This window comes from Blautia sp. AF17-9LB, assembly GCF_003479185.1.
GTDB lineage: Bacteria > Bacillota > Clostridia > Lachnospirales > Lachnospiraceae > Fusicatenibacter > Fusicatenibacter saccharivorans.
This window is the reverse complement of record NZ_QUGU01000004.1, coordinates 172,742-230,412: the sequence shown is the minus strand read 5'-3', so window position 1 is coordinate 230,412 and position 57,671 is coordinate 172,742. Positions and strand designations below refer to the sequence as shown.

General features: G+C 49.0%; 53 protein-coding genes, 1 pseudogene and 1 other annotated feature (2 of these 55 running past the window's edge). Of the genes and pseudogenes, 14 read left to right on the top strand and 40 right to left on the bottom strand.

The annotated features are described in order from the left end of the window. A protein-coding gene (locus DWX00_RS06475) for a diguanylate cyclase (protein WP_330416923.1) crosses the window boundary here: on the bottom strand, positions 1-1,978 show its 5' portion. It extends 101 nt beyond the left edge of the window; only the first 1,978 of its 2,079 coding nucleotides appear in the window; the start codon lies at positions 1,976-1,978; its stop codon lies beyond the left edge, outside the window. 191 nt (positions 1,979-2,169) lie between these two features. Beyond that, positions 2,170-2,406 (bottom strand): annotated as a pseudogene (locus tag DWX00_RS06470) (TIM-barrel domain-containing protein); the annotation flags it as partial. A 256-nt stretch (positions 2,407-2,662) separates the two neighbouring features. Here DWX00_RS06470 and DWX00_RS06465 point away from each other — a divergent pair. Then, entirely contained in the window at positions 2,663-3,877 is a 1,215-nt protein-coding gene (locus tag DWX00_RS06465) for a GNAT family N-acetyltransferase (RefSeq protein WP_022462381.1), read from the top strand. A 67-nt stretch (positions 3,878-3,944) separates the two neighbouring features. Here the strand turns inward: DWX00_RS06465 and DWX00_RS06460 are convergent, their stop codons facing one another. Together DWX00_RS06460 and DWX00_RS06455 are read right to left on the bottom strand one after the other, a co-directional pair. Next, positions 3,945-5,171, bottom strand: coding sequence for a dicarboxylate/amino acid:cation symporter (locus DWX00_RS06460; RefSeq protein ID WP_118594870.1), 1,227 nt, complete (start codon positions 5,169-5,171; stop codon positions 3,945-3,947). A gap of 162 nt (positions 5,172-5,333) precedes the next feature. Next, the gene (locus tag DWX00_RS06455) at positions 5,334-6,665 is read right to left on the bottom strand and encodes an MATE family efflux transporter (RefSeq protein ID WP_118594889.1); all 1,332 of its coding nucleotides are present in this window, start codon (positions 6,663-6,665) and stop codon (positions 5,334-5,336) included. Between the two features lie 212 nt (positions 6,666-6,877). On the opposite strand from DWX00_RS06455, the gene rfbD reads away from it, so the two are divergent. Continuing rightward, entirely contained in the window at positions 6,878-7,723 is an 846-nt protein-coding gene (gene rfbD, locus DWX00_RS06450; protein WP_117509864.1) for a dTDP-4-dehydrorhamnose reductase, read from the top strand. Next, positions 7,723-9,021, top strand: coding sequence for a dicarboxylate/amino acid:cation symporter (locus DWX00_RS06445; protein ID WP_118594869.1), 1,299 nt, complete (start codon positions 7,723-7,725; stop codon positions 9,019-9,021). The genes rfbD and DWX00_RS06445 overlap by 1 nt, the downstream gene beginning before the upstream one ends. 124 nt (positions 9,022-9,145) lie before the next feature. Here the strand turns inward: DWX00_RS06445 and DWX00_RS06440 are convergent, their stop codons facing one another. The 4 genes from DWX00_RS06440 to DWX00_RS06425 form a co-directional block, all read right to left on the bottom strand. After that, the gene (locus DWX00_RS06440; protein ID WP_117802374.1) at positions 9,146-9,649 is read right to left on the bottom strand and encodes an NUDIX hydrolase; all 504 of its coding nucleotides are present in this window, start codon (positions 9,647-9,649) and stop codon (positions 9,146-9,148) included. Positions 9,650-9,723: 74 nt separating this feature from the next. After that, positions 9,724-11,427, bottom strand: a complete 1,704-nt coding sequence (locus tag DWX00_RS06435) for a proline--tRNA ligase (RefSeq protein WP_118594868.1) — start codon at positions 11,425-11,427, stop codon at positions 9,724-9,726. Positions 11,428-11,610: 183 nt separating this feature from the next. Then, positions 11,611-11,913, bottom strand: a binding site (T-box leader). Between the two features lie 79 nt (positions 11,914-11,992). Further along, positions 11,993-12,265 (bottom strand): hypothetical protein, encoded by a 273-nt coding sequence (locus DWX00_RS06430; protein ID WP_022461797.1) that lies wholly within the window; start codon positions 12,263-12,265, stop codon positions 11,993-11,995. A gap of 20 nt (positions 12,266-12,285) precedes the next feature. Continuing rightward, positions 12,286-13,116, bottom strand: coding sequence for an alpha/beta hydrolase (locus DWX00_RS06425; RefSeq protein WP_055219937.1), 831 nt, complete (start codon positions 13,114-13,116; stop codon positions 12,286-12,288). A gap of 331 nt (positions 13,117-13,447) precedes the next feature. Here DWX00_RS06425 and DWX00_RS06420 point away from each other — a divergent pair, with 331 nt between their 5' ends. After that, entirely contained in the window at positions 13,448-14,263 is an 816-nt protein-coding gene (locus DWX00_RS06420; RefSeq protein WP_055219939.1) for a Cof-type HAD-IIB family hydrolase, read from the top strand. Positions 14,264-14,318: 55 nt separating this feature from the next. Here the strand turns inward: DWX00_RS06420 and DWX00_RS06415 are convergent, their stop codons facing one another. From DWX00_RS06415 to DWX00_RS06370, 10 genes are all read right to left on the bottom strand, one after another. Continuing rightward, positions 14,319-15,359, bottom strand: coding sequence for a YeiH family protein (locus DWX00_RS06415; protein ID WP_055220157.1), 1,041 nt, complete (start codon positions 15,357-15,359; stop codon positions 14,319-14,321). 62 nt (positions 15,360-15,421) lie between these two features. Then, a complete protein-coding gene (locus DWX00_RS06410; protein ID WP_055219941.1) occupies positions 15,422-16,771 on the bottom strand; it encodes an MATE family efflux transporter in 1,350 nt (449 codons plus the stop codon). A gap of 116 nt (positions 16,772-16,887) precedes the next feature. Continuing rightward, complete coding sequence (locus DWX00_RS06405) at positions 16,888-17,445, bottom strand: hypothetical protein (protein ID WP_055219943.1); 558 nt, start codon at positions 17,443-17,445, stop codon at positions 16,888-16,890. Between the two features lie 220 nt (positions 17,446-17,665). Then, a complete protein-coding gene (locus DWX00_RS06400) occupies positions 17,666-18,148 on the bottom strand; it encodes a hypothetical protein (protein ID WP_055219945.1) in 483 nt (160 codons plus the stop codon). Positions 18,149-18,173: 25 nt separating this feature from the next. Beyond that, entirely contained in the window at positions 18,174-18,656 is a 483-nt protein-coding gene (locus DWX00_RS06395) for a hypothetical protein (RefSeq protein ID WP_055219947.1), read from the bottom strand. 127 nt (positions 18,657-18,783) lie between these two features. Then, the gene (locus DWX00_RS06390; protein ID WP_055219949.1) at positions 18,784-19,038 is read right to left on the bottom strand and encodes a hypothetical protein; all 255 of its coding nucleotides are present in this window, start codon (positions 19,036-19,038) and stop codon (positions 18,784-18,786) included. Between the two features lie 158 nt (positions 19,039-19,196). Next, positions 19,197-19,916, bottom strand: coding sequence for an N-acetylmuramoyl-L-alanine amidase (locus DWX00_RS06385; RefSeq protein ID WP_055219951.1), 720 nt, complete (start codon positions 19,914-19,916; stop codon positions 19,197-19,199). Then, positions 19,913-20,332 (bottom strand): phage holin family protein, encoded by a 420-nt coding sequence (locus DWX00_RS06380; RefSeq protein WP_055219953.1) that lies wholly within the window; start codon positions 20,330-20,332, stop codon positions 19,913-19,915. Before DWX00_RS06380 ends, DWX00_RS06385 begins: the two co-directional genes overlap by 4 nt. Positions 20,333-20,427: 95 nt before the next feature. Continuing rightward, the gene (locus DWX00_RS06375) at positions 20,428-20,913 is read right to left on the bottom strand and encodes a hypothetical protein (RefSeq protein ID WP_055219954.1); all 486 of its coding nucleotides are present in this window, start codon (positions 20,911-20,913) and stop codon (positions 20,428-20,430) included. 81 nt (positions 20,914-20,994) lie between these two features. After that, positions 20,995-27,957, bottom strand: coding sequence for a DNRLRE domain-containing protein (locus DWX00_RS06370; RefSeq protein ID WP_118594867.1), 6,963 nt, complete (start codon positions 27,955-27,957; stop codon positions 20,995-20,997). A 249-nt stretch (positions 27,958-28,206) separates the two neighbouring features. Between DWX00_RS06370 and DWX00_RS06365 the strand changes: the two genes are divergently transcribed. Together DWX00_RS06365 and DWX00_RS06360 are read left to right on the top strand one after the other, a co-directional pair. Next, a complete protein-coding gene (locus tag DWX00_RS06365) occupies positions 28,207-28,623 on the top strand; it encodes a helix-turn-helix domain-containing protein (RefSeq protein ID WP_055219958.1) in 417 nt (138 codons plus the stop codon). Positions 28,624-28,628: 5 nt separating this feature from the next. Then, complete coding sequence (locus tag DWX00_RS06360) at positions 28,629-29,072, top strand: ImmA/IrrE family metallo-endopeptidase (protein WP_055219960.1); 444 nt, start codon at positions 28,629-28,631, stop codon at positions 29,070-29,072. Between the two features lie 78 nt (positions 29,073-29,150). Here DWX00_RS06360 and DWX00_RS06355 read toward each other — a convergent pair whose 3' ends face one another. Then, positions 29,151-30,704 (bottom strand): DUF3794 and LysM peptidoglycan-binding domain-containing protein, encoded by a 1,554-nt coding sequence (locus DWX00_RS06355; RefSeq protein ID WP_118594866.1) that lies wholly within the window; start codon positions 30,702-30,704, stop codon positions 29,151-29,153. A 15-nt stretch (positions 30,705-30,719) separates the two neighbouring features. Further along, the gene (locus DWX00_RS06350; RefSeq protein WP_022461788.1) at positions 30,720-31,142 is read right to left on the bottom strand and encodes a protease complex subunit PrcB family protein; all 423 of its coding nucleotides are present in this window, start codon (positions 31,140-31,142) and stop codon (positions 30,720-30,722) included. Between the two features lie 177 nt (positions 31,143-31,319). Here DWX00_RS06350 and DWX00_RS06345 point away from each other — a divergent pair, with 177 nt between their 5' ends. Further along, positions 31,320-32,051 (top strand): lysophospholipid acyltransferase family protein, encoded by a 732-nt coding sequence (locus DWX00_RS06345; protein WP_118594865.1) that lies wholly within the window; start codon positions 31,320-31,322, stop codon positions 32,049-32,051. 131 nt (positions 32,052-32,182) lie between these two features. Here DWX00_RS06345 and DWX00_RS20050 read toward each other — a convergent pair whose 3' ends face one another. The 6 genes from DWX00_RS20050 to DWX00_RS06320 all read right to left on the bottom strand — a co-directional run bounded on the left by DWX00_RS20050 (position 32,183) and on the right by DWX00_RS06320 (position 38,782). Then, on the bottom strand, positions 32,183-32,299 hold the full coding sequence (locus tag DWX00_RS20050) for a putative holin-like toxin (protein WP_226906323.1): 117 nt from the start codon (positions 32,297-32,299) through the stop codon (positions 32,183-32,185). Positions 32,300-32,380: 81 nt separating this feature from the next. Then, entirely contained in the window at positions 32,381-33,760 is a 1,380-nt protein-coding gene (locus tag DWX00_RS06340) for a UDP-N-acetylmuramoyl-tripeptide--D-alanyl-D-alanine ligase (RefSeq protein ID WP_118594864.1), read from the bottom strand. Further along, positions 33,757-34,806: a D-alanine--D-alanine ligase family protein gene (locus DWX00_RS06335; RefSeq protein ID WP_055228033.1), complete on the bottom strand. Its 1,050-nt coding sequence runs from the start codon at positions 34,804-34,806 to the stop codon at positions 33,757-33,759. Before DWX00_RS06335 ends, DWX00_RS06340 begins: the two co-directional genes overlap by 4 nt. Before the next feature lie 55 nt (positions 34,807-34,861). After that, the gene (locus DWX00_RS06330; protein WP_117802359.1) at positions 34,862-36,280 is read right to left on the bottom strand and encodes a L,D-transpeptidase family protein; all 1,419 of its coding nucleotides are present in this window, start codon (positions 36,278-36,280) and stop codon (positions 34,862-34,864) included. Between the two features lie 130 nt (positions 36,281-36,410). Beyond that, positions 36,411-37,697: a hypothetical protein gene (locus tag DWX00_RS06325; protein ID WP_022461783.1), complete on the bottom strand. Its 1,287-nt coding sequence runs from the start codon at positions 37,695-37,697 to the stop codon at positions 36,411-36,413. Between the two features lie 218 nt (positions 37,698-37,915). Beyond that, positions 37,916-38,782, bottom strand: coding sequence for a class I SAM-dependent methyltransferase (locus DWX00_RS06320; RefSeq protein WP_118594863.1), 867 nt, complete (start codon positions 38,780-38,782; stop codon positions 37,916-37,918). A gap of 163 nt (positions 38,783-38,945) precedes the next feature. Between DWX00_RS06320 and DWX00_RS06315 the strand changes: the two genes are divergently transcribed. Together DWX00_RS06315 and DWX00_RS06310 are read left to right on the top strand one after the other, a co-directional pair. Next, the gene (locus DWX00_RS06315) at positions 38,946-39,326 is read left to right on the top strand and encodes a DUF3783 domain-containing protein (RefSeq protein WP_055219975.1); all 381 of its coding nucleotides are present in this window, start codon (positions 38,946-38,948) and stop codon (positions 39,324-39,326) included. 110 nt (positions 39,327-39,436) lie between these two features. Further along, positions 39,437-40,030: an ECF transporter S component gene (locus DWX00_RS06310; protein ID WP_022461779.1), complete on the top strand. Its 594-nt coding sequence runs from the start codon at positions 39,437-39,439 to the stop codon at positions 40,028-40,030. Positions 40,031-40,199: 169 nt separating this feature from the next. Here DWX00_RS06310 and DWX00_RS06305 read toward each other — a convergent pair whose 3' ends face one another. Next, the gene (locus DWX00_RS06305) at positions 40,200-41,282 is read right to left on the bottom strand and encodes an NUDIX domain-containing protein (RefSeq protein WP_117761621.1); all 1,083 of its coding nucleotides are present in this window, start codon (positions 41,280-41,282) and stop codon (positions 40,200-40,202) included. 278 nt (positions 41,283-41,560) lie between these two features. Between DWX00_RS06305 and proB the strand changes: the two genes are divergently transcribed. Both proB and DWX00_RS06295 read left to right on the top strand, forming a co-directional pair. Further along, complete coding sequence (gene proB, locus DWX00_RS06300) at positions 41,561-42,643, top strand: glutamate 5-kinase (protein ID WP_243037971.1); 1,083 nt, start codon at positions 41,561-41,563, stop codon at positions 42,641-42,643. 175 nt (positions 42,644-42,818) lie between these two features. Beyond that, entirely contained in the window at positions 42,819-44,021 is a 1,203-nt protein-coding gene (locus tag DWX00_RS06295) for a MalY/PatB family protein (protein ID WP_055219980.1), read from the top strand. A 99-nt stretch (positions 44,022-44,120) separates the two neighbouring features. On the opposite strand, the gene DWX00_RS06290 is transcribed toward DWX00_RS06295, so the two are convergent. The 3 genes from DWX00_RS06290 to spoVAD form a co-directional block, all read right to left on the bottom strand. Beyond that, entirely contained in the window at positions 44,121-44,783 is a 663-nt protein-coding gene (locus DWX00_RS06290) for a methylated-DNA--[protein]-cysteine S-methyltransferase (protein WP_055220159.1), read from the bottom strand. A gap of 157 nt (positions 44,784-44,940) precedes the next feature. Beyond that, positions 44,941-45,297 carry a SpoVA/SpoVAEb family sporulation membrane protein gene (locus tag DWX00_RS06285; RefSeq protein ID WP_055220161.1) on the bottom strand — a complete coding sequence of 119 codons (357 nt, stop codon included), beginning with the start codon at positions 45,295-45,297 and terminating at the stop codon, positions 44,941-44,943. Between the two features lie 13 nt (positions 45,298-45,310). Then, on the bottom strand, positions 45,311-46,330 hold the full coding sequence (spoVAD, locus tag DWX00_RS06280) for a stage V sporulation protein AD (RefSeq protein ID WP_055219982.1): 1,020 nt from the start codon (positions 46,328-46,330) through the stop codon (positions 45,311-45,313). A gap of 157 nt (positions 46,331-46,487) precedes the next feature. Between spoVAD and DWX00_RS06275 the strand changes: the two genes are divergently transcribed. The 3 genes from DWX00_RS06275 to spoVAC are packed head-to-tail and all read left to right on the top strand — an operon-like array spanning position 46,488 to position 48,028. Continuing rightward, positions 46,488-47,156 (top strand): stage V sporulation protein AA, encoded by a 669-nt coding sequence (locus DWX00_RS06275; RefSeq protein ID WP_055219984.1) that lies wholly within the window; start codon positions 46,488-46,490, stop codon positions 47,154-47,156. Further along, on the top strand, positions 47,113-47,535 hold the full coding sequence (locus DWX00_RS06270; RefSeq protein WP_055219986.1) for a stage V sporulation protein AB: 423 nt from the start codon (positions 47,113-47,115) through the stop codon (positions 47,533-47,535). Before DWX00_RS06275 ends, DWX00_RS06270 begins: the two co-directional genes overlap by 44 nt. Before the next feature lie 19 nt (positions 47,536-47,554). After that, entirely contained in the window at positions 47,555-48,028 is a 474-nt protein-coding gene (spoVAC, locus tag DWX00_RS06265) for a stage V sporulation protein AC (RefSeq protein ID WP_022461770.1), read from the top strand. Position 48,029: 1 nt separating this feature from the next. On the opposite strand, the gene DWX00_RS06260 is transcribed toward spoVAC, so the two are convergent. The 10 genes from DWX00_RS06260 to DWX00_RS06215 all read right to left on the bottom strand — a co-directional run. Next, on the bottom strand, positions 48,030-49,409 hold the full coding sequence (locus DWX00_RS06260; RefSeq protein WP_118594861.1) for a DUF4129 domain-containing protein: 1,380 nt from the start codon (positions 49,407-49,409) through the stop codon (positions 48,030-48,032). Next, positions 49,400-50,530, bottom strand: a complete 1,131-nt coding sequence (locus DWX00_RS06255) for a DUF58 domain-containing protein (RefSeq protein ID WP_022461768.1) — start codon at positions 50,528-50,530, stop codon at positions 49,400-49,402. Before DWX00_RS06255 ends, DWX00_RS06260 begins: the two co-directional genes overlap by 10 nt. A 6-nt stretch (positions 50,531-50,536) precedes the next feature. After that, the gene (locus tag DWX00_RS06250) at positions 50,537-51,481 is read right to left on the bottom strand and encodes an AAA family ATPase (protein WP_055219993.1); all 945 of its coding nucleotides are present in this window, start codon (positions 51,479-51,481) and stop codon (positions 50,537-50,539) included. Positions 51,482-51,668: 187 nt separating this feature from the next. Further along, positions 51,669-52,853, bottom strand: coding sequence for an iron-containing alcohol dehydrogenase family protein (locus tag DWX00_RS06245; protein ID WP_118594888.1), 1,185 nt, complete (start codon positions 52,851-52,853; stop codon positions 51,669-51,671). A gap of 78 nt (positions 52,854-52,931) precedes the next feature. After that, entirely contained in the window at positions 52,932-54,455 is a 1,524-nt protein-coding gene (locus DWX00_RS06240; protein ID WP_118594860.1) for an APC family permease, read from the bottom strand. Positions 54,456-54,458: 3 nt separating this feature from the next. Next, a complete protein-coding gene (locus DWX00_RS06235; protein WP_117509835.1) occupies positions 54,459-55,079 on the bottom strand; it encodes a cytidylate kinase-like family protein in 621 nt (206 codons plus the stop codon). Between the two features lie 163 nt (positions 55,080-55,242). Beyond that, the gene (locus DWX00_RS06230) at positions 55,243-56,460 is read right to left on the bottom strand and encodes an aspartate aminotransferase family protein (protein WP_118594859.1); all 1,218 of its coding nucleotides are present in this window, start codon (positions 56,458-56,460) and stop codon (positions 55,243-55,245) included. A 4-nt stretch (positions 56,461-56,464) separates the two neighbouring features. Next, a complete protein-coding gene (locus DWX00_RS06225; protein ID WP_118594858.1) occupies positions 56,465-56,704 on the bottom strand; it encodes a hypothetical protein in 240 nt (79 codons plus the stop codon). A gap of 93 nt (positions 56,705-56,797) precedes the next feature. Then, on the bottom strand, positions 56,798-57,352 hold the full coding sequence (locus DWX00_RS06220) for a helix-turn-helix domain-containing protein (protein ID WP_117509833.1): 555 nt from the start codon (positions 57,350-57,352) through the stop codon (positions 56,798-56,800). 193 nt (positions 57,353-57,545) lie between these two features. Next, on the bottom strand, positions 57,546-57,671 hold the 3' end of the coding sequence (locus DWX00_RS06215; RefSeq protein WP_055220004.1) for a SigB/SigF/SigG family RNA polymerase sigma factor. Its footprint extends 591 nt past the window's final position; only the last 126 of its 717 coding nucleotides appear in the window; the start codon falls outside the window, past its right edge — the gene reads right to left on this strand; the stop codon is at positions 57,546-57,548.

The following is a 57,671-nucleotide window of genomic DNA, read 5'->3' as shown; positions in this document are numbered from 1 at the left end:
GCTCCTCGCAGATGGCATCTTTGATATCGAGCAGACACTCGAGCATCAGCGGGCTGAAGGTACCGCACTCGCCGTTCAGGATCATCTCGATGGCTTTCTCGTGCGTGTATGCCGATTTGTAGACACGCTCGCTTGTCAGCGCATCGTAAACATCGGCAATCGATACAACCTGGGCTGCAATCGGGATCTCCTCACCTTTTAAGCCGTCCGGGTAACCCTTTCCGTCGTACCGCTCATGATGCCAGCGACAGATCTGGTACGCAATCTGTACCAGCTTCTCGTCCTGATACAGTTCCAGGCTCTTCAGCATGGACGCTCCGATCAGGGTATGTTTCTTCATCTCCTCGAACTCTTCTTTCGTCAGCCTTCCCGGCTTATTTAAAATGTTCTCGTCAATGCCCATCTTTCCGATATCGTGCAGTGCGGATGCCGTTGTGATCATCAGCTGATCGGACCAGCTTAAGTGGTAGCGGTCTGTCTTCTGTACCAGACGCTCGAGGAGCATACTGGTCAGAACGTTGATGTGGTGGACATGAAGTCCGCTCTCGCCATTCCGGAATTCCATGATATGGCTCAGGATACTGATCATCATCTGATTGTTTTTCTCTTTTTCGTAAATCTGCTCGGTGACGAGCGTCACGAGACGGCGCTGTTTTGCATATAATTTGATCGTGTTGAAGACACGCTGGTAAACAACTTTTGCATCAAACGGACGACTGATATAATCGGATACACCCTGCTCATACGCACGGCGCACAAATGCGGTGGAATCCTCGCTCGATATCATGATGACCGGAACCTCTTCGATCCAGTGGTTGCGGTTCATGTAGTCAAGCACTCCGAAACCGTCCATGCCCGGCATGACGATATCCAGAAGGATCAGCGCAAGGCCTGTTCCGTATTCTTCCAGCAGACGCAGGCACTCTTCGCCGGTGGAAGCCTCGATGATATCGTATTCATCCTGCAGAATCTCCGAGAGGATGATACGGTTCATCTCGGAATCATCCACGATCAGGATGCGCTGTTTTTCTCTGCGGTTTTCCTGACGGACAACATCGTCCTGACAACCCAGGATCTGGTCTTTCTCGGTGACAACCATGTTTTTCCGTTGTTTTGCAAGATACATCAGCTGGTCGGCACGCATCGCAGCTTCGCCGATCGTCTCATCTCTTGTCAGAACACCTCCTACGCTGACGGAAAGACGCATCTTCGAGTAGCCCGGCACCTGTGCCTCATGGATCTGTGACTGAATCTGTTTTAATTTCTGTACAAAGTTTTCCTCATCCATCTCCGGCAGAACCAGCAGAAATTCGTCTCCTCCTAAGCGGATCAGACGGTCGGTACGTCGGGTGCAGCGGTTGACGGTCTTTACAATGGTGTCAAGCGCCATATCTCCGGCATTGTGGCCGTATGTATCGTTGTATAATTTGAAATCATCGAGATCGATCATGGCTACGCCGCAGCAAAAGCTGGCGTCCCGGATCTGGTCTTCGAAGTAGCGGCGGTTGAATACTCCGGTCAGCGCGTCACGATACAGCTCTTCGCTGTAGCTGTTCAGCTTGCTTACCAGATTCTGGCGTCCTTCGGAGTCCATCAGTGTTTCATCGTCGAGACGGTTGATCATCTCGATCACGCATGGTTCTCCTTCGATCTCCACGTATCTTGCAATGACCTGATACACATTCGACGCAATGCATTCCAGTTTTGATTTCTGCGATTTCTCCCGCAGGGCTTTTTCGGAAATACAGTTAAGGCACGGCATCGCTTTGTTCCATACTGCGTAGCATTCACACAGCTTGCCATTCTCTTCATCGATAATAAAATCTCCGATCTCATCCGGACGGAGAACCCGCACATACATGAAAATATTCTTCAGATGTTCCACCAGACGTTCTGCCTGTTTCTGTGTCATCTGAACATCCTTAGAAGGCTCTTTCTTATTTATTTTTTCACATTCCGGCAATTCGGTCTGATTCATCTGTTTCCCTCTCTTCTCCCCGGTACACACAAAACTTCATTACCCCTTTGTGTGCTTCCGCGTTTTGCTACATTTTCCCATTTTAATTACAGTTATACATAATAGTGTAACGATTGTTTCCCGTTTCGTCAAGAAAAAAGTGTACAAAAACCGTCCTGTAATGGAAATTTATTCAAAAAAACCGACCGGTTTTACGCGGTCGGTTTTTTCTTCTTATCATAGAAGACACGGCTGTATAACTGCGGATAGATGTTGCTGCAGGAGAGCGCCGGTCCTTCAATATAGCGGTAATGATCGAAATCGTAAACACCGTAATCCGGCTCGGAGTTATCCAGCCAGAAAGCATTGATGCCGTAATCGTAGTAGTTCTTCTTGCATACGTCCCAGACATATTTTCTTGTCTCCGGATTGAACACGTCGATCTCAACGCAGTCACCCTGGAAATCGTATGTCTACTTTTTCGCGCAGACTATCCCTGTATGTTTTTCATTTTATTAGATTTTTTTGTCTGTTTCTTGAAGTTTTTATCCGATTTCTAACACTATTTTGATCTTTTTACCAAATTTGCGGAATGGGCTTTATTTTTAACTGCACAAATTCCATTTCTTATGATAGAATATTTACGAAAAAATAAAGTATCTGATTCACTATACTTTGATTCACAATAAAATGAGGGAGTAATCCATGATTCAAACGAAAGATTCGAACTTAACCTTCCGCCCGCTGACCATCGACGACGCAGAGCAGTACAATGCACTTCTGCGCTACGCCTTTCAGGTTACAGAGCAGGAGCTTTCCGAAAGCGGATGGAAAGACGATGAAATCAAGCAGTCCAAATTCCCGGTTCTCGTCCGTGCCGATGTGCTCGGCTGTTTCTGCGAGGAGGATCTGGTATCACAGTTCGCGGTTTATCCGCTGGACATGAATATCTACGGTGTCCGCTATCCCGTCGGTTTTGTCACCAGCGTCTGCACCTACCCGGAATACACCGGCCAGGGCATCATGAAAAAGCTGATGATCCGGAGTCTCACGCGCATGCGGGAAAACCACCGTTCCTTTGCGCTTCTCTATCCCTACTCTATTCCGCTCTACCGGAATCTCGGATGGGAAATCATTTCCAATAAGATGACGTACACCATCAAGGACACGCAGGTGCCGCGGAAACTCAAAGCCCCTGGCTATGTGCGCCGCGTGGCATGGGATGACAAGGATTTTAAGGAACTACATACCAAATTTGCTTCGAAGACGCACGGCTGCCTCTACCGCAACAATCTGGCGTGGGAAGAATATTTCCGCTGGGATGAGGATGATACCGTCGTTGCGATCTACTATTCCGCTGATGATGTGCCGTACGGCTACATGGTCTATCTGATCAGCTCCGATATCATGCATATCAAAGAGATGATCTATCTGAACCGCGAAGCACAGCTGGGACTCTGGGAGTATATTCATGCGCACGATTCCATGATCGATGAGGTCAAAGGAAATAACTACTACAGTGAACCCATCGCGTTCGAGCTTGAGGACAGCGATATCAAAGAAACGATTCGCCCGTACTCGATGGGGCGTATCATCGATGTCGTGCAGTTTATGGAACATTACGCCTGCGACCCGGACGAGCCGGATGTGTGTATCCGTTTTGAGATCGAGGATGAGCTGCTTCCGTGGAACAATGACAGCTTCACATTCTTCTTTGAAAAAGGACACTGTGTGCCGACCGACCGCGAGCCGGACCATGTGATGAAAATGACGATCGCATCGCTCACGACACTGCTGCTCGGCTACAAGACGGCTTCCAAGCTGTATGAGATGGCGCGCATCGAAACAACGCCGCAGACTGTGGAATGCCTGGATGACCTGCTCTTCCACCATATTCCATATGTTTCGGACTATATTTAATTTATTTTACGCATTGCAAAAGAGGGACTCCCGTGAAAGGAATCCCTCTTTTTCTATGTAACATTTTTTAGTTTTCTTCCAGTTTGATTTTCTCCTGCAGCACAACGCAGCCTGCCATATCGCCGATGACGTTGACGCAGGTGGCACCCATGTCACACAGTGTGTTGATGCTGATGTAAACGCCCATGACGCCGGCCGGAAGACCTGCCATCGTGGCGAGTGCTGCGAATGATGCGATCGCGCCGCCCGGAATACCCGGTGTTCCGACAGAAAGCAGGACGTTGGCAAGCAGAATGATCACCATCATCGAAATGCTGACGTTGATGCCGCAGGCATTTGCGAAGAACATGATCATAAACGACATCAGGATCGATACCGCATCCATGTTGACGGTGGCACCGAGCGGGATTGCAATACTGCTGATCTGGTTCGAAACGCCGAGTTCTTTCTCGACACAGCGCTTGCTGATTGGGATCGTCGCGGAACTGGAACATGTTCCGAATGCATTCAGGGCTGCCGGCATGATCGCCTTAAAGAACTTGACCGGACTCGTCTTTCCGATGAGTTTTACAGCGCCGCCGTAGACGACGATCGCAAATCCATAGAATGCCACATACAGAATGATGAGCTGGGTTGCCAGGGAAACGATGGTTTTGGTTCCGTTTGCCTCGACAACCGGCACGATCGTACAGAAGACACCGATCGGGGTGAAGTACATAACGGTGCTGATGACTTTTAAGCAGACCTCATTCAGGGAGTCGATCACGTTTAAGAGCGGCTGTCCCTTCTCTCCGACCGCAATCAGCGTAAAGCCGACAACGACAGCGAACACGAGTACCTGGAGCATGTTGCCCTCCGCAAATGCTTTCACCGGGTTGGACGGGATCAGGTTTTTGATCGTGTCGAGGATGCTGGTCATCTCGGTCGCCTGGATATCGGAAGTTGCCATCTCAAAATGGACTCCCTTTCCGAGGCGGATCAGTCTTGGAATGATAATGCCGACTGCACTTGCAATCGCGGTGGTGCACAGGAAGAAAATCATCGAGTAGCCGGTGATCTTACCTGTCGTTTTTGCATTTCCGATGCTGCAGATGCCCATGACAATTGAGCAGAATACCATCGGGAAAATCATCATATTCAAGGCGTTCATGTAGATGCCGCCGATGACGCCGGTTACGGTCAGAATCGGCGTAAAGCGGTCCGCCAGAAGAAGTCCGGTTAAGATACCGAGAAGCAGTCCGGTAAAGATCGCACCTGTAATATGCTTCTGATACCATGCATAAAACTTTTTCATATGTTCTCTCTTCTCTCCTTTTTCACAGAGTAAGAGGCAGGTGTCCCTGTATCTTCTACCTGCCTCTTCGCATACAGCCATCTTATCACACAACCGCGGATAATTCCACCTAAAAATGGATTTATCCGCGGTTTTTCTGGCTTTTTGTCTTTTTTCTCTTTTTTATACGGCTGCTGCCCGGCTGTAGACTTTCTTCCGCATAATCAGATAGCAGATCACCTGCATGATAATCGTGATGATCCACGATCCCGGATACGAAATGAACAGCACATACAGCGAGCGGTGCTGCGGGAAAATGCCGAAGATCCACACGATTCGCGTTCCGACCGTTCCGATGACGGACAGAATCATCGGCACCGCCGAGCATCCCATACCGCGCAGGGCTCCCGGGAAGAGGTCCATGATGCCGCAGAGGAAATACGGAACCGTCGTGATCGACAGAATTTCCATACCGCAGCGGATAACCTCCGGGTCCCCAGTGTAAATCTGCAGGATTTCCGTACCGAACAGATACGCGCCGCCACCCATCACCAGTGCGATGCCGCTGGAGAGAATCAGGCAGTCGATCAGCACCTTATCCATTCGTTTGTATTTTCCGACACCGTAGTTCTGGCTTGTGAAGCTCATGCACGCCTGGGTGACGGAGTTGACTGAGGTGTATAAAAATCCCAGCACATTGTTGGCCGCCGTGTAGCCTGCCATTGCAATCGAACCGAAGGAATTGACGGATGACTGCAGCAGCACGTTCGAGAAGTTGATAACGGTACTCTGAATACCCGCCGGGATGCCGACCTGGAAAATCGGGATGATGTAATCCTTTTTCAGGCACAGCTTCGAGAACCGGAGCTGATAACTTCCCTCGCTCTTATAGAGGCACCGCAGAACCAGCACGCAGGAGATCGCCTGCGAAACCATCGTTGCAATCGCCACACCTGCCACGCCGAGACTGAACACGATCACGAGGAACATATTCAGACCAGCGTTGATCACACCCGATACAATCAGGAAATACAGCGGCCGCTTCGTGTCGCCGACGGCACGCAGAATCGCCGCACCGTAGTTGTACAGCATGAAAAACGGCATTCCCATAAAGTAAATTCTCATATACAATGCCGACTGATCAATGACATCCGCCGGTGTATCCATCAGCTCCAGCGCGCCTTTTGCAAAAAATACGCCCACAAACGCCATCACAACGCCGCTGATCAGCGCCAGCATGATCGATGTATGTACCGTTTCCGACATCTCCCAGTCGCGCCCCGCTGCATAATACCGCGCCGCAAGCACATTCGCACCGAGCGAGATTCCCATAAACAGGTTGATGAACACGTTGATGAGCGCCGTTGTCGATCCGACAGCCGCAAGCGCCTGGCTTCCGCTGAACCGTCCGACGACGATGATATCCACCGCGTTGAACATCAGCTGCAGAATGCCGGACACCATCAGCGGCAGCGAAAAGGAAATCAGCTTGTCCATAATCGTGCCGTTGCACATGTCGATTTCATATTTGTTCTTTTTCAAAAATACTCCTCCTTCTTTTGTAGCAGATATGCAGTCTTACACCGCAGACATATACAGAAATGATACCACTTTTTTCCGGTTCTGCACAGAGACTTTCCATAATTTATTGACTTCTGTAAAGTCCACAGGTAAAATAAATACAATTACAGTTTTTCTGTATATAAATCAAGGACAGGAGAGAACCTATGAAAAAAATATGGATTACAGGTGCCGAAGGCCACATCGGTACTGCCCTTCTGGAACTGCTGGAGGGTGTGGAATATCAGCTTCTTCCGACGGATATTCACGAGGTTGATATTACCAAAATCGATGAAGTCACACAGTTCGTTTATGTCAACCGTCCCGACGTTATCATCAACTGCGCCGGTATGACCGACGTTGCCGAGTGTGAAAAAAACATCGACGAAGCCTATCGTGTCAATGCCATCGGTGTGCGCAACGTAGCGCTTGCCGCCAATGATATCGACGCAAAGGTTATTCAGATCTCAACGGATGATGTTTTCGACAAGGAATCCCGCATCCCGTACAACGAGTTTGATACCGTGCATCCGCGTACGATCTACGGAAAATCAAAAGAGGCCGGAGAGAAAATCCTGACACAGCTTTTGAACCGCTTTGTCATCATCCGAAGCTCCTGGATTTACGGGATCGGCCGCGATTTTGTGGATGAAGTACTCCGCAATGCGGCAAAAGGCGGCACGATGGAGGTTCCAAACAACCAGTATGCGGCTCCGACCAGTGCTTTTGAGCTTGCACGCGTGATCTGCCACTTTATCGACAGCGAGGAGTATGGTCTGTACCACGTTGTCTGCCCCGGAAGCTGCAGCCGCTATGAGTTTGCAAGAACCATCCTCGAGTATACTGGAAAAACCGGTGATCTTGATCTCTACCCGGTTGTCGCACGCGATGATGTCCGCCCAACCTATTCTGTTCTGGACAACATGATGCTCCGCCTGACCGGTATTCCTGAGCCGCTCGACTGGAAAACGGCACTGAAAGAATATCTCGAAGAAACCGGAGGAATCGAATAATGGTCCGAAACAGAAAAGAAACAACGGAAAAGTCAAAAAAGAAGCCCGGGCTTTCCACCCAGATTTTTATTGCCCTGCTGGCCGGTGCGCTGCTCGGCGTGGTGATTCACTATTGGATCCCGTCCAGCTATATCAAGGACACCGTCATCGTAGAAGGTGTGCTGTATGTCATCGGACAGGGCTTTATCCGCCTGATGCAGATGCTTGTCGTACCGCTTGTCTTCTGCTCCCTCGTCTGCGGAAGTATGTCCATCGGAGACAGCAAAACCCTCGGAAAGGTCGGCGTAAAAACGATCGGCTTTTACCTTGTTACCACAGCACTTGCCGTCTGCATCGCACTTGGAACCGCCCTGCTCATTCACCCGGGTCTCGGACTTAACATGGGTGCGGTTCAGAAAGCAGACCTGTCCTCGACAGCAGCAGATTCCAGCGTCAGCCTGGTGGATACACTGCTCAACATCATCCCGAAGAACCCGATTGGTTCCATGGCAAACGGCGATATGCTTCCCATCATCGTATTCGCCCTGTTTGTCGGCGTAATGCTGGCAAAGCTCGGAAACCGCGCTTCGGTCGTTTCCAACTTTATCAGCCAGTTTAACGATGTCATGATGGAAATGACCATGACGGTCATGAAGGTGGCCCCGGTCGGCGTTTTCTGTCTGATTGCACGTACCTTTGCAACGGTCGGCTTTTCTGCGTTCGCACCGATGCTGAAATACATGGGAAATGTAACACTGGCGCTGGCACTGCAGTGCTTCGTCATTTATCAGGTTCTTCTGTTCGTATTCACACGGCTGAATCCGATTAAATTCGTGAAGAAATTCCTTCCGGTTATGGGATTTGCATTTTCCACCGCAACCTCCAACGCGACAATCCCGATGTCGATTGATACGCTGAACAAAAAGATGGGTGTCTCGAAGCAGATTTCTTCGTTCACCATTCCGCTCGGCGCAACCATCAACATGGATGGTACCTCCATTATGCAGGGTGTCGCTGTCATCTTCATCGCAGAGGCGTACGGTATTCATCTGACTCCGGCAAACCTCGCAACGGTTGTTGTTACCGCAACACTGGCTTCCATCGGTACCGCCGGTATCCCAAGCGTCGGACTTGTTACCCTGGCTATGGTACTGAATTCCGTCGGACTGCCAACGGAGGGTATCGCTCTTATCATGGGTATCGACCGTATTCTCGATATGCTGCGTACCGCCGTCAACATCACAGGCGATGCTGTCTGCACAACGATTGTCAGCCATCAGGAAAAGGCGCTCAACCGCGAAGTATTCAATCGCAATTAACTGCAATTAACTGCTTGCGAAAAGCCTTTTTCAGACACGCTCTAAGGCTAAGAAAACGCGTTCCCGTTTTCGGAAACCCCTGTGGTTTCCGGCGGGAACGCGTTTTTCTTATCTCATTTCTCTGTTACAGTTCAAATGCCTGGCGGATGCTGTCGTAATGCAGGAATTTTCCTTCTGCGGCGTATCCTTTGATTTCGTCCAACGTAGCAAAACGGTAGCCGTCCGTTTCTTCCTCCTGAAGGTGAAGATCCTCGTCTTTGACATCCATCACGAAGCGATAGACATCGACAAAGTAGTTGTCTCCCTCATCCGGGTTGATACGCCGGTAAGTGAAGAGGTAGCCGCCGTCTGCCTTGCTCACATCGAGTCCGGTTTCCTCTCTGACCTCACGGCGCACGGCCTCCCAAGAGCTCTCTCCTGCCTGTGCCGCGCCGCCGGAAACCTCCCACCAGCCCGGTGCCCAGGCTTTCGTCATGACACGTTTTGTGATAAGGAAGGTTCCGTCCGGTCTTGCGATTACGCCGAGCACCGTCAGGTGAAATTCGTCCGGCTTCATATGCCAGTCATTCCGCTTCATCGTGCGGCCGGTCGGCTGTTTGTTTTCATCATAGATATCCCAGAGTTCCATATCGTGTTTTCTCCTGTCGAACTTCTTCCGAGCCCCATCGCGATTTTTCTTCCCTTTCGCATGGTTCTGAATCATTACAGATACTGTTTAATCTCTTCCATCACATTTTCCAGCGGAATCTGTGTTTTCAGAGTCTTATCGCGGGATGCAACCTCGACAACGCCCTGTTTCATGTTTTTCGGGCTTACGATGATGCGCAGCGGAATGCCGAGCAGGTCGGCATCGGCAAACATTACGCCGGCTCTGACGCTTCTGTCGTCGTAGATCACTTCGATGCCTGCATTCTGCAGATCCTCGTACAGCTTGTCCGCATATGCTCTGACTCCCTCGTCATCGACGCGGACTGCACAGAGGTGTACCTGCCACGGAGCGATAGCTTTCGGCCAGATCGGGCCGTACTCATCGTGATGTGCCTCGCAGACCGATGCTGCCAGACGGCCGACACCGATACCGTAGCATCCCATGATCGGGGTCTTGCTCTCGCCGTTTGCATCGACATAGGTCATATTCATGGATTTTGTATATTTGGTTCCAAGCTGGAAGATATTTCCGACCTCGATACCTCTGGAGATCTTCACAGTCTTTTTGCCGCATTTCGGGCAGATGCCGCCCTCCTGGATTTTTGCAAAATCGTGATACTCGGCATTCGGAACGTCGCGCTCCATGTCGAGTCCTTTGTAATGATGCTCTGCCTCGTTGGCTCCGCAGGAAAGGTTATTTCTTCCCTCGAGGGATTTATCGTAGAGGACAACGGCATCTCCGTTCACCTTCAGGTTCACCGGTCCGATGTAGCCTGCGTTCAGGCCGCATTCTTCGGTGATCACGGCTGCGTGAACCTGCTCGCCGAGGAAGTTGACCAGCTTCGTCTCGTTGACTTCGAGATCGCCGCGGATGAAAAGGACAACGTATTTATCATCAACATTCTGCTGATAAACAACGGCTTTGCAGGAGTTCTTTGTCTCGTCTCCGAAGAAATTGCAGACGTCTTCAATGGTGTGGACGTTCGGTGTATAAACCTTTTCGAGTGCAGCGGATTCTGCGTCTCTTGCGATATCTGAAATGTTCTCAGCTGCCTCCATGTTGGCTCTGTAATCGCAGGAATCACACAGAACGATGGAATCCTCTCCGACCGGAGTCAGAAGCATGAACTCGTGGGAGATATTTCCGCCCATCATACCGGAATCGGATTTGACAGATACCACCTCCGGCACGCCGACACGCTCGAAGATGCGCTCGTATGCTGCGTGGCATTTCTCGTAATACTGCTCCAGATCTTCCTGGCTGGTATGGAAGGAGTAAGCATCCTTCATCGTAAACTCACGCACACGGATCAGTCCAGCTCTCGGACGGGCCTCATCACGGAATTTTGTCTGGATCTGATAGATCATAAACGGATATTTGGTGTAGCTCTGTGCATACTCGCGTACAAGGTGTACGGCTGCCTCCTCGTGGGTCATGCCGAGTACCATTTTGGCATTGTTGCGGTCTGTGAAGCGCAGCAGCTCATCGCCGATGCTATCGTAACGGCCGGACTCATCCCACAGAGAAGCCGGCATGACAACCGGGAACTGCACTTCCTGGCCGTCGATTTTGTCCATCTCCTCGCGCAGGATCTGCTCGATTTTGCGCACAATGCGACGCAGCGGCAGATAGGAAGAATAGATTCCGTTTGCCATATATTTGATGTATCCGCCTTTTACCATAATAGCATGGCTGTCGATGACACAGTCAGCAGGTCTTTCTTTGAAGCGTTCTCCTACTAATTTTTCAAGTTTCATTTTCTGATTTCCTCCTTATTCTTTGGGTTTTCAACATCTGAAGTCTTCCAGACGCGAGAACATTCCAGCCTGTCCGATTTTAAGCTTTTAGTCAACATTTTACGCATCTAACTCATCACTGAAGTAACGAGAATGCGATGCGCAGTTTTCAAACAGAAAAAAAGCCCTAAACCGCAAGCTGCAGTTTAGGGCGAATTTTTTTATCCGCGGTACCACCTAAATTCAGGAAAACTCCTGCACTCTGACACAGAACATTTGTACCCCACGATTTTTGTATTTTGTAATACGCGTGATCTCTGCTCTCTGTACCTTCTCTGTAACGGGAGATCCCGGTGCAGCCTACGAAATAAATTTTTCCTGATGGATTTTCTTCTCTTCGGTGCACAGCTCCAAGACCGGTTCACGATAGATTCTGCAAAAAGCTTTCACCTGCCGCTTTCTCTCTGAATGCGCTCTGTCGCTACTGTTTCTTTTCTTCGCTTTTTCACTGCACTGATTGTAGCAGAAACCGGAAAAGAATGCAAGCCCGTTCCTTCTGCTTTTTCTGCATAAACGCCCGCCCAGGTTACAGGCCTTCCCGGTACATTCTGCTGATCGCCGCCTGGGCTTCCTCAGACTGTTTTTTCTCAATCCATGCTTTGCGGTCACTCAGGATAGCCAGCATCTCATCGACAACGTCCTCGGCGCGCGGGCTTGTGACGCGGTAGAGATAGCCGAGCATCCGCGTGGCGGTAAAATCGGTGTTCATCTGGCGGTATGCAATTTCCCGGCAGAAGTCGTCCGGGTAACCGTTGTGTTTTAACGCACGGTACAATTCGTCATTTCTCGTTTCTGGCATTGCCTGTCTCCCTTTTTCCTTTAAACATTTACGTTTCCGCTGTTCAGGCCTTCCGTCTTTTCCTCAAGTGGCAGCCAGTCCAGTGCCTTTTTGATCCACTCATCCCAGAAATCCCATTCATGGCCACCCTTACTCTCATAGTAGACAATGTCCATGCCGCTCTCTTCCATCCGTTTATGGTAGAGACGGTTTACTTCCAGAAGTCCGTCCTCTGTTCCGCACGCCTGGAATACGGTCGGCACATTGACAGACGGATCTTTTTTCCGTGCTTCCTTTAACTGCTCGATAAGAACAGCCGGGTTTTTGTCACTCTTTGCTGCTTCGACCAGATTTCCGAAATAACCTTCTTCATGTGCAAAGCTGTCCGCTCTGCTCTCTTCCGGATTTTCCAGCACATGAAGTGCACCGGACAGGCAGATCACAGCCCCGAAGGTATCGTGATATTTCAGGCCATTTCTGAGTGCGCCAAAACCACCCATGGAAAGACCTCCGATAAAGGTGTCTTCTCTTTTTCTGGACAGTGGAAACATTTTTCTTGTAATCTCAACCAGTTCTTCTCCGATAAACTGTCCGTGCATGGCACCGATGGACGGCTGATCCACATAAAACGCATTCTCGCCGGCCGGCATGACAACGGCAAGGTTTTTCTCCTCTGCCCATCTTTGGATTCTGGTTCCATGAACCCAGTCTGTCTCATTCCCAAAAATGCCATGCAGCAAATACAGCGTTTTAAACGGTTTTTCCTCGCGCTCCGGCTGCCCAAAGGTAAATTTGTCGACCGGCAGAATAACCTGCAGCGGTACGGTGCGCATTAAAGTTTTTGACATGAAGCTTACCTGAATAAATGCCATAATAAAAATCCCCCTGTGGATATATATTTTTCTTTATTTTACGCCTTATTTCCGCATTTCGTCAACGTGGAGTTTTGCGTTCCTCCGGTTCCGGCTTGCACCCCGAAGCAATTCACGATATAATCTTGTTTATAGCAATCCCAGAAAATAATGCAAAAAATTCAGCACTGCAGAACGTGAATTACTGCGTCACGGATTTTCGTCGTACCCCGGTACGCCTTCAAATCCGTTCCTTGTAATTCGCGCCCTGCAGCACTGCCTTTTTTGCGTTATTTTCTGGTCTTGCTATAGTTTGAATTTTTTCTGTGACAAGATAAGGAGATTTTCTATTATGATAAAGTTGATTGCAACCGATGTCGATGGAACGCTCGTCAAAGACGGCACACTTCTGATCGACCCGGAATATATGACTGTTGTTTCCAGGCTTGTCGACCAGGGCATCCATTTTGTTGTCTGTTCCGGCCGCCAGTTTTCCAGTGAACAGAAGCTTTTCGCTCCGATCAAGGACCGCCTGCTCTACATCTCCGATGGCGGAACTGTCGTGCGCACACCGGAAAAGATTCTGAAAACATATCCGATGGAAACGGCACTCTGGAAATCCATGTGCCGCATGGTATATGACGAACTTCCGTCCTGCAACTGCTTTGCCGCCACCCCGGACTACTGCCTCGCCGAAGATGCCGGAAGCCGCATGTTTCACTGGCTCCGCGACTCCTACGGCTTCGATGTCCGCGAAGTACCGGATCTGTCGAAGGTAGAAAACGAGGACATTATCAAATTCACGATCTACCATCCAACCTCCTGTGAAGAGCTTTGCTCCCCAAATTTCATCCCGGCGTGGAAGCATCAGGCAAAACTCGCTGTCGCCGGTAAGGAATGGTTGGACTGCAACGCCCGCGGCGTCAGCAAATGGACCGGTCTCTCATTTCTGATGAACTACTTTGGCCTTACCCCAGACGAAGTCTGCTGCTTCGGCGACAACCTGAACGACATCGAAATGCTTCAGAACGCCGGCGAAAGCTACGCCGTCTCCAACGCCCGAGCGGAAGTCATCGCCTCAGTAAAACACACCTGCCCGCCGTACTGGGAGAACGGGGTGCTGCAGGTTTTGAAAACGTTTTTGAAGGAAACGACAAACCCGTTTTGATTTAAAAAATCCAGGCATCCTATACGGATGCCTGGATTTTTAATTCTCTGTTTCTTTACAGTACCCCATGCGGCGCAATGCCGATCGCAAATTCGACTGCAATCGCTACCAGGACTACCAGCAGCGAAATGATGAATCCGTGCAGCATCGGCTTTGCGCCGGAGCGGCAGAGGGATTTGAAATCGGTGTTCAGGCCGATGGCCGCAAGGGCGGCTACCATCAGAAATTTGCTGATGGTTTTTAATGCGGCTGCTGTGCCTGCCGGGATAAGACCTAAGGAGGTCAGTGCTGACATGGCGAGAAAACCTAAGATAAACCATGGAAAAATGGATTTGATGCTTACCTTTACGGCGGTTCCTTCTGCTGCCTGCGCCTTCCGTTTCAGATGTACGTTGATGGCGGCGAATGCCAGGACGGCCGGAATGATGGCGAGGGTCCGTGTCAGTTTTACCATGGTTGCGAAATCACCGGCGGCCTCGCTGAATGCGTAACCGGTGGCAACGACGCTTGATGTGTCGTTGACCGCAGTTCCGGCCCAGAGGCCAAACGCGGCATCCGAAAGGCCCATCCAGTGACCGAGGATCGGGAATACGACGATCATGACCGTATCAAATAAAAACGTTGCGGAGAGGCCATAGGCAATGTCCATATCGGTCGCCTCGATGACCGGCGCGATTGCCGCGATCGCGGAACCGCCGCAGATACCCGTGCCGGCGTTGATGAGGCTGCTCGTCTTCCAGTTCAGTCCAAGTGCTTTTCCGATCAGTGCGCCGAGGCCAAAGCACGTTGCCAGGGTAAATACCATAACCGTCAGGGAAAATCTTCCGACCGTCAGTACCGTGCGGATATTCAGGCTCGCTCCGAGCAGAATAATCGCAAATTTCAGGATCTTCTTCGATGTAAATTTAATTCCCGGCGCTGTCACGCTGTTCGGCTTGTAAAGGGCATTCACAATCATACCGATAAACATGGCGATGACCGACGCCCCGATAAAGTGCAGTCCGGCGCTCTCCTCCAGGCTTTCCAGGAATTTCGCTGCAACCGCAATCACCAGCGCAATCGCTGCTCCGGGAATCAGTTTCTTTGCGTTTTTCATAATAATAACTTCCTCCAGATGTATCGTTTTTTCTCTCTCCCCAAAACATTCCGTATTTTTCATCACATCTGATGCTGCCACTTCCCACTTCGATAGCGAAGGACAAAGAAAATAGCACGAACAACCCAGTCCATCGTCATGGCGACCCAGACACCAAAGACACCGAATCCCATACGCACACCGAGCACATAGCTCATGCCGATTCTGCAGATCCACATGGAAAGGATCGAGAGAATCATACAAAATGCCACATCATTGGACGCGCGGAGTACATTCGGCAGGGTGAAGGCAATTGGCCAGATTATCATACAGCAGATACCATGGTAAACGATGATATCTTCCGTCATGGCAGTTGCCTCCGCAGACAGACTGTAAACGTGAAGCACTGCCGGAAGTGCCGCGATGACACCGAGACAGCAGACGATCATCAGTCCATAAATGATGATGTGCAGCTTTTTCGCATAGTATTTTACCTGCTCATAGTCTCCCGCTCCCGCGCACTGTGCGCTTACGGTCAGCACTGCATTTCCGATCGCCATACCGGGCAGTGTCTGGAAGACAGCAATCGTGTTGGACACCGCATTTGCCGCGATCGACGCTGTTCCGAACTGTGTGATCATACTTAAGACCATGATTTTGCCGAGCTGGAACATACTGTTCTCGAGGCCGTTCGGAATGCCGATGCCAAGGATTTTTTTCAGCATATGGAAATCCGGTTTTACTTTCACCGGATAAGAGCACCGCACCAGATACCGCTTATTATGTACGAGAACAAATGCTGCCACAGCCGCGTACATACGTGAAAGCAGCGTCGGAATCGCAACGCCGTCCACGCCGAATTTCAGCGCATAGACCAGAAGCGCATTTCCCGAAATATTGATCAGGTTCATGACGATGGATATTTTCATCGGCGTTTTCGAATCACCCTGCGCACGGAAAATGGCCGCACAGCCGTTGTAAACCGCCAGAAACGGAATGGAGGCCGCTACGATCATCAGATAAATATTGCAGTTTCTTTCTACCTCTGCCGTAATGTTTCCAAACACAACATGCAGAATAAACGGCTTTAAAAGATAGACCGCCGCCATGATCACAACTGACAGCGCCGTTGTCACCAGCAGAAGCTGGTCAGCTGCCTCACATGCTTTATGCGGCCGCTTCTTTCCGATATACTGGCCGCACACGACGGCTCCGCCGGTTGCAATCGCGGTGAACATGTTGATCAGCAGAATAAAGATTGTATCAATCAGCGACACACTCGACACCGCCGCCTCGCCGACACTGGATACCATAATTGAATCCGCCATGCCGACTGCGATGGCAAGAAGCTGTTCAATCAGAAGCGGCACAATCAGCCGTTTCAGATCCGCATTGGAGAACAGGTCACCATCCCGTTCCTTCAGATAATTCATCTTTTGTTTCCTCCATTTTCATACCTTCTCTGTTGATGATTTTTCACGCATGTGTATTACACTCATGCTGTTTTTATCTTACCTGCATTTTTACGTAAAAGCAAGAAGAACCGGCATCATTTCTTTACCGGTTCTCCATTGATTGCCTGTACCAGGACTTTGTCAAATCTTGCGTATTTTTTTACTTCTTTCATCAGCGTATCGAGGTCTTTCACAATCTGCTCGCGCTTTCCTGTCGGTCCTATGAAATATTCTCTGCTGCCCATTTCCAGCAGATTTCCTGTCGTTCTTGTCCGTACGCCGAAGGTAAGTCTTCTGCTTCCCCGCCGGTAATAAATCGTATAGGTACGCGGCACGTAGTTGAACAGGGAGCTTTCGATTTGGGAAATCGTGTAAAATTCACCGCTCTCTTTCGCCGCCGCATACCGCCGGTCTTTCAAACAGTCCATTTCGGCTACGGAAATGAAGCAGATCAGATAGTCCAGAAACGAAAACACAACCAGAATCATTGCTTCCACAATTCGTCCCAGATTTGTTCCATCCAGAATATGAACATAGATGTCGCCGTAAAATACCGCAAAGAAAAGAACAATACTTAAAATAATCTTGATCCACGGCCAGAGACGGGATTTAATTTTCCGATTTACCTTAAAAACATTAATCCATTCAAGCAACTGTTTATCCTCCATCAATGTAATGATGTCTGTATTTATTTTACACTCTTTTCTCCGTAAAAACAACAGGGAAGCAGAACACTTTCTGTTATAGTTCACTGGTATCCAACGAACTATAATTCTAAAACATTTCCTTCTTTCTTTTTCCAAATTTGCGTATAAAAAGGGAAGTGGCTGGTAATTCGTGGGATCTTACGGCCACTTCCACTCTTCTCATGCTTTATTTACTTTCCGTATACTTGACACCGTATGAAGTGAGGAGGTCACAAAATTCGTCGGCACTGATTGGCATAGTACGGACACAACTAAATTGTGACTTATCAAATATCACAAAGCTAGTAAATGGATGATATGTTGAAAAAAACAGACCACTATCTTTTTGTTTTGATACGTTAAAGAAAAAATGATTTTTATATCTTTGTATAACGGAAAAATCCTCCCATACAATTTTTTTCTTATATCCCAAAAAGGCAAGTTCCATTCCCCACTTATGGATGTAAATACGTGTTAAAGCATCTACACTTCCCCATGACACTATCCCACAAATAAACATTATTCCAAATATTACCCAAAGCTTTTGAGGCAAATTATATAATTCACATTGATTTTTTGCATCTTCCCAAAATCTTGTCATAAGATACCCGATGCCTATTAATGTAGCAACTTGTGCAAACATAAAAAACTTACGATATCCTGCTCTCATATTTTCTCTTTAATTCCTTCGATCTTTATTTTCTTTCCGTGTACTGAATACCATATGAAGTGAGCAGTTCACAAAATTCGTCGGCGTTAAGCGGCATGGTATGAACAGAACGATTTCGCGAATTATCGAATATTACAAAACTGGTAAAGGGATGAAACATTGCCCAATACGGACCTGCATCTTTTTGTTTTGACATATTGAAGAAAAAATGATTATGATATCTTCGTATAACAGAAAATTCTTCCCATTCGATTTTTTTCTTATATTTCAAAAATGAGATCTGCATTCCCCATTCATAAATGTAAATACTGGTTAAAGTATTTATAATTCCAGCAGCCGTACCAAAAGTATAAATCATAAACCACAATATCATAAGTGCTTTATCTTGCATGTTATAAGAACTAATTTGACCTTTTCCCTCTTCCCAAAAATTCAGCATAAGGTATCCGCAGCCCATAAATACCAATATACTAAAATATTTATAAAATTTACGATATCCTGCCTTCATATTTGCCACCTACTAATTTAACTTTTTGAACATTTCCGCTTTTACAACATCAAAGTTGTCTGCGCAAAGGAATCTGCACAATTCCAGATCGTAATAGCGGCTGGCGGTGACATAGAGCTTGGTGTCGTCATCGTAGCAGTAAGCACGATAGCGGAATGGATTGAGCTTTCCGATATTTTCTCCGCTGGTATCGGTCAGACCGGTCTGTTTTCCCCATATTTAAAACGAGCATTACCTCTATTAGAAATATAATACTTGTTTTTAATGAATATGCATGGAACTCATCTTTTCCATTTACCCATATACTCACCACATAGTAATTAATAATAACACACAGAATCAAATCTACACCTGTACCAAATTTTCCCCATATTACTTTCATACAATTTTCTCCTCGTTATTTCTTTCGACTGTGCAATATTCGCACCACTTGTATCCATGGTATTTACCAGTTCTCCCCCTGCATCGTAAGAATAGTTTACTCCCTGCTTTCCATCGCTGTCAATCCGTCCGATGACATCGTTTTGCAAAGATGGGATTTTATACTCTTCCCCCGTAAAAACAATATGCTTTATGGCAGTTGATCCATCCCGCTCCCGACAGCAGTCTGCCCCAGCTTTTGTTTCTGATTTCTGTGATCGTATAGCTTCCCTGGTCTTTGATGACTCCCACCACCGGGTATTCTACTCCGGGACCTGTGCGGATGTTGAGCGCCGGGTCTGTTACACGGTAGATGCCGGGATTGTATTCACTTTTCTCACTGCCGTCTTCTGTTTCCCGAATCAGACGCTGGAACCGCTCCCAGTCTCCCCGCTTCTGAATCTGGGACGGGCAGTTTTTGCTGCAGATGTCGTAATGCCGGTAAACTGCATCTGATGGAATCCCCGTCTCGTTCATCAGGTTTTTCACCAGCTCCACCGTATGTAAAAATGCGGTTTCGTAATCATATCCTTTCTGCACGCACATCTCAACCGCGATGCTGTTCCGGTTTCCATATCTGCCGAATAGATTTTTACTTCCATAATTTCTCCCGACATGCCAGCATCCTCTGCTGTGCGGCGCAGCCTGATAAGCGATCTCCCCGTCATCTACGTAATAATGCGCCGACATAATCTGAAAATTTCCCTGGTACTGCGCTCTTGCATGCGCGCGGGCATCGGCTCCGGCGGCAAAATTGTCTGTATTGTGTACCACAATACACTGCGGATGATTTTCCGACCATGTATTCTGGTTGCTACAATAGCTTCTGTCAACCCTCATTTACTCTGCTCCTCCTTTCTCAGCACATCAATCCTTGACCGCAGAACCTCAGGGATTTTCACACCCATCAGCCCTGCATTTTCCAAGATTGAAACCGCTTCATTTAAAATAAATCCAATGCAGACGGCATCCCGCAGATAATTCGTCTGTGTGAGCTGATCCAGTTTTTCCGCGACCAGCACAAAGAACAGCATCATCCCTTTTCTGCAAAGCCCTTTCCATCCCGCACGGCTCTCCAACGTTCCGTTTTCAGATTTCGGACTCTTTTTAAAAACAACAGGAAGCAGAACACCTCCTGTGATCCAGTCAATTGCCATGAAGCAGACCAGCGTTTCCAGCGCAGCATCCCAGCCTCCAAACTGTGCCGCAAGGAAGCTGCCTGCTGCGGCAAGGATCGTGCGATAAATTGATTTCATTGGCATTTCCTTCTTTCTTTTTCTAAATTTGCATATAAAAAGGGAAGTGGCTGGTAATTCGTGGATCTTACGGCCACTTCCACTCTTTTTGTATGTTATTTACTTTCCGTATACTTGACACCGTATGAAGTGAGGAGTTCACAAAATTCGTCGGCGCTGAGCGGTATGATTCCCCAGCCCGGTCCGCGGAACTTGTCGAATATCATGATACTGGTAAATGGGTGATAGGTACACCAGAACAAACTGTCATCTTTCTGTTTCGATATGTTGAAGAAAAAATGATCATTGTATCTTTGTATCACAGTAAAATCTTCCCATTCTATCTTTTTTTCATAGCCCCAAAAAGATAACATTATTCCCCATTCATAAATATAAATTCGTTTTAGTAGAAATGTCACAGTTCCATAAGCTGCTATGCTTAAAAAGAACATTATTCCTAGAAACACTATGATACTTGTTTTTAATGAATAGGCGTGGAACGCATCTTTTTCATTTACCCACAGGCTCACCCACCAATAACTACTAATAGCACACACAATCAGGTCTACGCCGGTACCAAATTTTCCCCATACTACTTTCATACAATCTTCTCCTCGTTATTTCTTACGCTTTGCCTTTGTACAAAACTATTTTTCTTCGCGCAAAGGCATCTTAAAACTTTTCTATCTAAGCGCTGGAAGTCCTATATTTTGCATTTTTCTGGAAATTGCAGGCTTATTACTCTGCCAGTTCTTCTTTTTCCCCCCAACTTTTTTTGTACTAAAGTTGATGTTGCTGTTTTTCTTAAGTGTTGATCCATTTTTATTTGCCTGTTTCTTGGGTTTTCCAAACACTCCATCCAAAACACCGCTTTTGGGATAGCTCAGTAATGGAGACTGAAAAAAGTCTGTAAAAGCACCCAATGCATTCTCAATAGTTTCATTTTTTACATATGCGTTATACGTTTTAGGTTCTAACAAGGTCATTATAGCATCGTAAAATCCTGCCCCCATTGCTCTTGCCATATCTCCTGATTCCTGATACTCTAAATATCCTCCTTTCAAACCACTTACTACTACTGAAAAGATAATTCCTTGGCTATCTCCCAAAACACTACTGATTGCACTTTCTATGGCCACCTCTGCAATTCCTTCTAAGGTTACTTTCTCATTCGCCATTCCGCACTGTACCGCATATACAAATACATCTTTTAAGATATTCCATGCTACTTTTCTGGGATCGATTCCTGGGAATGCCAGCATTAAAATTCCAAAATCACCATCATCATCTACCGCATTCACCGGATTGTTGCAACAGTACACATAAAGGTTCTTTCCATTCATGCTAAACATTTTCGCTTTTACAGCATCAAAGTTGTCCGCACAAAGGAATCTGCACAATTCCGGATCATAATAACGGCTGGCGGTGACATAGAGTTTGGTATCGTCATCGTAGCAGTAAGCACGATAACGGAATAGGTTTAGTTTTCCGATATTTTCTCCGCTGATATCGGTCAGACCAGTCTGTTTTCCCCATGCATCGTAAGAATAGTTTACTACCTGTTTTCCATCGCTGTCAATCAGTCCTATGACATCATTCTGGCTGTTGTACAAGTAATAATACTCTTTTTCTCCCTTTTTCAGCATCAGCGGGGATTTATCCGCACCGTAAACAAACTGAACCAGTACATCTCCATACTTCGTTCCCATCAGTTTGTTTCCGCACCAGTAGTTCTTATGGCTGATTCCGTTCAGGTCTTTCCACTGGACTCTGTGTCCTTCGCTGTCGTAATGGTAAACTGCTTTCTTTCCGTTTAAGGTCAGACTCTGCAGCAGGCTTCCTCTGTACCAGGTCAGTGTTCTTCCCTGATAAGCTGTAATGTTGCCGACCGCATCATAGGAAATGCTGCTGCCATTATAGGAAATAAGCTGATCTTTCCATCCTGAAGCACGGTAGGTAAACAGATCTGTCTTTACCGCATTGCCCAGTGCTCCCGTTGTATAGGAATACTCTTTTCTGGACGTCATATTCATTCCGGCATCGTAGGTATACGTAATACTCTTATTTTCCCATGCAGAATCCACACGGGTCAGTTCACTCAAAGCATTATACGTATATTTTACTTTCTGAACACCATTCTCGGAAATCGTAACAATATTTCCCACAGCATCATAAACAAAGGACAGTTTCTTTCCGTTATTGTTGATTTCTTTGAGAAGCAAGGTTGTAATTCCCGCTTTTCTTCCCGGCACAAAGGTATAGTCGACCGGATATGTTTTGTCCTTCAGATGAATGGTTTTTCTGGTAACACGACATAACGTGTCAAAGGTATACGAAATTTTGACTGCATCATTTACCTTGATCTGATAAATCACATCCGGTGCCTGTGCTTTTCCAACCTCTCCAAATACGCACGATGTTGAAATTTTGCTGTCATCAATCTGATGTACCATGCCTGTGCGTCTGTTCTTGTTGTCATACTGAATGCGCGCCGTTTCTCCATCTGTTGTGCGGTATCCTGCCATTCTCTGGATCATGTCATAGTCAAAGAAAATCTTTCTGTCGTTTTCCAGATCCTCATGGTAAAATACATTTCCATAGTCATCATAGATATTTCGGAAGACTGTCGTTCCATTCCACTTCTGCTCCACGATCTGCTCGTACTTGTCATAGCTGTTTTTCAGCACTTCTCCTGTCGCATACTTTACTTCGCTGAGCGGTCCGTCCGACGGAAGATAATCGTATTCTTCCAGTGCATTTCCGCCTGCCAGAATTCTGGTCTGATTTCCGAGTAAATCATATTCATAGGTATACTCGAATCCATTGTGGGCAATCGTTTTTAACCGGTCACCTTCATCATACGTATAACCCAGTTTTACCGTATTTGTTCCATCAGAAGCCGTCGCACCGGTCAGAAGGTCATTCTTGGTATCATACGTATACGTTACCTTATTCCCTTTTGCATCGGTAACTCCCGTCAGCAGGCGTTCTTTGCTGTCGTATTCGTTTGTTGTTACAAATCCTCTGGCATCTGTCAGTGTTTTTACATTTCGGCCGGTTGCCGTGTAGGTATACTGCGCCGTCATACGTTCGCTGCATTTCTCCAAAATAAATTCCTGTGGACTCATGGCTTCTACTGTTGGATATGCTCCGTTAATTGCTGTATTCTCTTCATGTGAGAGACTTGGAATCATAAAATACCGGCTGTTCTGTTTGATGCAATAATTATTTTTATCCTCTTCACTCACTTCAAACCAGAATTTCTGTTTGCTGTCCGATGTATTTTTCACCTGCAGCGTGAGTGTTCCATCCGAAGCCATAGAAAGTGCTTTTCCCTCTGCATTGGCCGGTTCCAGGAAAAATCCACCTGTTTCATCTCCATGAATCAGAAACATCTGTGCTTCTTTTCCTAAATACCGATTCTGAACAACTGTTGATCCCGCTGTTGTTCCATTTACCTGCATATACTGTCCACTGTATCCAAGACGCATCATATAAATCCCGCCGGAAATCGGCTGGTCACTCTTTCGTTCATATGCAACAGGCTCAAAATACCACTGCTGATTCGGATGTGTTTCTGACTGATCCCAAATCTGTAACTGAATCGAATTATCAAGCTGTGCTCTCGGAAGATCAATCGCTTTTTTGTCCTTAGAAATTTTACTTGTGATCAAATACATTCCTTCTCCTACTGGTTTGATACGAAATTTCTGTGAATCTTTGTTTGCGTATGCAGCTAACTTCGCCTTTGCCCCATTTGCATCCGTTCCGATATCCAGTACATATGTCTCATTTCCGTCAAATGCTTTGAAAATAATATATCCTTCTCCGGCATCCTCAATACGCCATTTCTGCTCCGAACTTCCCGAAAACTCATACTGCTGAACTGCTGCTCCATCTTTATTAGATGCATCTTTTACATCGATATACTTACCAGATTTTCTGTGGCGAATATAATAACTTCTGCCAGCCATTACCGACGTACTTACCCTGTCATGATGAATCACTACGTCCTGCGGATTTCCCTTGTTATCATAGGTATAACGGTACTGAACTCCCTCTGAATTTCTTGCCGCTGTCATATTTTTCTTTCCATCATATTCATACTCAAACGAAGAGCCGGTCACTTTAACCATTTTGGAAAGCAGGTCTGTTTTGTTGCAGATAAATGCATTCTGCTCCGCTGCTGTCTTGGCACTTACAATATTTCCATTTGCATCATACACGTAACTTTCCGCATCATCACGGATCAGCTGTAAGCCGGTAAAGAATGCATCATTCTGCTGTTTCTGGTATTCGAGATAGATCTGAATGGATTCGTAGGTCTTATTTGTTGTGGAACCATCTTTCCTGGTCAGGATTACGCCATTGACAAACTGCCACTCTGTCACATACGGATTGCAGTTCACAATTGTCTCTGTCGTTGTTTTGTCGGTAAAATGAACCACTGCACGAACACGGAAGGTTCGGCCCGGAATGGCGTCTGCTTTCACACTGCATCCGAGCACAAATACATCGCCTTCTTTTCCGCTCACCTTTACGGTTTGCATCAGGCTCTTATCTTTGGACAAGTTACCTCGTAATCTTGCACATTTACCTTTAACTGAATCTGTTACAATCTGGTCTGCACTTTCTCCCTGACTTAATTTCCAGCCATATTCCCCTGTTGTGTCAAATGTATCTTCGAAAAATGCATCGTGCAGCATGTTAAATTTGTTTGCTGCCATTGATTTTTCCAACTGGAAACAGGAAAAACAAGCCCATCCCTGCATATTATCCAAGAAAAACGCGGTAGTTACCTCCGTCTGAGATGCAATCGTAATAGTTACCGATACACGAGTCCATTCATCCGAATCTGTATCTTTCACCTCTGTTACCAGATCCATTTTCTCTGTATTTCCGGAAGAAAGTAAAATTCCGGCACCGCATTCGGAACGCTTTTTCTCCGGATCTGGTACACATTTTTCAACCTTAACATAACAGGAAAAAGTATAAGTTCCTTTTTCTAACGTATACGTTTTAGAGTATCCATATCTACCATTTACGGTATCTTTATTTATTGTACAAAAAGTTCCCGAAGGGAATCCCCCTAACGCTCTAAATCCAATAACTGCATTTTCATTTCCTGTGTTAATCTGATTCCACTGTAATAAAAATGGTTCTGGATCCATTCGGTTCCTGACGGCTTTCTGTAAAGTTCCTGTCATGCTCAGCTTGTTATTCTTTCGTCCTTCCCGTAAAAACTGATAACTGTTTGCAGCACCATCTTCATCCGACACATCCGCCGGGCAGCCGAAATTGTCAAAGTGGTAGGTAAACTTTCGATTATCACCTGTCCGACTGATTTCTCCATCCAATCCCTGTGTTTCAAACACCGTAGTATTTCCATTTCGATAGGAAATTTTCATTCTCTGCCCATTCTGTGGTCCTGTATGTTCAAAAACTTCTGACACTCGTTTTACTCCGCAGTCATCCTGGTACTTATATGAAATCTGTCGCCCATCATTATTCTGTACGCTCACCAGAATATCTCCATCGTAGAAAAATTCCGTACTTTTATTATCCGGATAACTAATTCTGGTCAGATGTCCTGCACTGTCATAGGAAAAATAAATGCTTCTTCCATTCGCATTCAGATTGCCCAGATTATTATCTTTTCCATATCTGAAGTCCATTCTTGCACCGGTAGGATCAATCAGATATGCCAGATAGTTACCTGCTGTGGACGGACCATACTGCGCTTTCTGCAGATTTCCGTTGGAATCCTTGATACTCCGCATGTATTTGTCCTGACCAAACGCATATTCCCAGCCGTTTTTGTCCTTCATGATGTAATAAGAATCTCCGTCAGAAGAACTTGTCTGCGTCAGCTCATATCCAAAGCCATCTTCATCCTTTAATTTATTTCCATCCGCTGTGTCTTTATAAAAGTAATGTCGGGTTCCGTCTCCATCTGTGTAGACATACGGGAAGTTTGCGTTTCCTGTGGCTTCCATTTCCTGGATGAAGTTCATTCTCCAGCCTTTTCCCATACGGTTGTTTTTACTCCGTTCTGACAGATTATACACATGACGGATATGAATCGGCAGCAGCCCACCGCTGGTTGACGCATCTTCATGCACCCATACAAGGTTTCCATTGAAGTCATTAACATAGCCATGGCCTGCGCGTCCGGCATCCTGCTCATGGTAGCTGTAATAGTCCTCGAGTCCTGTTGTACTACGGTAATAAAAGATTCCTTGCGGGAAATACTCGGAAGTAATTCCATAAGAGTTATTGGATGGATAATCAGAAGAAATGAAAACGGCTTCCTGATATGGTGTCTCATTCTGTGCCGTGATAACAATTCCATGATTTACCCCTGTGTTGTACCACTCACGCACCAGTTTTGTTACGTTGAATCCGCACGGTGTAACGGTAATTGTATTACCGGACTGTACCTGCTTTACACTGCAGTAATCCAGTACATTCGACTGATATGCCGGCTGATTGTTCCATGTGGTTGATCCCGGATTCCATCCTCCCGTTACTTTATGGGCGGTAATAAAAAACGGCTGGTTGCTGTCCGAAGAATACCGGTACTGCCATACATAGATTTTTGCATCGTAGATAACCGCTCCAGGTTCCATTGCAGGCAAGCTGGTAAATTTCAGGAAAGAACGGCATTTTCCATATTCCCGGTTATGGCCTACGGTAAAAGAACCATAAGAAGCTACCACCGCGCTGTCCGGACTTTTTTCTCGGACAAACGTATCGTCAATTGCCCTATTTGTTTTCGAGGTTTCTGCCGATGGATCAATCACAACCGGATATACTCGGTTTTCGTCCTGAAGCCATGTCTGATCCGGTACGACGCTTAAAATACTGCAATGCTGCTCCGCATCGGTTTCCAGTTCATAGTGTACCTGTTCCGAATAATTTCCGGCTGCATCGTACATACACGGCGGGGCAAAATAATAAAAAACTTCTTCTGTTTCTTCATCAATCAGGTCAATTCCTCCGTCTTCCCGAATGACAATCATCATCCCCGGGAACTGCAGGGAAAACGAATATTCAAGAGCTGCTGCTTTTACCGATTTTAAGATCAGGTTTTCTTTTACCTGTTCTCCGATGATTTTGTATTCGAGATCTACATTCTCTGCAATCTCTGCATAATGTCCGGCAGCCACAAGACCCGGAACACTCATTTTTTCCTGATTTTCCTGCTCCACGCTTTTTTCTTCTGTTTTCTGCACTGCGGCTCTGTTCTGCATTCCTTCTTCTGTCGGATAGAGATTTTCCGGCTGAAATACAGCTTCACGCTTCTGTGCCTGTACTGCCGCCTGGCTTCGGATGTTCTGTTTTTTCTGCTTTTCTGCCAGAAATCCCCAGCTCAGTTTTCTTCCCGTTTTTTCAATAGTAACCATTTCATTTGCATTACTGCTTTCTGCAAAATGGACTTTTACCCGGGATGCATGGTTCTGATAACCGTTTTCTGTTTTTTCCAGTCTGTTATCAATTTCCTTCCACTCTTCTCCTTCTTTATAATGAACCGGGTATCCGTAAATGACGGCTGCACCGCCATGATTTTCTGTTCGGAAGTTTTTGGTAAAACGGTCTCGTTTCTGTAAAATTTCCGCGATTACGCGATCTGTTTTCTGACTCATTTTAATTTCTCCTTTTTCTTCATCCTGTATTGTTTCTGGTTTCGTAAATACTTTATCTGCGCGCTTCTGATAAAGTTCTAAATTTAGAGAATCACCTATTGACTTTTCTCTATGGAAACTCTAATATAGAAATATAATCTTCTCTATCTTTAGGTTTTTCTCTAAATTTGATCTCATTATATAGAGTATTCTCTATTTTGTCAATACATTTTTTAGGCTTTTATCTATTTTTTTTATTGGAGGTATGTTATGAACTGCGTAGAACGTGTAAAGCAAATCTGTAAAGAGCGGAAAATTCCAATATCGAAGCTGGAAAAAGACCTTGGGTTTTCCAACGGTTATGTCGGTCAGCTAAAAAAAGGATCCTTCCCCGCTGAGCGTCTTTCCAAAATTGCCGACTATCTGAGTCTTTCCCCTCAATATCTGATGTACGGAGAGGAACCTGCACCAGATCCGGTACTGACTTCCCGTGACGAACGGGATATTGAAAAAATCCTCGCCCGCACCAAAGAACAGCTTCTTTCTCAGGAGGGGCTGATGTTTGACGGCGATCCCGCTTCCCCGGAAGCCATCGATTCCATTCTTTCGGCAATGCAGATCGGTATGGAACTCGCAAAAAAGAAGAACAAAGAAAAATACACACCGAAAAAATATAAAAAGGACTGATGTCTATGGACATAAAAAAAAGAGCGAATCAGATCGCTCACCGATTCCAGTCACGGAATCCTTTTGAAATTGTCCGTGGACTGAATGTGATTCTCGTGGATGCTCCTTTAAGCGGAGTCCGTGGTTTTTATCAGTATTTTCAGAGAAACCATATCATCTATCTCGATGAAACTCTTTCCGAGCAGGAGCGCACACTGGTTCTGGCACACGAACTTGGGCATTTGTTTCTCCATAAAAAGGCAAATGCCATCTTTATGGATACCAGAACTCATTTAAAAACGGCAGAATATGAAACCGAAGCTGATACCTTTGCCATTGAGCTGCTCCTGCCTGATGACACTTTCTCAGAATATCTTTCTGCGGGCTATACCTCAGAGCAGATATCACGGATTACGGGCTATGCGCAAAGATTGATTGATTTAAAAGCTTCTCATATCAAAATATTGTAATTTCGTTAACTCACAAAAAGACAGCTTCCTGCCTGATGGATTGACTCCATTCTTAAGGCAGGAGGCTGTCTTTTCCTACTATACCCGCTCTACTAAAAGCTGCTGCATCGGCGTAAGATTTTCGGTTTTAAGGTCGTTCAGTTCCCGAATTTTTTCCGTTGTCGTATAAAATTTCTTTGCGATATCCCACAGGGTATCCCCCGGCTTGACGAAGTAGCAGGTGATGCCCGGGAGGCTTTGCAGTTCTTCCGGATCTCGGTCTTTTTCTTCGACGTACTGCATTACCATCTCTTTTCTACGGCGGAATACGAGGGCGTTCAGGTTCAGTACGACTTTGGCTTCGATGTCGCTGCTGTCCGGCATGGTTGTGGAGAGCTGGTCAATGGAGGACTGGAGTTCGTAGCGGCAGTCCGGTCCGATTTCCGGGACTTCGATGGTGTGGCGGAAAGGGAGGGCGGTTTCGGCGGCGTAGAATGGCATTTCATCGTCGCTCACGACATAGAGCGCCCTGAGTTCCACCACACCGGTTACTTCGATGCCGTTTTCTACGTTTCTTTCCTCGTCGATCTTGATTTTGCCGTCGCTGTGGCAAATCTGCAGAATTTTATTTTTCGGCACGCGCATCTGCAGTTTGTCGGTCAGGCGGCATTTGGAGGAATTGCGGATCAGAAGGCTCTCCAAAGTCTCCTCCTGCACTTTTGGAATGCATTCTCGGTGCGGATGGTAAACGTCCTGCAGAAGTGATACGGTTTCTTCCTGATACAGACAGATGTCAAGTTCGAGTACGGCCTCCGCCTGCAGGACCCGCTCCTCGCCGTCGGAATCGGGCTGGATTTCGAGTGTGGTCTGGCCGAGTGTGCTTTCGATCCGCGGGATCATCTCGGAGATGCAGCCCTGGCATTCCACTTCTGCCTGGAACGGGAGCGCCTGCTCCACCCACTGCAGCGGGTGATCCTCCTCGCCGTCGCTGTACAGGCAGAAGACAAAGAGTTCTCCCTGCGCACTGACCCGCCCCTCCTCAGAGCGGAGATCGAGACCGCGCACTTCCAGATCCTGCCAGAGAATCTCGTGCAATTCCGGCTTGCCGGACGGAATCGTAAGCTCCTTTTTGACACGCAGCACATCTTTTTTCTGCACTGCAAGCTCAACCACGCGGTATTCCTGCCTTTTTACCGCGACGTCGCTCTCCCCGCGGATTTCCATCGGCACGGCAAGGTCGCACAGTTCCTCGATCCACGCGTGCAGCGTGACGATCGCGCGCACGCCCAGCTTCCGCGAGTTGATGAGATGCAGGTTCAGATCTTCCACTTCCCAGGTGATGCAGACCTTGTCGCCGCCGGTCAGACCATCGAGATGGATCGTCTCGTCGATCGGAAGCTCGCCGGAGAGCTGGCAGATCCGGCGCCGTTCGCCGTCGGAGACGTACAGCAGATGAAAGGCGAGGCCGCCGAATACACGCGCTTTTCCTTCCGAAATCTGCACATCCCCGATCGTCACCTCGCCTTTTTTCTGAATCATCCGCCCCACATCGGGCCGTGCGTCCGGCACATTGTAGTCCTCATCAAACGTAATCTGTGACACCGCTTCGCTTTTTCTGCTGATCTGATGCAGAATCTTTTTTACAAAATCCATAAGGCTCCTCCCACTCTAATCCTCAAATACGACTGAGATTCCCGCCGCCGCTTTCGTTTTCAGCACGACGTAAGGGCAGGAGGCGGCGCCTTTCTGCTCCTCCTTTGCGGCAGGTCCGACGAGTTTTGTCCGCACGAAAACGGCGTTTTCCGATTTCGATACTTCTTCGATCTGTATAGAAAAGCCTCCGCTTTTCTGCTTTCCGTAGCCGCGCAGTATGTAGAGATCGTCCCCGCTCTCGTACGCCATCTGGAACGCGGATTCTTTTTTCCTGCGCAAAATCTGATCGATTTCCGGCGGAAAATCGCCCGGCTTTACAATCGCATACGACAGTTCTTTCCGCTCGCCCTCGCTCACATCTGTGATCCGGCACGATGCCAGGAGCATCAGAATCACCGCCGCCAGAAGAACTCTTCCCCGTCTCTTTTTCTTCATCATTCCAAACGCCGCTTCCTGCTCTTTCTATCCATTGTATGACGGGCCACAGTCTTCTATGACGCAAAATCTTTTTCCGAAAAAGACGAAAGTTATTGCAACCCGCCCCATATATGACATATACTGAAAAGTACGCAATAACTGAATATCACTATTTTTACCAAGAGGAGAAAAAGATTCATGATTCGTTTTATTCTGGTCATTCTGACCGCTTTTCTGTATCTGATTCTGTCGATCCCGGTGCTTCTTGTTCTGTTTCTGATCCGGAAGAAAAAGCCGGAGGTCTGTGACAAGGTAAGCCGTGCGCTGATCCGCTGGATTTTCCGCGTAATTCTGTTTTTTTCCGGCACGAAGGTCACCGTAAAAGGTCAGGAAAATATTCCGAAGGACCGGGCTGTTCTATACATCGGCAATCACCGCAGCTATTTTGATATCCTTGTAACCTACACAACGGTTCCGGGCTCCTGCGGATTTGTCGCAAAAAAAGAGCTTTCACGCATTCCGCTGTTAAAGAACTGGATGGAACTCATCCACTGCCTGTTTCTCGACCGTTCCGACATCAAGCAGGGTCTGCAGATGATTCTCTCCGGATGTGAGGAGATCAAGAGCGGCACTTCCATCTGTATCTTCCCGGAGGGTACCCGCGGCAAGACGGAGAGCGAGCTGGAGCTCGGCGAGTTCCACAACGGTTCATTCAAGATGGCAACGAAAACCGGCTGCCCGATCATTCCGCTTTCGATTTCCGGATCCAGAGAAATTCTGGAAGCACATTTCCCGAAGATCCGCGGTACCCACGTTACCGTAACGTACGGCAAGCCGATCATTCCGGGCGAGCTTACGAAGGAAGAGAAAAAAGAGATTGGAAATTATACGAAAAACATTCTATTAGAACAATTGAAAGAAAATGCTTGAAAATGCCAGACCCCTGCGATATAATAAATATATAAAAAGAAAGCACCCACTCCAAAGTGGATGCTCTCGAGAAAAGGGTTAAATGTTCTTACGAACACCGCCTATCCCGTTTGCCGACGGGGTAGGCATTTTTATTTTCGCTTATTTCTCTTATCGAGAAAGGTAAGCAACGCAATGATGAAGCCTCCGAAGGAAATCAGTAAAGCTAAGATTCCCAGAAAAACCATAATAATTTCGTATGCTGTCATTTACGCCACCTCCCTTCCTATGTATTCATTAGCTCGGGAGGCTACCACCCTGTCATGGGTACTTTCCAGTTTAAAATTTTATCATAATTTCTGTGCTGTTTCAAGCATCTCCACAATCTTTCCATATTCCATAAAATGCGATGCCTTTACCAGAATCTGATCGCCGTCCTGTAAGAGCTTCGGCAGTTCTGCCATCAGGCTCTCGCGGTCTGCAAAGTGGCGTACCTCAAGCTTCGAATCAGCCTCTTTTGCCGCTTTTGCAAGATGCTCGCAGAGCGGTCCCGCACAGTAGAGGGCGTCAATGCCGCAGGTTCCGGCGTGTGTGCCGACTTCGGCGTGAAGTGCTGCCTCATCGGTTCCAAGCTCGCCCATATCGCCGAGTACAGCCACTTTTCTTCCCTTCGCCTCTTTCAGAACATCGAGAGATGCCTTCATCGAAACCGGGTTTGCGTTGTAGCAGTCATCGACAACGGTGTATTTTCCTGTCTCGATGATGTGGAATCTTCCGCTCACCGACTGCAGTGTCTCGATTCCCTGTTTGATCTGCTCCAGCGTCAGCCCGTACGTGCATCCGACTGCGGTTCCGGCCAGCGCATTGTAAACCATATGGCGTCCCGGAATCGGAATCAGTGCAGAAAAGCTCCCCTGCGGGGTATGAATCCGGCAGGAAATGCCGCGGAAGCCCTGGCTCTCGATCTCATCGGCATAATATTCGTTCTTTTCATCCAATCCGAAATGAACCGGCTTGATGCCGTGAACCGTTCCAACAGTAGACAGCTTATCATCGTCCCCATTGATGATAATGTGCCCGTTCTCACGCAGATGATCAAAGATCTCGGTTTTTGCCTGTAAAATACCATCTCGCGTCTTCAGATTTTCCAGATGGCACCAGCCGATATTCGTGATGACTGCAGTCTCCGGGCGCGCGATCTTCGCCAGACGGTGCATCTGGCCGAAATCGTCGATTCCCATCTCGAGAACCGCCATCTCATCTTCCTCACGCAGACGGAAAACAGTGAGCGACAGACCCAGCTCATTGTTGAAGTTCGCATCCGTTTTCAGCACACGGTATTTCTGCGCCAGCACCGACGCGATCGTCTCTTTCGTGCTGGTCTTTCCAACGCTTCCCGTAATGCCGACAACCGGAATATTGAGCTGCTGCATATAGTATTCTGCCATTGCTTTAATGGCCTCCATGGAATCCTTCACGAGGATATACGGGCATGGCGGTGTTTCAAGTGTCTGCTCGGAAATGACAGCAAGTGCGCCCTGGGAAGCCACGTTCGGGATAAATTTATGGCCGTCCACACGCTCACCCGGAATTGCAACGAAGAGGCTTCCCTCTCCCGCTTTCCGGCTGTCCGTCACGATATCCGTGACTTCCGCTGTTTTCTTTTCTTCCGGTCCGAAGTAAGTTCCGCCGCACACCTCTGTAATGTGCGCAAGTGTCATATTTTTCATGCGTTGTTACCTCTTTTTCTGAGAGAAAGCTGGATCAGCAGCTCGCAGAGTTCCGGATAGGAAATGCCGAGTACCTGTGCCTCCTGCGGCAGAAGGCTGGTCGGGGTCATGCCCGGAAGGGTGTTTGCCTCGAGGCAGTACATTCTTCCATCCTTGCGCATCATAAAGTCGAGACGGCAGTAGTTTTCGATACCGAGAGCGGCAGCGCCGTCCTCTGCGTGCTTCTGCATTTCTTTCGTCTGCTCCTCCGTCAGTACGGCCGGGCAGGTATCAACAGTAGCTCCGGCTTTGTATTTGTTCGTGTAATCATAGAAGCCTTCGATCGGTGCAATCTCGATGATCGGGTAAGCCTTTCCGTCTACCACGCCAACGGAGAACTCTCTTCCCTCGATATACTCCTCAACGACAACCTCCGGTTCGTAGGAGAAAGCATCCTTCATAGCCTGCCAGTATTCTTCGTTCGTGTGTGCAATATAGACACCGACACTGGAACCGCCGCAGCACGGTTTTACGACAACCGGAAGCTCCAGGCCAAAGCCGGACAAAGGCTCGCTCTCCTGGCCTTTTTTCAGGGTCACGCCGTTCGGGGTCGGCACATGGTGTGCACGGAAGAACTGTTTTGTGATGGATTTGTCCATTGCGAGGGCGCTGCTTAAATAGCCCGTTCCGGTATACGGAATACCGAGCAGATCGAACGTAGCCTGTACCTTTCCGTCCTCTCCGTTTGCGCCATGCAGGGCAAGGAAAACAACATCCGCTGCCTCGCAGAGTTCCAGTACGTTCGGTCCGAAAAATCTGCGGCGGGATTCGATCATTTCGTTTAATCCTGCATCAAAGCTGTGCATATATTCTGCTGCTTTGTCTATATCGTACGCCTCCTCTGCAAATACATCTTCCAGGTTCCCCTTCACATCGATACCGCAGAAAACGTCTACCAGAACTGCCTGATGGTTTTTCTCGCGGAGTGCCTTGCAGACCATAGTTCCCGATGTAATGGATACCGAACGTTCCGTGCTGGTTCCTCCAGCTAATACTACTATTTTCATCTATCAAAATCTCCTTTATTTGATGTGCTTCTGCTGTGATGCTTAAGCGTTTTTCCTACAGGCTGTTTTTCTGTGTAGGCTGCGGCCCGGTTACATCATCCAGGCTATAGTATACGATAACCGGGTCACCAATTTCAATAGCATTGAACACTTTTTCTGCTTCTGTGTATGGGGTATTCACACATCCGTGGGATCCGTTCGTCAGATAGATGTCCCCGCCGTACTCGGTACGCCAGCTCGCATCGTGGATTCCGACGTCGCCGTTAAACGGAAGCCAGAACATGACATGGCTCGGATAGAGCTTGAAATCACAGTCACTTTTTTTCGCATCCACCGCCCAGACACTGCCTGCCGGAGTGTCATAGCCCGTCGCATGATTGCCCGTTGTGACCGGTGTCTCCGTCACGAGAACACCATCCTTGTAGCACCACATTTTCTGCTGCGAAATGCACACCTCGACGTATGTATTTCCGATATCATTGGCCGAGCGGTCATTGGCCGTATAGAGGTAAACCGGGTCGAGATTTCCCTGTGTTTCGTCCTCGATCGCCTGCAGAAGTGCCTGCGTCGTCTCCTCCTTGTCGATGCACCAGCCGTAATCGCCGCCCGCATTCAGGTTAATGGTCGCGCCAAGACTCGTTTTGAAGGTATGCGCCAGCCCGAAGGTGTCCGTCTCATACGCCATATGGCGCACAAAAGCTGCCGCTTCGTCCTGCGAAATCGTGTAGGTTCCATCCTCCCCCTGTACGAGCCAGCTCTGTAAGGTCGCCCGGTCTATGGCATAGCTGTTTTCACCGATTGCATACGTGATCCGCGCCGCTGTCAGGTGGTTCAGTTCCGCCATTTTCCCATTCAGTGCTTCATCATCCTGCGTAATGTCCGGTTTCCGGTAAACATCTTTTTCTTCCAGATCCACGCTCGCCGCTCCGGCATCCAGCGCCTCGATGACAGCCTGCTCCGCCTTCTCATAGTCCACCTGCTCGCCCTCTGTTTCCGGCACAATAACGTACGAGGTTCCGTCATCCGTCAGATACGCATCCGTCGGCGCTTCCTGCTGTTCTTCCTGAAACCCTTCCATCGTCTGCAGTTTTTCCTGCACCATTTCTTTGTCATAGACAGAGTCCGCCGCCACCTGGTTTTCTTTCTCTTTCCAATAGAATGCAGGCCATGCAAGAGTATTCTGGGACTCCAGCAGTTTTTCCACCGCGTGGTCGTCCACATACGTGAGGCCGATCTCCGTGCCGCTTAATGTCTCTGTTTTTCCACCGCGCTCGGTAATGCTGAGTGTATAATCCACAATGTGCTTCTGAATTTCCTCTTTGACCTGCTCTGCGGTCAGCCCTGCGCAGTTCAGTCCGTTGATCGCGGTTTTCGGGAAAAAGTGGGATGCATAGTAATGCCCCACGCCCGCGTAACCGCCTGCGGCCGCAAGGAGTATGATTCCTGCGGCAATTCCTATTACTTTCTTTTTCATGTTTTTCCTTTCTGTCCCATAGAAAATTTCTTTTTAACTTTCTAATAGAAAAAAGCCGGAACTCCCACACCAGAGTTCACAAAAACTGTGTCCCCCGGGAGAATCCGGCTTTTGTATTTTTACTTATCTGTTATTTGCTTTCCAGAATCTTATCCACGCTGACCAGTTTGACACTCAGCACGAATACCTGACCTGCGATTTCCAGCTCTTCCGGTGTCGGGAAGGACGGTGCAATACGGATGTTGGAATCCTGCGGATCGTTGTGATATGGATACGTTGCGCCCGCGCCTGTCATGGTAAGACCGGCCTCTTTTGCCTTTGCAACGATCTTCTTTGCGCATCCCTCCATCGCATCGAAGGAGATGAAGTATCCACCGTTCGGTTTTGTCCAGGAAGCGATGCCAAGGCCGCTCAGCTCCTGATCCATTACCTGCAGAATTGCCTCGAATTTCGGTCTTAAGATCTCAGCATGCTTTTTCATCTGATTCATCACGCCGTCCAGGTTCTGGAAGAATTTTACATGGCGCAGCTGATTCAGTTTATCATGACCGATGATCTGGAAGTTCATGTACTCCTGTGCCTCTTTGAGGTTTGCCTCAGAAGAAATGAGAGCTGCAATTCCGGCTCCCGGATAGCTTACTTTCGAGGTGGATACGAACTCATAGACCATATCCGGATTTCCGGCTTTCTCGCACTCCTCGATGATGTTCAGCAGGTGATCCTGTCTGTCATCATACAGGTGATGGATAATGTATGCATTATCCCAGAAAATACGGAAGTCTTTGGCTGCCGGTTTCAGGTTTGCAAATCTTCTGACGGTCTCATCGGAGTAGGTGTAGCCCTGCGGGTTGGAGTATTTCGGTACACACCAGATTCCCTTGATGGCGTCATCTTCTGCAACGAGTTTTTCTACCATGTCCATGTCCGGTCCTTCCGGCGTCATCGGAACATTGATCATCTCAACGCCGAAGTACTCGGTTACACCGAAGTGACGGTCATAGCCCGGTACCGGACAGAGGAATTTTACTTTGTCCAGCTTGTTCCACGGAGTGCAGCCTGCAACGCCCTTCAGGAACGAACGTGCTACGGTATCAAACATAATGGTAAGGCTGGCGTTTCCGTAAACGATGACGTTTTCCGCCGGAACCTCACAGATATCTCCGATCAGTTTTCTTGCTTCCGGAATACCGGTCAGCACGCCGTAGTTCCGGCAGTCGGTTCCATCTTCTGCGAAGGTGTCTTCATTTTTCGAGAGAACGGTAAGCATTCCTTCCGTGAGATCTAACTGGGCTGCTGCAGGTTTTCCTCTGGAAATATTCAGATTGAGGCCTTTTGCTTTTACCTCTGCAAATTCCTGCTCCAGTCTGGCTTTCTCGGCAACTAATTCTTCTTTGGTCCATTCGATATACGGTTTCATGAAACGTCCTCCCTTGTACTTTCCTTACCCGTTTTTCAGGTTTCTTGCTCAACTAAAGACCATTTTACCAGATCATGAGTTTCTGTCAAGGAGAACTTGCATGTTTTATACACTTTTCAGCATTTTATCCCACTTTTTGCAGTTTTATACTTCATTTCCTGCAATTTCAGCCAAATGTTTTTCGTATGACGGACATACGTCCGCTGCCAAAAGATGTTTTAAACGTTGTCAGACTGCCATCTTCCCGATGCACCGCACGGCAGAACAAGGCCGGTCGACTTGACCGGAAGGCCGATTTCCTGTGCTTCTACGTGGCCTTTGTACTGTTTTAATTCCAGGGAAATCATGTACGTCAGGACAGCCGGTGCAAGTCCTGTCGTGTAAGAATTCACAAGGAAGAACAGCGGGTCATCGCTTAAGAGCTGCGTGCAGAGCCTGATGAACGGATGAATCGACTCCTCGATTTTCCAGATCTCGCCCTTTGGTCCTCTTCCGTAGGACGGCGGGTCCATGATGATCGCGTCGTAGTGGTTGCCTCTGCGGATCTCGCGCTCGACAAATTTGGTGCAGTCATCCACAAGCCAGCGGATCGGCTTGTCCGAAAGGCCGGACACGGCAGCGTTCTCTTTTGCCCAGTTGACCATGCCTTTGGATGCATCGACATGTGTGACGCTTGCGCCTGCTGCGGCCGCTGCGAGCGTTGCGCCTCCCGTGTAGGCGAACAGGTTCAGCACTTTAATCGGGCGGTTGGCACGGCGGATCAGATCGCCGAACCAGTCCCAGTTCGTTGCCTGCTCCGGGAAAAGGCCGGTGTGTTTGAAGCTGAACGGTTTCAGGCGGAAGGTCAGGTCTTTATAGTTGATCTCCCACTGCTCCGGCAGATGGAAAAACTCCCATTCTCCGCCGCCCTTGCTGCTTCTGTGATAATGACCGTTTTTCTTTTTCCAGCCCGGATTTTCTTTTTTCGTGTTCCAGATGACCTGCGGGTCTGGTCTTACCAGAAGGTAATCTCCCCACCGCTCCAGTTTTTCTCCGCCGGACGTATCCAGCACTTCATAATCTTTCCATCCATCTGCTATCCACATTTTATTGGTTTCCTTTCTCTTTTATCTCAAAATTTATCGTGTTCTGAATTGTACGTTCCTATGATACCATAAAAGTATTGTTTTTCCAAAACATTTCTTATATCATAGTTCTGGGCATCCGCGCATTTGATCCGGAAATCTGCCCGTGGAAAGGATTTTTCTCATGGAAACCGTACTCTTATATCAGATCAAAGGAACGAAAACAGCTGTGCTTTTAAAGCCGGTTCTCTTAAAGCTCGGTATCCGCGTGCGCATTGTGGAACCGGAACAGTATCTCCAGTCGATCGGATTTCTTGCCGGAAATAAAGCATTTGCAGAATCCCCCGAAGCCTATGACGGCGCCGGATTTGATGAACCAATGATGGTCATGGCCGGCTTTTCCGAGCGGAAACTTGATCTTTTTCTCACCGAAATGCGCCGGAAAAAAGTGCCGCCGATCGCCCTCAAAGCCATCGTCACAACGCAGAACCAGGCGTGGAATTCGCTGCAGCTCTACAGAGAATTAAAAGAAGAACACGAAAAAATGAAATCGTACCGGAAATAACTGGTCTGGTCAAAAAATCCGGAATTGGAACTTTTTCTTCATGCCACCACTCCCTATAATAGGGTGCAATCAAGGAACGAAAGTTCCAGATACCAAAGGAGTGCGTTGTTATGAAAAATGAAAAAGTCTGGAAAATCGCAATGACAGGTGTCTTTGCAGCCCTTTCCTACGTTGTCTTCACCTTCCTGCAGTTCAAAATCTGGCTGCCAGGCGGAGATGCCACCTCAATCCATTTCGGAAACGCTGTCTGTGTGCTCGGTGCGCTAATTCTCGGCGGTGTTTACGGCGGAATCGGCGGTGCGATCGGCATGACCATCGGAGATCTTCTCGATCCGGTCTATGTGGTATACGCACCAAAGACCTTCATCTTAAAATTCTGCATCGGCCTCATCGCAGGACTGATCGCACACAAAATCGGTAAAATCAACGAGCAGACCGATCAGAAACAGATCTTCAAATGGGCACTGCTTGCAGCCATCGGCGGACTTCTGTTCAATGTGATCTTCGATCCGCTCATCGGTTACTTCTACAAACTGGTTCTTCTTGGAAAACCGGCAGCAGAGGTTACCTTAAGCTGGAACGTAGCGGCAACTTCCATCAACGCCGTACTTTCCACCATCGCTTCCGTTGTCATCTACATGGCACTGCGTCCGGCTCTTCAGAAATCCGGACTGTTTAGCCAGGTAAAGGCAGCAGCGAAATAAAAAAATAAATTTCATTTACGCGATATCCAAAAAAGTCACCATGTTCTATTTCGAACCGGTGACTTTTTTCATGCATTTCTTTTTATTTTTCAGCGGTGGCTGCTGCCTCTTCTTCCTCGTGCTTCGGGGTCAGCTTCTCGTTGATGAATCCATTTTCTTTCATCTTCTCTTACTCCTCATCTTTTGTTTTTTCTCCGGCGAACCACGCTTTTTCAATCATTTCCAGTTCCCGGATATCAATACAGTTGGGAATGCTTCCTTCTCTTACCGCCTTCTGGCACTCTTTGAGATCCATCCAGCGGACTGCTTCTACTTCCGACTCCTGTAGATGCAGTTTTTCCGCCTCGACCGGCTTCGTGTAAAGATACACGGCGCTGACCTCATGATCGTGGAACGGTTTTCCGTAAAAAACACCGTGTGATACTTTTTCCAGCAGGCCAAGATCCCTCAGCTCCTCTGCCTCTGCGTGGATGCCGAGCTCCTCGCCGATTTCCCGCAGAGCCCCTTCCAAATATGTATCGCCCGCCGAAAGATGGCCGGCGCTTGAAATATCGTAGCAGCCCGGATTCGAATCTTTCCAGGCACTCCTTTTCTGCAGCAGTACCTCACAGCCGCTCTTCTCATTCGCCCGTGCAATCCAGATATGTGCCGTTCCGTGACACCGTCCCTCACTGTGCGCCACGCCGCGTTCTACGATGGTTCCGGTCGGCGTGCCGTCGCCTGAGCGCTCCTCAAAAAGTTCCATCTGTTTTCCGTTCAGCACCGCTTCTGCGAGCGTGTCGCCCACATACCGCAGCTTCAGGGAGAAAAACGGCTCGTCTTCATTCAGAAGGCGGAAAAAGATTTTGTCTCCCTCCCACAGATTCAGGTGCAGGACGTCCTCTTTTTTCACCCAGGCGAGTTCGCCCTCATCACATGCAATCGGTTCTCCCGTAAATCCGTCTGCCGTGTAGAGACACATATACTCCATGTACTCCACCGTTTTGCTGTTTTCTGCCTCTGTCACAAAGGTAACGAGACCGCGGAAACGCCAGCTCGTCAGCGTGTAGCCGGTTTCCTCTTTTACTTCACGCAGCAGGCATTCCTCCGGGCTTTCGCCAAGTTCCGCATGGCCGCCGACGCCGATCCACTTGTCCTTGTTGACATCGTTCTTTTTCACCGTGCGGTGCATCATCAGATAGCTGTCATCCTTTTCGATGTAGCACAGCGTTGTCATGCAGCCTCTGCCTCTTTCTTCTGTTTTTTCCTCCATCTTTGACTCCCTCCGTCGTGTGCCGGACTTCTTTCCGCTTCTTTTGTTTTTCAGGAAAAATGTATTTCTGCACACACCTTTTTCTCGTTTTCTATTCTACCATACTTTTTCAGAATTCCAGCAACAAATTTCTATCTTTTTGCAGATCTTTCACGAAAAATGTAACGACCATTCCGCATCTTCTTGACTCTCACACAGTACTGTGTTAAAGTGTCTGTAATTGATGTTTTGTCACCCGTAAACAACGTTTCTTATCATTTCTTACATTTGAGGTTTTCATGATGGAAAAACAGACGATAGTTGTGAAAGTCGGCACCAGCTCCCTGACACTCTCAGACGGAACCATGGATGCTGAAAAAATACGGAACATTACGACCCAGCTTGCCGCGCTGCAGACGGCAGGCCACCATGTGATTCTCGTTTCCTCCGGTGCGATCGCCGCAGGCTTTTCCCGTCTCGGCTTTAAAAAACGGCCGACGAAAATTGCCGATAAACAGGCTGCCGCTGCTGTCGGCCAGGGCCTTCTGATGGAGGAATACACGAAAAATCTGATGGCGTACCAGATTCCGTGTGCGCAGATTCTTTTGAACCGCAGTGACTTTGAGGACCGCCGCCGCTATAAAAACATCTTCGGCTCCCTCTCCGTCCTGCTCGGGCGCGGTGCGATTCCGATCATCAATGAGAACGATACGATCGCGATTGAGGAGCTGAAGGTCGGCGACAACGACACGCTCTCTGCCCAGGTGGCTGCGATGCTGCATGCATCGCTTCTGATTCTGCTGACCGATATCGACGGGCTCTACACTACCAATCCAAAGAGTGACCCGAATGCGCGCCATATCGACGTGGTAAATGAGATCACGCCGGAGCTCACTGCTGCGGCAGGCGGTGCGGGATCGGGCAACGGAACGGGAGGCATGACAACGAAGCTCTCCGCCGCTTCGCTTGCCACAAGAGCCGGTGTGCCGGTTCTGATCTGCTCCTCGGCGGAGGAAAACAACATTGTGCGTGCGGTGAAAGGAACCGCAAAAGGAACGTACTTTACCGCCAGCGGCCACAACATGAAAACGCGTCTGCAGTGGATGGCATTCTATGCGCCGAGTGCGGGCAACCTCTACGTCGATGAGGGTGCCGCAGAAGCACTTGCTGTTCAGGCAAAGAGCCTGCTTCCTAAAGGCATCGTGGCAGTCGAAGGCGATTTTAAGAAAGGCGATGTCGTCAGCGTCTTCCGGCGCGGCAGCCATGAATATCTCGGAAAGGGCATTGTCAACTATGACCGGCCGGATCTGCAGAAAATCATGAACGAAAGCACCAGCCACACGGAAGCAATCAACCGCGATAACTGGATCGGCGCGGAATAAATGGTGCCGAATAAAGCATTCTTTTGTTTACGAAAATTCCCCTCCGTGTTATAATATTTGTATTCAGCCGGCTGCAGGTTTTTCTTTCAGCGAGGAAAGGAAGCTGCATCCGGTTTTCCATGTGCTTTTGGTTTTACTTCGAGAGCACAGCAAACACAAAGGAGGGTTTTTACCAATGAAATACGATTTTACATCTCTGATGAACCGCAGCGGCCACGATTCGATCGCTGTCGATCAGATCCCGATTCCGGGTGCGGAAGTCAAAGAGGGCTTCTCCCGCATCCCGATGTGGGTGGCCGACATGAACTTCCCGTCTCTTCCGACCATTCAGGAAGCAATTCACGCGAGAGTCAACGAACCGCATTTTGGCTACTTTAATCTGCCGGATGCATATTTTGACAGCATCATCCGCTGGCAGAAAGAGCGCAACGGTGTGGAAGATCTGCCGCGTGAGGCGATCGGCTATGAGAACGGCGTGCTCGGCTGTGTTGCTTCGGCTGCTGCCGCTTTTACATCCCCGGGCGAATCCATTCTTCTGCATTCCCCGACATACATCGGTTTTACCGGTGTTCTTGAGAACTGCGGACGCAATATCGTTCTCTCCGATCTTGTTCAGGATGAGAACGGCGTATGGCGTATGGACTACGCCGATATGGACCGCAAGTTAAAAGAACACAACATTCATTTCGCGATTTTCTGCTCTCCGCACAACCCGACAGGCCGTGTCTGGGAGCGCGAGGAAATTGAAAAGGCGATGGAAATTTACAAAGCAAATGAATGCGTTGTCATCTCCGATGAGATCTGGTCTGACCTGACACTGCCGGGCTTCAAACATATCCCAACGCAGTCCGTTTCGAAGGATGCACGCGAGCGCACCATCGCACTTTATGCACCGTCCAAGACCTTTAACCTGGCTGGCCTTGTAGGCTCCTACCACATCATCTACAACCGCATGCTGCGCGACCGTGTGGAGAAGGCTTCGTCCCTTTCTCACTACAATTCTCCGAACGTACTCTCTGTTCATGCGCTGATCGGCGCTTACCGTCCGGAGGGATACCAGTGGGTGGATGAACTGCGCGAAGTGCTGAAATCGAATGCGGATTATGCGTACAACTACATTCTCGAGCATTTCAAGGGCGTGAAGCTTTCCAAACCAGAAGGAACGTACATGCTGTACCTCGACTGCGAGGAGTGGTGCAAGGAGCATGATACCGATATGGATACACTGCTGAAAGCCGGTGTTGCTGTCGGCGTGATCTGGCAGGACGGACGGCCGTTCCACAGACCGTATGCGATCCGCCTGAATCTGGCACTGCCGCATGTGCTTGTGAAAGAGGCATTTGACCGTATGGATAAGTATGTATTCAATGCGAAATAATTGTATTTTCTAATTTTATAAGCCAAACATAATGAAAGACCGAAACGGACATTTTCCTCTGCCGTTCCGGTCTTTCGCTGTTTTGTGCATCCTATTTTTTCAGTTTTGCTCCAGCTCCCGCTGTGCCAGCATCTCTTCCACGTTGATGCCGTACTTCTTTAAATTGACGCGGCCGTTTTCCAGCACAATGCCGTCTGCCTCCAGCATATCCGCCTGTTTCCCGGCGCCGCCGAAGACAAATTCCGCGGCCAGTTCGCCTTTGGAGTTTACCACACGGTAGCATGGAATGTGCTCCGGATCTGTGTTTTTATGTAAGGCGTTTCCCACGGCACGCGCCATCTTCGGCTCGCCTGCAAGCGCTGCTATCTGGCCGTATGTCGCCACTTTTCCGCGCGGAATCTGCTTTACCGCCTCATAGATTCTTTTGGTCGGGCTGTCCGTGATGATGTCGTAGCTCTCGGCGATCATGGTACGCACAGCGTCATCGGGTACGGTTCCGTCGAGGAGAATCGTGTTCCAATGTTCTTTGTTCTGATGATATCCCGGGATAACTGACGCGAATGCATCGCGCCAGTAGTCCCGCCATTCCGGGTTTGCTTTTACATTCAGCTGAATGATTCCGTCCTTTTCATAGACCCACAGAAATGCCTTTTTGCTTCCTTTCACGCGGATGAGCTGCCAGTTGTCATCGTGGAACGGTGCTTCCTGATATGTGTCCGGGAAGGAAAGGCCATAGGATAGCGCTTCTTCTCTTGTCTTCATTGCAGACTTCCTTTCTTCCTGTCGCGGGTGTTTTGATGTTTTTTCCGCAAAACACCCGCTTTTTTCTGTATTCGTCCTGCCGCTGCGATTCTGCTTTTTTCTGCGGCATTTTTCTTTATTATATCAGTCCGCCTGCTTCTGCGCAATTTTTCACCTGCTATTTTTTCATCTTCGGCTGGAAAATCCAGCTTGCAAGATACGCGAAAATCAACGCCGCTGATGTTCCGACAGCCCCCGCCTTTAATCCGCCCTGGAACAATCCTAAAAATCCGCTTTCTTTTACGGCATCTTTTACTCCCTGAAACAAAAGATGCCCGAACCCGAGCAGCGGCACCGACGCGCCTGCCCCGGCGTATTCTGCAAATGGATCGTAGAGTCCCAGAAAGCTCAACACCGCGCCCGTGCACACAAGCGTTACCATAATTCTTCCCGGCAGCATTTTCGTGCGGTCGAGCAGAATCTGGCACAGGGCACAAATGAGGCCGCCGACCCAGAAGGCATTGAAATATTCCATGAACGTTCCCATTTTACACATCCTCCTCCCTCTCGATTACAACCGCCTGTGCAATACCAGGCACGCTGCTGCCCTCCTGAAAGCTGACCTTCGACATCAGCGCACCAGTCGGTACAAACAGAATCCTCTTCCACTCTCCGTTTTCCAGCTTCGGCAGCAGATACTCCGCCAGCACCGATGCCGCACAGCCGCAGCCGCTTCCGCCCGCACCGGTGTCCTGTTTTGCCGGATCGAAGATCAGCATGCCGCAGTCACTGTGCTGTTCCGAGATATCGTATCCTTTTTTCTTCAGCAGCTCCAGCAGAATTTCCCGCCCCACAACGCCGAGATCTCCCGTCACAATGCGGTCGTAATCGGCCGGTTCCCGGTTGAAATCGACGAGGTTCTGTGCAATCGTATCGCACGCAGCGGGGGCCATGCAGGCGCCCATGTTCTGGTTGTCTTTCAGCCCGTAATCAATGATTTTTCCCGTCGTAGCGCCCGTGATTTTCACTCTGCTCTTCGTTTTTCCAAGCACACACGCGCCGCTTCCCGTCACCGTCCAGCTCGCGGACGGCGGGCGCTGGTTTCCGTAGGCGAGCGGAAAACGGAACTCCTTCTCCGCCGTTCCAAAGTGGCTCGATGTCACCGCCAGCACCCGGTCACCGTATCCTCCCGCGACTGCCATCGCGCCAAGCGAAAGCGCCTCTCCCATCGTCGAGCAGGCACCGAACAGGCCGTAGAGCGGGCAGTTCAGATCCACCAGGCCGAACGATGATGCGATTGACTGTGCCAGAAGATCGCCCGCAAAAATCATGCGGATCTGCTCCGGCCTCACATTGGCTTTCTGCATTGCCAGCTTCGCGGTGGCAAGCTGCAGTTCACTCTCGCCCTCCTCCCAGCTCTCCTGCCCGCACATCGGGTCCGAAAGCGTGTGCGAAAAGTATTCGCCCAGCGGTCCATCCTTTTCCTTTTCTCCTACAATCGCCGCGCTGCCCTCGATATAGACGGCTTTGGCAAACGAGATGCTCTGCTTTCCTGTCATCTGTCTCATCGGCAAATTCCTCCGTTTTCTTATTTTGCGTCTTACCATTTCTGACCTTCAGTATTTCCGTTTTTTCCATTCTTACGCATGATTTTCCTGTTTTAGGGAACTCTGTACGCTGTAGCACAAAAATCCTGTTTCAGAAACTTTTAGAGGAATGTTTTTCATGAGTGAAATGCTGTATCTTCAGACGGAGCGTAATATCAAAATCACCAGTCCCGTCGTGACGCTCGGCGATGTGGCGCAGCTTTCCTGTTCAGACGGCGCTGTCCTCGCCCGCAATCAGGTCCGCCGCGTGGCGCATCTTCCCGATGACGGATACGGGCGCTACGTCTGCTCCGCCTCCACCCTCGTCCGCCTCGTCACGGAGGCCGAGGAGCACGTCGATGTCACCCACATCGGCGAGCCGAATTTTATTTTAACGTACGAGGATCCGCGTCAGAAAAACACCTGGATCAGCTGGTGCAAAACGATTCTGGTCGGCATCCTTACGTTTATCGGAACTGCGTTTTCCATTATGACCTTCCACACCGACATCGGCGTCCGCGAGCTGTTTTTGGATGTTTACACCCGTTTTCTCCCGCAGATGACGCCCGGATTTTCGGTGCTGGAAATTTCATATTCCATCGGCATCGGCCTTGGCGTCGTGCTCTATTTCAACCATTTCGGACGGCGGAAATTCACGCAGGACCCGACGCCGCTCGAGGTGGAAATGCGGGTCTACGAGGATGATATCGATACGACCATTATCGAACAGAACGACCGCTCCGGTAAAGGAAAGGAGGCTTTTCATGCGAATCCTGCCAGAGATCCTGCTGATCACAGCCGGTCTTAGCCTTGGCTTTTTCATCGCGAGCGGCCTTGTCGCGCTTGTGATCGGCCTTGGCATCGTGACACGGTACGCCGGCATCACAAAGACAGCAGAGAGTCTGCGTTTTTACGAATGCTGCTGTATGGCCGGGGCGCTGTTCGGCGATCTTTTCTCGCTTGGCACCTTCTCGTTTTCCCTGCCCTCCTGGACGGCCGGTGTGTTCTGGCTTTTTGCGGGCATTTATCTGGGAAGCTGGATCATCGCGCTCGGCGAAGTCGTCAACCTGTTTTCGATCCTCTGCCGCCGGATCGGACTGACGCGCGGACTGCCGTTTGTAATTCTCTGCATGGCGGCAGGGAAAATCGCGGGCTCTCTCTATTATTTTGCAAGTGGATTTCAATAAGAACTGGAGGTAAGATGTGATGCAGAGTTTAAAAAGTGAACGGGCAAAAAAAGAATACGAACAGTTTGTCAAAGAGGTGACGCCAAAGCAGAATCTCTTCTGCAATATGGCAAAAGCCTTTATCGTCGGCGGTCTGATCTGTGTCGTGGGGCAGATTCTGCTCCATATCGGCAAAACGCAGTTCTCACTCAGCAAAGATGACGCTGGCTCCTGGTGCTCGCTGATTCTGATCCTTAGCAGTGTGATTTTAACCGGCCTCAACATCTATCAGAAAATCGTCACCTTTGCCGGCTGCGGTGCGCTCGTCCCGATCACCGGCTTTGCCAACTCGGTTGCAGCTCCTGCGATTGAATATAAAAAAGAAGGACAGGTCTTCGGCATCGGTGCGAAAATTTTCACCATCGCCGGACCTGTCATTCTGTACGGTGTCTTTGCAAGCTGGCTGCTCGGCTTTCTCTATTGGCTGTGGACCGCTGCTGGGAACTGGTTTTAAATCAGTTCCGCAGCGCTTCCGCCTCTTCTTTTGTGCAGCCCTCGCGGCTGTAACGGGCTTTTTCATAGCCGTCGTGCAGCCGTCTCATGCCGTCGCCGGAAAGCTCGTTTCTCTCTTCCAGCTCCGCCGGGGTTTCGGCTCCGGTCGGCTGGTATTTTCCGGCTTTTTTGATCGTTTTTTTATACTGCCGGCGGATACGCATATTCGGGGAGAGATAGCCCTCTTTCTTTTCCCGCCGCCACGGCAGATTTTCCCGTTCGTCGTTTCCCTGATGCAGGAAGAGAACTTCGTCCTCCTCATCCTCTGAGAAGGCTTTTCCCGCATTTTTTACGCTCTGGTAAATCGCCCGCAGAACCGCGGTTCCGACGGCAACCATCACAAGATACATGACCGCCGTAAAAAGATTCTGGATCCACTGCGGCATCGGTTTGTACTCTTTGTCCCCCAGCATATCGGACAGATCGGCCTGCTCCATGCCCTGCGGCGTCTCGGCCTCCGGTGTTTCGATCGTAAGATCGCTTTCCAGCTCTTTCGGCTCATATCCTGCGATCGCCTCCGCAATCGGATCCTTTCCGTAGAGCGCCGATGGGAGCACGAACAGTACCAGAAGGAGTACTGCAATTTTCAGGATCAGTTTTCCCGTCCGCTGCATCGTCTCCACCGGGAGATTGGCGATTTTCTGATGGTCACGGATGAACCCGTGCATGCCGTCGAGGTACTGGCAGAAGAAGCACAGGAATACATCTGCAAAGAAAAACCAGTAGATCAGATGCCAGTAGAACGGCATTTTCATCAGCACACCGATCACATACTGTATCATAAACCAGAGAAAATGAAGGGGCTTTGGCTCATCGAGGAGCGTCGGGATCTCCCACGCTTCCATATCCGCCAGCGGCATTGAGCCGGCCGGCAGTTCCTGCGCTGCTTTCTTTAACTGGCCTTTGCGGATTCTGACATAGCCGCGGATCAGGAAAATCACAGCGGCCATAAGACCCGTCATCACGCCGGAAAGGCTCTCCAGAAATGCAGGAGAAATACCGTTCTCAAACTTGTTTTTTCCATCGTTTGCCGCCACAGACGCTTCAATTACCGCTGCCGCCTGCACACTGAACAGGGAACAGAAAAATTTCGCTGCCAGATACGTCACCGCGCAGACCGCAATTCCGCCAAGCAGAAACTGCCAGAGTGCTTTCGTTTTCCGGATCAGAATCCAGCTTGCAGCGGCCGGAATCAGCAGCAATAAGGATATGGCGCAGAAATACAGCGCCTCCCTTCCCGTCAGCTCCAGAAAACCGGCGGCAAAGCCATAGATGCCGGCGAATAAAAGCCAGACATGAAGCCAGGTCAGCGGGATCTGTACCGGTGTCTTTTTTATTTCCATGGTTTCACCTCCCAGCCGATTGCGGTGTACGCACGGTTCTGCTCCGACGGAACTTCTTCGCCCGGCAGATACGGAATCACCCACAGCACCTGGTTCTGCGCACCGGAGAGCAGATGAAGCGCCTCACGGACCTCATCGGTTCTGTTTTTGGATACGACAACGTAGGTGTGGCCGGTGAGCTCTTTTTCCGCCTCTTTGTGCAGAAACTCCGCGCTGCCTGTGAGATTGCCCCCAAGCTGCACGCACGCCAGTTTCCGGTTCAGCTCCGCTGTTTTTCCGGCGCCCGCTGCCAGATGGACACGCAGCTCCTCGCCGGTCTCCTCATCTTTCGCATTGCTCTTCACCCACAGATTCATCTTGTTTTTCACCATCCGCGCCGCAAGCGAAGACGTGATGCGGATGCTCTCCTCGACCTGCGCTTCCTCGCGCAGAATGTTGGCGTCCTCGATATCGAGAAGCACCGTAACTTCCACGCTCGTCGTCGCGTCAAACTGGTTGACCATCAGATCTCCCATCCGTGCCGACGATTTCCAGTTGATGCGGTTCATCGGGTCTTCTTTCCGGTAATCGCGGATACCGGAAAATTCAAACGGGTCCTCGTACAGGCGATTCCGTGACAGAACCATGCCCGACACGGCACGGCAGATCATCTGAATCCGTGCAGTATCGACCTGGCGCGGGTAAACGTACATCTGTGTCTGCTGCGGGTAATCGCTGTAAAGACCCTCCCGGAAAAAAAGATCGTACGCTACGGCATGCGCACCGGTGATCTCGTAGAATCCTCGTTTTTTCGCCTGAAACGGCAGTGTTCTCGTGACCTGCTGATGAAACAGGAACGAAAAGACATCGCGTTTGTAGCTCTGGTCGGTGATACTTGCGTTTGCTTTTGCCTCGCGGTCGAATTCCAGATTGCGGCTCATCGAAATGCCAAGCTCGAGTGCCGGAATCGGCAGCAGTTTGTCGTTTACGACGACCTCTTTTAACGTACTCTCCTCGCCCTCATAGATCGCGGAATCCTGGAAGCTGACCTGGATTTTCAGGTTTTTCTGCCAGTTTTTCTGGTACAGCTTTTTCTGCAGAAACCAGGCGAGCGCCATTCCAAATAGTAATAAAAGAAGCATAGTCCGTTACCTTCCTGACCAGTTTTCGGTCGGCAGATCGATGCGGTTTAAAATTTCCTCGATCACCGATTCTGCGGCTCTTCCGTCGTCTGCGCCGATCTGCATGGTGAGACGGTGTGCGAGTACCGGAACAGCCACGGTCTTGAAGTCCTCCGGCACAACGTAGTTTCGTCCCTGCACCAGCGCGTGGCCCTGTACGGCACGTAAAAATGCGAGTGTTCCACGCGGGCTCACACCGCTTGCAATTTTGCTGTTGACTCTCGTCTCCTGTACGATGCGGACGAGATACTGTACCAGTTCCGGATGCAGGTAGACTTCTTTACACGCCTCCTGCAGGGTACGGATTTCTTCTTTTTGGCAGACAGACGACAGCTCGGCGAGCGGCTCCTCGGTCAGGAAACGGGCGATCATCTGCGTCTCTTCCGCCGGGCTTAATGCTTCCATCGAAAGTTTCATTAAAAAACGGTCCATCTGCGCCTCCGGCAGCGGGAAGGTTCCGAGCGTCTCGAGCGGGTTCTGCGTGGCGATGACGAGGAACGGCTCCTCGAGCGGCCGTGTCACACCGTCCACGGTGATCTGGCGCTCAGCCATGCACTCGAGAAGGCTGCTCTGCGTCTTCGGCGTTGCACGGTTGATCTCATCGGCAAGCAGAATGTTGCAGAAGGCAGGGCCTTTCGAAAAGACGAACTCTCCGCTTTTGGCATCAAAATAATTGAGACCGGTGACATCGGACGGCAGTAAGTCCGGTGTGAACTGGATGCGGCCGAACTCTGCCTCGACGGATTTCGCAAGGGATTTCGCCATGACCGTTTTTCCTGTTCCCGGGACATCCTCGAGCAGGATATGACCTTTGGCAACAAGGCAGGTCAGGACAAGCTCTATCGTGCGCTCGTTTCCGATCATGACCTTTGCGATATTTTCTTTTAATTGCTGCAATACATTATTTTCCATGTTTTGCTTCCTCCAATAGTAAGATTTAATAAAAAAATCCACCCCTCGCTGCTTTGTTTTGTAAGAACAGCACGATAAATTTATTTTACAGCACATATTTTCGGAAGACAAGCAGAAAAAGGACGATTCTGTACATACTTTTCACAGCATCGCCCTTTACGGTTTCTTCTATAAATTAGCTTGTCTCTTACAGTGCTTTCCGGTACAGCGCCTCGATGTCCTGCTGACAGGACGCTCTCGGGTTGACGGCGATGTTTCCGCTCTTCATCGCATCTACCGCCATCGGCACGATTTTGCTCTCGATCTCCTCTGCTGTCACTTCTTTTCCCTTTGCCGCCTGGCGGATCGCATCGGTCAGGCTGGCCGGGATTCCGATGGCTGCGGTCAGCTCGCGGATCGCGCCGACCAGCATCATCGGCTCAAATTCATCGGCGTATGCCGGGATTTCGCTGATGTAGTTGTAGATCTTCAAATATCTTCCATGGTCTGCCAGTGCATTGTACTCTGCGATGACCGGAAGCAGAACGGCATTTGCCACGCCGTGCGGCACATCGAAGAAGGCGCTCACAGGATGACTCATTGCATGGACATTTCCAAGTCTTGCGTAGGAAAATGCAATACCCGCGAACAGCGAACCGGTCAGCATCGCCTCTGCGGCTTCGAGATCGGTTCTGCGCGCCACGAAACGGCGGATATTTTTACCGATCAATTCCATCGCTTTTTCTGCCATGGCATCGGAAAACGGAGATGCAGCTGTAGAAATATAAGCCTCCTCCGCATGGATAAAAGCATCAATACCGCACGCTGCCGCAACGGATGCCGGAGCGGAAGTTAAAAGTTCCGGATCGAGAATCGCGTACTCTGGAAGAAGTTCATAGCTAAATACGGTCAGCTTGTAATCTCTGCTGTGGTCGGTGATCACGGAAAATGCGGTCACCTCGGAGCCGGTTCCCGCAGTCGTCGGAATGGCAATCAGCGGGACAATTTTTCCCGGCACTTTGTGTGCGCCTTCGTATTCCGTGATGCTTCCGCCGTATTTTGCCGTCACACCGACGGCCTTTGCTACATCCATCGGAGAACCGCCGCCGAGTGCTACGAGAAAGTCTGCGCCGGAAGCAAGATAGCTCTCGGTTGCTTTTTCTACTGTCGTCACAGACGGATTCGCCTCAATATCTGTGAAAATATCGGCTGCGATGCCTGCCACTTTCAGGCTGTCCGCTGCTTTGTCCACAACGCCCATTTTTTTCAGGGTAGGACCGGAAAGAATCATCGCATGGGTTCCGCCCATCTTCTTGGCACACTCCGGCAGTTTGGCAAGCGTTCCTGCTCCGACAATAATATTCTGTGGAATCGAAAATTCGAATGAATTCATCTTATTTTTCCCCTTTCTTTCAGAAAGCGTGCCGAAAATTTTTCTTTCCGACACGCTTTGTTTTATCCTATCTCAGCTTCAGCCAGCCATTTTGGCAAGGACACGGTCGATTGCTGCATCGATGACAACGTCGAGTTCCGCATCGTCTGCCTCCGGCATCAGGGACGCTGCGTCCTCGTCGGAGATCAGCTCGATCAGGCTGCCGAACTTCTCTTTATATTTGAACTTGCAGACTGCAAAGAATACAACACCGAGGAGGCTCCAGCCGCCTACCATCAGCCACTCCTGCCATACCAGCGTTCCGCCGGAACCAGGAATGCAGTAAACAAGCACCATGCATCCGGACATCAGAACCGCCATCGTTCCAACAAATTTGTATGCCGGAACACGGTACGGACGCGGCATATCCGGTTCTTTCTTCCGCAGGATCAGGAAGGAAAGAGATACCATACAGTAGGCAAGACAGCATCCAAAGTTACCTGCATCACAGATCCACACCATCATGCCTCGTCCTGCAAACGGAGCCAGCATAGTCAGCGCGCCGATCAGGAACAGGGCGTTGATCGGAGTTTTGTGCTGCGGATGAAGCTTTGCGAACATCGGCGGAATCATGTAGGATTCAGCCATAGAGTACAGAGCACGGGAACCGCCGATCATAAAGGAGTTCCAGGATGTGATGATACCGCACATACCGCCGACGATGATGACTTTTGCCATAACCGCTGTACCGAACGCTTTCGCCATCGCATCTGCTGTGACAAGTCCGGTTCCTGCTTCCGAGCTCAGGATTTCGGACGGGTTCAGCACATAGCCGACAGCCAGGATAACACAGGAATAGAAAACAACAGCGAGTACAACGGAGAGAATCATCATTTTACCGATTTTCTTTAACGGAACGTTGATTTCCTCTGCTGCCTGCGGGATAACGTCAAAGCCGATGAAGAAGAACGGGGTAACAACAGCAACTTTGATGATGTTCTGGAACATCGTTCCGGTGCTCTCGCCGACGAACATCTGTCCCTGCAGATTGCTGGAATCTCCGTTGATCACGGATGCCACAATCAGAAGGATACCAGCGCCGCCGATGATACAGGTAAGGACCGTCTGCAGAACGGCTGCTGTTTTTGCGCCCAGCACATTGATCAGTGTGATGAGGAACGCTACAATAACGGCTACGGCTACCCAGGAAGCATAGATATCAAATCCTGCCACGCTGTACATATAGCCTTTCAGGAATCCCGGCCACAGATACGTGATGATGGTTGGGAAGGCGCACGCCTCGAAACACGTAACACTGACATATCCTAAAATAATCGCCCAGGTACAGATGAACGAACCGTTCGGGCCCATCGCCTTGTAGCTGAAGACGTGCTCGCCGCCGCACTGCGGCATCGCTGCAGTCAGTTCTGCGTAAGTCAGTCCGATGAAGAAGATCATGACACCGCCGATCACAAACGCAATTGAAGCTCCGACAACGCCGCCCTTCTGAATCCAGCTTCCTGAGGATACGACCCAGCCCCAGCCGATCATGGCTCCGAAAGCGATGACGAGAATATCCCATGCACCTAATACTTTGTCAAATTCTGATTTTTTCTGTTCCATGGCTTATTCCTCCCCGCTTCCGTATTTCTTCTGAATCAGTTCCTCGAGATATTCCGCTGTGCCCTCCACACCAAGGAATGCACTGTTGATCAGAATGTCTCGGTTGTGCCGGTCTCCGCGGTTGCTGCCGGTCAGCGCCAGATGACGCTTGTGATACCGTTTGTCCTTCTCGAGCAGCAGAATTTTTGCATCGCTCTCGGAAAGGCTGTGGCTCTTCATGATATTCTGAATGCGGATCTCATCCGGTGCATAGATAAAAGCCCGGAGGAGCTTGATATCTTTGCTGTCCTTTAAGATGTAATCCGCGGATCGTCCGATGATGACGCAGGCCTCTTTTTCTGCCAGTTTCCGGATGATCTGCTTCTGTACATGAATCGCACGCTCGGTCAGGTCCGCATATTTTGAGAAGGATCCACGGACATCGCCCTCGGCTCCTTTTCCGGCAATCGTACCGCCCTCTTCTACACGGTTCATGATGTCTTTCGGAATTCCGACTTCTTCAATAATCTGATCCACCAGATCGCGATCGTAGAACTTAATTCCGAGATCCTCCGCAATTTTCCTGCCGATGGCATTTCCTTTGGCTCCGTACTCGCAGCCGATTGTGATAACCAGATGTCCCATACCGTTTTCCTCTCACATTTAATTTCTCTGTTTTACCTGTTGTTTCCGATTCACAGAATGAAAAGAAAAACAGGACAGGGGCGAAGCATGGTTCTTTGCTTTTTGACGTCCTTGTCCTGTTCTTTTCACGCTATGAGATTTTCTTTGTTTCTATAAGAATTCTTTATTTTTCCAGAGCTTTTACGGTTTCTTCGATGATAGCAACTGCCTTGTCGCAGTCCTCCCCGGTTACGATAAGCGGAGGGATCAGACGAATGATGTGCGCCCCGATGGCTGTGATCAGCAGATGGCGGTCAAGGCAGCCATGTTTGACTTCTACGCCGCTGATGGTATCATCAAACTCTACGCCGACCAGCAGTCCCTGATGTCTGACTTCTTTGACATGCGGCAGTTTTGCTAATTTTTCTGCGAAGTAATCACCGACTTTCTTTGCATTTCCGGCAAGGTCGCGGTCGATCAGTTCGTTGACTTCTGCCAGTGCTGCTGCACAGCTGACTGGATGGCCGCCGAAGGTAGTTCCGTGAGATCCCGGGGTAAAGGCTTTTGCTACTTCAGCTGTTGCGCAGATTGCGCCAATCGGCATTCCGCCGCCAAGACCTTTTGCCATGGATACGATATCCGGTTTGATGCCGTAGTTCATGTAAGACATTACCGCACCGGTTCTGCACCAGCCGGTCTGTACTTCATCAATCAGAAGCAGCATGTCGTTCTCATCACAGAACTTCCGGAGTCCCTGCATGAACTCTTTCGTTGCCGGATGAACACCACCTTCGCCCTGTACCGGCTCAACCATGATGGCGATGGTGTTTTCGGTACATGCATCTTTGAAGGCCTGCAGATCATTGTACGGTGCGTAGGAGAATCCGTAGGTCATCGGTCCGAATCCAACCTGGCATCCGTTGCCCGGCTGACCGGTTGCAGACATGGCACCGAAGGTTCTTCCATGGAAGCCCATCTTTGCGGTTACGATGTGGTAACGGTTCGGGCCGTATTTCTCGATGCCGTACTTTCTTGCCATTTTGATCATGGCCTCGTTCGCCTCGGTACCGGAGTTCTGATAGAAGATCTTGTCCATGCCGATGGTCTCGCAGACTTTCTCAGCAAGCAGTGCCTGCGGGATGGTGTATGGATAGTTGAAGGTATGCATGATATCGTCGAGCTGCTCTTTTGCTGCTGCAACAACTTTCGGGTTTCTGTTTCCGGCGTTGTTTACGGCGATTCCTGCGTAAAAGTCAAGATACGGCGTTCCGTTTTCGTCGTACATGTACATCCCCTCTGCGGTTTCTGCAAGGAAATCGAAACGCTCGTAGGTCTCGATCATGTACTTGTTTACTTTGTCTTTGATGTCCTGAACCGTTAATCCTGTGTCTTTTAATCTCATAGTGTTATCCTCCCATAGCGTTGAAAAGATTTTTTAAATAAAAAACAAAAAAGCAAAGACTACTCGTTGGTAAGCGTCTTTGCTTTGTTTTTCGTTTATTATTTTGTACAACCATACAATAGCACCACTCCCTATATTTGTCAATTACTTTTTTAAAAAAGTTTTTTATTTTTGCTTTTTCTTTAACACCCGCTTTTCCTATTCTTTTTTGATGTTTTTTCGTCTTCCACCGTATTTTTTTCATATCCGTTGTTTTTTATTCTGATGTTCCAGTGGACTTCTGTCCATTATATTGAACAGTTCATTCAAAAAAAGAAAGCCTGTTATTCTGCGGCTTTTAGTGATAGTCGAGAAAGAAACACATGCAGCTCGTCTTCTCCGTCCCTCTGTTGCGGTAGATGTGGGTCTGGTCTGTCTCGAAACGGAATGCCTGCTTCAAGTGGATCTCATGCTCTTTTCCATTGCACTCCACGGTCATCACGCCGTCTGTCACCACCAGGTACTCTCTTGTTTTCTCTCCGTGGCCGCCGCTCACATACGTTCCGCCCGGTTCGATGTCGATGCGGTAGATTTCCACAAGCCGCGTGTCCTCATACGGAAAGAACGTCCACACAGTGTACTGCCCCTCCAGCTCTTTCGTCGGAACCAGATCCTCCGGTGTCACAAGATAACTATCCACCAGCGGCGTTGCAATCAGCTCCTGAAATTCAATCCGCAGGCCGCTCGTAATCTTCCCGAGCACGCCAAGCGACGGGTTCGCCGTTCCCTTTTCGATCTGCGAGAGCATACTCTTGCTGACCCCGGTCTGCTCTGAGACCTGGTCGAGACTCATCCCTTTCGACTGCCGGATCCGTTTCAGATTGACCGCCACATTTTCTGTCAGATAATCCATGTTCTTCCACCTGCCTTTCTTCGTATTTCGCTCATTGTAGCACACCTTCCTCCGATATTCCAGTGAATATTTTTAAACTTTCTGCCGCCTTTCCCCGCTTCGCCTTTCTTTTCTTCCTTTATCCGCCCGGGTTTCAGGCACTTTTCTCTGCCTTTCCCAGGAAAAGCGCCCTTCCGCCGGATTTGTATTTTTGTCAGACCTTTTCCATCCGCATCTGCCGCAGAATCTTCTTTTCCATCCGCGACACCTGCACCTGCGAAATCCCCAGTTTTCCGGCGATCTGCGCCTGCGTCATGTCCTGAAAATAGCGCATGTAGAT

What these genes read in the sequence shown, in the direction of transcription:
- DWX00_RS06465 (WP_022462381.1), top strand. Translation starts at nt 2,663, where the DNA reads ATGATTCAAACGAAAGATTCGAACTTAACCTTCCGCCCGCTGACCATC.
- DWX00_RS06460 (WP_118594870.1), bottom strand. Translation starts at nt 5,171, where the DNA reads ATGAAAAAGTTTTATGCATGGTATCAGAAGCATATTACAGGTGCGATC.
- DWX00_RS06455 (WP_118594889.1), bottom strand. Translation starts at nt 6,665, where the DNA reads ATGTGCAACGGCACGATTATGGACAAGCTGATTTCCTTTTCGCTGCCG.
- rfbD (WP_117509864.1), top strand. Translation starts at nt 6,878, where the DNA reads ATGAAAAAAATATGGATTACAGGTGCCGAAGGCCACATCGGTACTGCC.
- DWX00_RS06445 (WP_118594869.1), top strand. Translation starts at nt 7,723, where the DNA reads ATGGTCCGAAACAGAAAAGAAACAACGGAAAAGTCAAAAAAGAAGCCC.
- DWX00_RS06440 (WP_117802374.1), bottom strand. Translation starts at nt 9,649, where the DNA reads ATGGAACTCTGGGATATCTATGATGAAAACAAACAGCCGACCGGCCGC.
- DWX00_RS06435 (WP_118594868.1), bottom strand. Translation starts at nt 11,427, where the DNA reads ATGAAACTTGAAAAATTAGTAGGAGAACGCTTCAAAGAAAGACCTGCT.
- DWX00_RS06430 (WP_022461797.1), bottom strand. Translation starts at nt 12,265, where the DNA reads ATGCCAGAAACGAGAAATGACGAATTGTACCGTGCGTTAAAACACAAC.
- DWX00_RS06425 (WP_055219937.1), bottom strand. Translation starts at nt 13,116, where the DNA reads ATGGCATTTATTCAGGTAAGCTTCATGTCAAAAACTTTAATGCGCACC.
- DWX00_RS06420 (WP_055219939.1), top strand. Translation starts at nt 13,448, where the DNA reads ATGATAAAGTTGATTGCAACCGATGTCGATGGAACGCTCGTCAAAGAC.
- DWX00_RS06415 (WP_055220157.1), bottom strand. Translation starts at nt 15,359, where the DNA reads ATGAAAAACGCAAAGAAACTGATTCCCGGAGCAGCGATTGCGCTGGTG.
- DWX00_RS06410 (WP_055219941.1), bottom strand. Translation starts at nt 16,771, where the DNA reads ATGAATTATCTGAAGGAACGGGATGGTGACCTGTTCTCCAATGCGGAT.
- DWX00_RS06400 (WP_055219945.1), bottom strand. Translation starts at nt 18,148, where the DNA reads ATGAGAGCAGGATATCGTAAGTTTTTTATGTTTGCACAAGTTGCTACA.
- DWX00_RS06395 (WP_055219947.1), bottom strand. Translation starts at nt 18,656, where the DNA reads ATGAAGGCAGGATATCGTAAATTTTATAAATATTTTAGTATATTGGTA.
- DWX00_RS06390 (WP_055219949.1), bottom strand. Translation starts at nt 19,038, where the DNA reads ATGAAAGTAATATGGGGAAAATTTGGTACAGGTGTAGATTTGATTCTG.
- DWX00_RS06385 (WP_055219951.1), bottom strand. Translation starts at nt 19,916, where the DNA reads ATGAGGGTTGACAGAAGCTATTGTAGCAACCAGAATACATGGTCGGAA.
- DWX00_RS06380 (WP_055219953.1), bottom strand. Translation starts at nt 20,332, where the DNA reads ATGAAATCAATTTATCGCACGATCCTTGCCGCAGCAGGCAGCTTCCTT.
- DWX00_RS06375 (WP_055219954.1), bottom strand. Translation starts at nt 20,913, where the DNA reads ATGAAAGTAGTATGGGGAAAATTTGGTACCGGCGTAGACCTGATTGTG.
- DWX00_RS06370 (WP_118594867.1), bottom strand. Translation starts at nt 27,957, where the DNA reads ATGAGTCAGAAAACAGATCGCGTAATCGCGGAAATTTTACAGAAACGA.
- DWX00_RS06365 (WP_055219958.1), top strand. Translation starts at nt 28,207, where the DNA reads ATGAACTGCGTAGAACGTGTAAAGCAAATCTGTAAAGAGCGGAAAATT.
- DWX00_RS06360 (WP_055219960.1), top strand. Translation starts at nt 28,629, where the DNA reads ATGGACATAAAAAAAAGAGCGAATCAGATCGCTCACCGATTCCAGTCA.
- DWX00_RS06355 (WP_118594866.1), bottom strand. Translation starts at nt 30,704, where the DNA reads ATGGATTTTGTAAAAAAGATTCTGCATCAGATCAGCAGAAAAAGCGAA.
- DWX00_RS06350 (WP_022461788.1), bottom strand. Translation starts at nt 31,142, where the DNA reads ATGATGAAGAAAAAGAGACGGGGAAGAGTTCTTCTGGCGGCGGTGATT.
- DWX00_RS06345 (WP_118594865.1), top strand. Translation starts at nt 31,320, where the DNA reads ATGATTCGTTTTATTCTGGTCATTCTGACCGCTTTTCTGTATCTGATT.
- DWX00_RS20050 (WP_226906323.1), bottom strand. Translation starts at nt 32,299, where the DNA reads ATGACAGCATACGAAATTATTATGGTTTTTCTGGGAATCTTAGCTTTA.
- DWX00_RS06340 (WP_118594864.1), bottom strand. Translation starts at nt 33,760, where the DNA reads ATGAAAAATATGACACTTGCGCACATTACAGAGGTGTGCGGCGGAACT.
- DWX00_RS06335 (WP_055228033.1), bottom strand. Translation starts at nt 34,806, where the DNA reads ATGAAAATAGTAGTATTAGCTGGAGGAACCAGCACGGAACGTTCGGTA.
- DWX00_RS06330 (WP_117802359.1), bottom strand. Translation starts at nt 36,280, where the DNA reads ATGAAAAAGAAAGTAATAGGAATTGCCGCAGGAATCATACTCCTTGCG.
- DWX00_RS06325 (WP_022461783.1), bottom strand. Translation starts at nt 37,697, where the DNA reads ATGAAACCGTATATCGAATGGACCAAAGAAGAATTAGTTGCCGAGAAA.
- DWX00_RS06320 (WP_118594863.1), bottom strand. Translation starts at nt 38,782, where the DNA reads ATGTGGATAGCAGATGGATGGAAAGATTATGAAGTGCTGGATACGTCC.
- DWX00_RS06315 (WP_055219975.1), top strand. Translation starts at nt 38,946, where the DNA reads ATGGAAACCGTACTCTTATATCAGATCAAAGGAACGAAAACAGCTGTG.
- DWX00_RS06310 (WP_022461779.1), top strand. Translation starts at nt 39,437, where the DNA reads ATGAAAAATGAAAAAGTCTGGAAAATCGCAATGACAGGTGTCTTTGCA.
- DWX00_RS06305 (WP_117761621.1), bottom strand. Translation starts at nt 41,282, where the DNA reads ATGGAGGAAAAAACAGAAGAAAGAGGCAGAGGCTGCATGACAACGCTG.
- proB (WP_243037971.1), top strand. Translation starts at nt 41,561, where the DNA reads ATGATGGAAAAACAGACGATAGTTGTGAAAGTCGGCACCAGCTCCCTG.
- DWX00_RS06295 (WP_055219980.1), top strand. Translation starts at nt 42,819, where the DNA reads ATGAAATACGATTTTACATCTCTGATGAACCGCAGCGGCCACGATTCG.
- DWX00_RS06290 (WP_055220159.1), bottom strand. Translation starts at nt 44,783, where the DNA reads ATGAAGACAAGAGAAGAAGCGCTATCCTATGGCCTTTCCTTCCCGGAC.
- DWX00_RS06285 (WP_055220161.1), bottom strand. Translation starts at nt 45,297, where the DNA reads ATGGAATATTTCAATGCCTTCTGGGTCGGCGGCCTCATTTGTGCCCTG.
- spoVAD (WP_055219982.1), bottom strand. Translation starts at nt 46,330, where the DNA reads ATGAGACAGATGACAGGAAAGCAGAGCATCTCGTTTGCCAAAGCCGTC.
- DWX00_RS06275 (WP_055219984.1), top strand. Translation starts at nt 46,488, where the DNA reads ATGAGTGAAATGCTGTATCTTCAGACGGAGCGTAATATCAAAATCACC.
- DWX00_RS06270 (WP_055219986.1), top strand. Translation starts at nt 47,113, where the DNA reads ATGCGAATCCTGCCAGAGATCCTGCTGATCACAGCCGGTCTTAGCCTT.
- spoVAC (WP_022461770.1), top strand. Translation starts at nt 47,555, where the DNA reads ATGCAGAGTTTAAAAAGTGAACGGGCAAAAAAAGAATACGAACAGTTT.
- DWX00_RS06260 (WP_118594861.1), bottom strand. Translation starts at nt 49,409, where the DNA reads ATGGAAATAAAAAAGACACCGGTACAGATCCCGCTGACCTGGCTTCAT.
- DWX00_RS06255 (WP_022461768.1), bottom strand. Translation starts at nt 50,530, where the DNA reads ATGCTTCTTTTATTACTATTTGGAATGGCGCTCGCCTGGTTTCTGCAG.
- DWX00_RS06250 (WP_055219993.1), bottom strand. Translation starts at nt 51,481, where the DNA reads ATGGAAAATAATGTATTGCAGCAATTAAAAGAAAATATCGCAAAGGTC.
- DWX00_RS06245 (WP_118594888.1), bottom strand. Translation starts at nt 52,853, where the DNA reads ATGAATTCATTCGAATTTTCGATTCCACAGAATATTATTGTCGGAGCA.
- DWX00_RS06240 (WP_118594860.1), bottom strand. Translation starts at nt 54,455, where the DNA reads ATGGAACAGAAAAAATCAGAATTTGACAAAGTATTAGGTGCATGGGAT.
- DWX00_RS06235 (WP_117509835.1), bottom strand. Translation starts at nt 55,079, where the DNA reads ATGGGACATCTGGTTATCACAATCGGCTGCGAGTACGGAGCCAAAGGA.
- DWX00_RS06230 (WP_118594859.1), bottom strand. Translation starts at nt 56,460, where the DNA reads ATGAGATTAAAAGACACAGGATTAACGGTTCAGGACATCAAAGACAAA.
- DWX00_RS06225 (WP_118594858.1), bottom strand. Translation starts at nt 56,704, where the DNA reads ATGAAAAAAATACGGTGGAAGACGAAAAAACATCAAAAAAGAATAGGA.
- DWX00_RS06220 (WP_117509833.1), bottom strand. Translation starts at nt 57,352, where the DNA reads ATGGATTATCTGACAGAAAATGTGGCGGTCAATCTGAAACGGATCCGG.